The organism is Myroides odoratus, from assembly GCF_001549985.1.
Classification (GTDB): domain Bacteria; phylum Bacteroidota; class Bacteroidia; order Flavobacteriales; family Flavobacteriaceae; genus Flavobacterium; species Flavobacterium odoratum_A.
The window spans coordinates 1-57,671 of the sequence record NZ_LROZ01000018.1; the positions used below are offsets into that span (position 1 = coordinate 1).

At 35.3% G+C, this 57,671-nt stretch carries 54 protein-coding genes, 5 tRNA genes and 1 pseudogene (1 of these 60 running past the window's edge); 12 read left to right on the forward strand and 48 right to left on the reverse strand.

Annotated features, from left to right (window positions below):
- Window positions 1-446: pseudogene (locus AWV75_RS14970) on the reverse strand (type IV secretion protein Rhs); the annotation flags it as partial.
- A gap of 566 nt (window positions 447-1,012) precedes the next feature.
- Here AWV75_RS14970 and AWV75_RS14975 point away from each other — a divergent pair.
- On the forward strand, window positions 1,013-2,488 hold the full coding sequence (locus AWV75_RS14975) for a DASS family sodium-coupled anion symporter (protein ID WP_060875136.1): 1,476 nt from the start codon (window positions 1,013-1,015) through the stop codon (window positions 2,486-2,488).
- Window positions 2,489-2,757: 269 nt separating this feature from the next.
- Window positions 2,758-4,149, forward strand: coding sequence for a dihydrolipoyl dehydrogenase (lpdA, locus tag AWV75_RS14980; RefSeq protein WP_060875137.1), 1,392 nt, complete (start codon window positions 2,758-2,760; stop codon window positions 4,147-4,149).
- A 655-nt stretch (window positions 4,150-4,804) separates the two neighbouring features.
- On the opposite strand, the gene AWV75_RS14985 is transcribed toward lpdA, so the two are convergent.
- Both AWV75_RS14985 and AWV75_RS14990 read right to left on the reverse strand, forming a co-directional pair.
- A complete protein-coding gene (locus AWV75_RS14985; protein ID WP_060875138.1) occupies window positions 4,805-5,497 on the reverse strand; it encodes a LytR/AlgR family response regulator transcription factor in 693 nt (230 codons plus the stop codon).
- Window positions 5,473-6,528, reverse strand: a complete 1,056-nt coding sequence (locus AWV75_RS14990; protein ID WP_060875139.1) for a sensor histidine kinase — start codon at window positions 6,526-6,528, stop codon at window positions 5,473-5,475. The genes AWV75_RS14985 and AWV75_RS14990 overlap by 25 nt, the downstream gene beginning before the upstream one ends.
- A gap of 97 nt (window positions 6,529-6,625) precedes the next feature.
- Between AWV75_RS14990 and AWV75_RS14995 the strand changes: the two genes are divergently transcribed.
- Complete coding sequence (locus tag AWV75_RS14995) at window positions 6,626-9,007, forward strand: TonB-dependent receptor (protein ID WP_060875205.1); 2,382 nt, start codon at window positions 6,626-6,628, stop codon at window positions 9,005-9,007.
- 5 nt (window positions 9,008-9,012) lie between these two features.
- Complete coding sequence (locus tag AWV75_RS15000) at window positions 9,013-9,855, forward strand: DUF4249 family protein (protein WP_060875140.1); 843 nt, start codon at window positions 9,013-9,015, stop codon at window positions 9,853-9,855.
- Between the two features lie 64 nt (window positions 9,856-9,919).
- Here AWV75_RS15000 and recN read toward each other — a convergent pair whose 3' ends face one another.
- The 10 genes from recN to AWV75_RS15050 form a co-directional block, all read right to left on the reverse strand.
- On the reverse strand, window positions 9,920-11,575 hold the full coding sequence (gene recN / locus AWV75_RS15005; protein ID WP_060875141.1) for a DNA repair protein RecN: 1,656 nt from the start codon (window positions 11,573-11,575) through the stop codon (window positions 9,920-9,922).
- 34 nt (window positions 11,576-11,609) lie between these two features.
- Window positions 11,610-12,500, reverse strand: coding sequence for a DUF4835 family protein (locus AWV75_RS15010; protein ID WP_060875142.1), 891 nt, complete (start codon window positions 12,498-12,500; stop codon window positions 11,610-11,612).
- Window positions 12,493-13,698 carry a bifunctional phosphopantothenoylcysteine decarboxylase/phosphopantothenate--cysteine ligase CoaBC gene (coaBC, locus tag AWV75_RS15015; RefSeq protein WP_060875143.1) on the reverse strand — a complete coding sequence of 402 codons (1,206 nt, stop codon included), beginning with the start codon at window positions 13,696-13,698 and terminating at the stop codon, window positions 12,493-12,495. Before coaBC ends, AWV75_RS15010 begins: the two co-directional genes overlap by 8 nt.
- Before the next feature lie 13 nt (window positions 13,699-13,711).
- Complete coding sequence (locus AWV75_RS15020) at window positions 13,712-14,029, reverse strand: DNA-directed RNA polymerase subunit omega (RefSeq protein WP_002987014.1); 318 nt, start codon at window positions 14,027-14,029, stop codon at window positions 13,712-13,714.
- A gap of 12 nt (window positions 14,030-14,041) precedes the next feature.
- The gene (locus AWV75_RS15025; protein WP_060875206.1) at window positions 14,042-14,848 is read right to left on the reverse strand and encodes an outer membrane protein assembly factor BamD; all 807 of its coding nucleotides are present in this window, start codon (window positions 14,846-14,848) and stop codon (window positions 14,042-14,044) included.
- Window positions 14,849-15,144: 296 nt separating this feature from the next.
- The gene (locus AWV75_RS15030) at window positions 15,145-15,663 is read right to left on the reverse strand and encodes a ferritin (protein WP_060875144.1); all 519 of its coding nucleotides are present in this window, start codon (window positions 15,661-15,663) and stop codon (window positions 15,145-15,147) included.
- A 5-nt stretch (window positions 15,664-15,668) separates the two neighbouring features.
- A complete protein-coding gene (gene dapA, locus AWV75_RS15035; protein WP_060875145.1) occupies window positions 15,669-16,553 on the reverse strand; it encodes a 4-hydroxy-tetrahydrodipicolinate synthase in 885 nt (294 codons plus the stop codon).
- Between the two features lie 6 nt (window positions 16,554-16,559).
- The gene (locus AWV75_RS15040; protein WP_060875146.1) at window positions 16,560-17,072 is read right to left on the reverse strand and encodes a DUF6913 domain-containing protein; all 513 of its coding nucleotides are present in this window, start codon (window positions 17,070-17,072) and stop codon (window positions 16,560-16,562) included.
- A 64-nt stretch (window positions 17,073-17,136) separates the two neighbouring features.
- A complete protein-coding gene (gene ligA, locus AWV75_RS15045) occupies window positions 17,137-19,140 on the reverse strand; it encodes an NAD-dependent DNA ligase LigA (protein ID WP_060875147.1) in 2,004 nt (667 codons plus the stop codon).
- Between the two features lie 10 nt (window positions 19,141-19,150).
- Entirely contained in the window at window positions 19,151-19,624 is a 474-nt protein-coding gene (locus tag AWV75_RS15050; protein ID WP_060875148.1) for a DUF6495 family protein, read from the reverse strand.
- A 159-nt stretch (window positions 19,625-19,783) separates the two neighbouring features.
- Between AWV75_RS15050 and AWV75_RS15055 the strand changes: the two genes are divergently transcribed.
- Window positions 19,784-20,254, forward strand: coding sequence for a DinB family protein (locus tag AWV75_RS15055; RefSeq protein WP_060875149.1), 471 nt, complete (start codon window positions 19,784-19,786; stop codon window positions 20,252-20,254).
- A gap of 34 nt (window positions 20,255-20,288) precedes the next feature.
- Here the strand turns inward: AWV75_RS15055 and AWV75_RS15060 are convergent, their stop codons facing one another.
- From AWV75_RS15060 to AWV75_RS15115, 12 genes are all read right to left on the reverse strand, one after another.
- The gene (locus AWV75_RS15060) at window positions 20,289-21,245 is read right to left on the reverse strand and encodes a helix-turn-helix transcriptional regulator (RefSeq protein WP_060875150.1); all 957 of its coding nucleotides are present in this window, start codon (window positions 21,243-21,245) and stop codon (window positions 20,289-20,291) included.
- A 227-nt stretch (window positions 21,246-21,472) separates the two neighbouring features.
- The gene (gene rplI / locus AWV75_RS15065) at window positions 21,473-21,916 is read right to left on the reverse strand and encodes a 50S ribosomal protein L9 (protein WP_060875151.1); all 444 of its coding nucleotides are present in this window, start codon (window positions 21,914-21,916) and stop codon (window positions 21,473-21,475) included.
- Window positions 21,917-21,983: 67 nt separating this feature from the next.
- Entirely contained in the window at window positions 21,984-22,280 is a 297-nt protein-coding gene (gene rpsR / locus AWV75_RS15070; RefSeq protein WP_002987043.1) for a 30S ribosomal protein S18, read from the reverse strand.
- A gap of 5 nt (window positions 22,281-22,285) precedes the next feature.
- Entirely contained in the window at window positions 22,286-22,627 is a 342-nt protein-coding gene (gene rpsF, locus AWV75_RS15075) for a 30S ribosomal protein S6 (RefSeq protein WP_002987044.1), read from the reverse strand.
- Between the two features lie 123 nt (window positions 22,628-22,750).
- Complete coding sequence (locus AWV75_RS15080; RefSeq protein WP_060875152.1) at window positions 22,751-23,287, reverse strand: helix-turn-helix domain-containing protein; 537 nt, start codon at window positions 23,285-23,287, stop codon at window positions 22,751-22,753.
- A 163-nt stretch (window positions 23,288-23,450) separates the two neighbouring features.
- On the reverse strand, window positions 23,451-24,014 hold the full coding sequence (locus AWV75_RS15085) for a DMP19 family protein (protein WP_060875153.1): 564 nt from the start codon (window positions 24,012-24,014) through the stop codon (window positions 23,451-23,453).
- Window positions 24,015-24,292: 278 nt separating this feature from the next.
- Window positions 24,293-26,743, reverse strand: coding sequence for a replication restart helicase PriA (priA, locus tag AWV75_RS15090; RefSeq protein ID WP_060875154.1), 2,451 nt, complete (start codon window positions 26,741-26,743; stop codon window positions 24,293-24,295).
- Window positions 26,744-26,802: 59 nt separating this feature from the next.
- Complete coding sequence (locus AWV75_RS15095) at window positions 26,803-27,156, reverse strand: WG repeat-containing protein (RefSeq protein WP_060875155.1); 354 nt, start codon at window positions 27,154-27,156, stop codon at window positions 26,803-26,805.
- A 405-nt stretch (window positions 27,157-27,561) separates the two neighbouring features.
- Entirely contained in the window at window positions 27,562-27,987 is a 426-nt protein-coding gene (locus AWV75_RS15100) for a DUF2147 domain-containing protein (RefSeq protein WP_060875156.1), read from the reverse strand.
- Window positions 27,988-28,029: 42 nt separating this feature from the next.
- Window positions 28,030-28,929, reverse strand: a complete 900-nt coding sequence (locus tag AWV75_RS15105; protein ID WP_060875157.1) for a YihY/virulence factor BrkB family protein — start codon at window positions 28,927-28,929, stop codon at window positions 28,030-28,032.
- A 16-nt stretch (window positions 28,930-28,945) separates the two neighbouring features.
- Window positions 28,946-29,806: a carboxylating nicotinate-nucleotide diphosphorylase gene (gene nadC / locus AWV75_RS15110; RefSeq protein WP_060875158.1), complete on the reverse strand. Its 861-nt coding sequence runs from the start codon at window positions 29,804-29,806 to the stop codon at window positions 28,946-28,948.
- Window positions 29,807-29,894: 88 nt separating this feature from the next.
- Entirely contained in the window at window positions 29,895-30,470 is a 576-nt protein-coding gene (locus tag AWV75_RS15115; RefSeq protein ID WP_060875159.1) for a DJ-1/PfpI family protein, read from the reverse strand.
- Between the two features lie 191 nt (window positions 30,471-30,661).
- Here AWV75_RS15115 and AWV75_RS15120 point away from each other — a divergent pair, with 191 nt between their 5' ends.
- Both AWV75_RS15120 and AWV75_RS15125 read left to right on the forward strand, forming a co-directional pair.
- Window positions 30,662-31,159 carry a hypothetical protein gene (locus tag AWV75_RS15120; RefSeq protein ID WP_060875160.1) on the forward strand — a complete coding sequence of 166 codons (498 nt, stop codon included), beginning with the start codon at window positions 30,662-30,664 and terminating at the stop codon, window positions 31,157-31,159.
- A 404-nt stretch (window positions 31,160-31,563) separates the two neighbouring features.
- Complete coding sequence (locus tag AWV75_RS15125; RefSeq protein ID WP_060875161.1) at window positions 31,564-32,262, forward strand: YceI family protein; 699 nt, start codon at window positions 31,564-31,566, stop codon at window positions 32,260-32,262.
- 63 nt (window positions 32,263-32,325) lie between these two features.
- Here AWV75_RS15125 and AWV75_RS19160 read toward each other — a convergent pair whose 3' ends face one another.
- Window positions 32,326-32,508 (reverse strand): hypothetical protein, encoded by a 183-nt coding sequence (locus AWV75_RS19160; RefSeq protein ID WP_231738170.1) that lies wholly within the window; start codon window positions 32,506-32,508, stop codon window positions 32,326-32,328.
- Between AWV75_RS19160 and AWV75_RS15130 the strand changes: the two genes are divergently transcribed.
- The gene (locus tag AWV75_RS15130) at window positions 32,500-33,468 is read left to right on the forward strand and encodes a YpdA family putative bacillithiol disulfide reductase (protein WP_197429590.1); all 969 of its coding nucleotides are present in this window, start codon (window positions 32,500-32,502) and stop codon (window positions 33,466-33,468) included. The genes AWV75_RS19160 and AWV75_RS15130 overlap by 9 nt on opposite strands.
- 5 nt (window positions 33,469-33,473) lie before the next feature.
- Here the strand turns inward: AWV75_RS15130 and AWV75_RS15135 are convergent, their stop codons facing one another.
- A complete protein-coding gene (locus tag AWV75_RS15135) occupies window positions 33,474-33,884 on the reverse strand; it encodes a Fur family transcriptional regulator (protein WP_060875163.1) in 411 nt (136 codons plus the stop codon).
- A gap of 417 nt (window positions 33,885-34,301) precedes the next feature.
- On the opposite strand from AWV75_RS15135, the gene AWV75_RS15140 reads away from it, so the two are divergent.
- Window positions 34,302-35,498, forward strand: coding sequence for an aromatic amino acid transport family protein (locus tag AWV75_RS15140; RefSeq protein ID WP_060875164.1), 1,197 nt, complete (start codon window positions 34,302-34,304; stop codon window positions 35,496-35,498).
- A 57-nt stretch (window positions 35,499-35,555) separates the two neighbouring features.
- Here the strand turns inward: AWV75_RS15140 and AWV75_RS15145 are convergent, their stop codons facing one another.
- The 3 genes from AWV75_RS15145 to AWV75_RS15155 all read right to left on the reverse strand — a co-directional run bounded on the left by AWV75_RS15145 (window position 35,556) and on the right by AWV75_RS15155 (window position 39,659).
- Window positions 35,556-36,272 carry a tRNA threonylcarbamoyladenosine dehydratase gene (locus AWV75_RS15145; RefSeq protein WP_060875165.1) on the reverse strand — a complete coding sequence of 239 codons (717 nt, stop codon included), beginning with the start codon at window positions 36,270-36,272 and terminating at the stop codon, window positions 35,556-35,558.
- 36 nt (window positions 36,273-36,308) lie between these two features.
- Entirely contained in the window at window positions 36,309-36,950 is a 642-nt protein-coding gene (locus AWV75_RS15150) for a TatD family hydrolase (protein ID WP_060875166.1), read from the reverse strand.
- A 75-nt stretch (window positions 36,951-37,025) separates the two neighbouring features.
- On the reverse strand, window positions 37,026-39,659 hold the full coding sequence (locus AWV75_RS15155; RefSeq protein ID WP_060875167.1) for a valine--tRNA ligase: 2,634 nt from the start codon (window positions 39,657-39,659) through the stop codon (window positions 37,026-37,028).
- Window positions 39,660-39,880: 221 nt separating this feature from the next.
- On the opposite strand from AWV75_RS15155, the gene AWV75_RS15160 reads away from it, so the two are divergent.
- Entirely contained in the window at window positions 39,881-40,270 is a 390-nt protein-coding gene (locus tag AWV75_RS15160) for a DUF1573 domain-containing protein (RefSeq protein WP_060875168.1), read from the forward strand.
- Window positions 40,271-41,073: 803 nt separating this feature from the next.
- On the opposite strand, the gene AWV75_RS15170 is transcribed toward AWV75_RS15160, so the two are convergent.
- From AWV75_RS15170 to AWV75_RS15180, 3 genes are read right to left on the reverse strand one after another with little or no spacing between them, the layout of a single operon-like run.
- Window positions 41,074-41,811 carry a tyrosine-protein phosphatase gene (locus AWV75_RS15170; RefSeq protein ID WP_060875169.1) on the reverse strand — a complete coding sequence of 246 codons (738 nt, stop codon included), beginning with the start codon at window positions 41,809-41,811 and terminating at the stop codon, window positions 41,074-41,076.
- Between the two features lie 17 nt (window positions 41,812-41,828).
- Complete coding sequence (locus tag AWV75_RS15175) at window positions 41,829-42,944, reverse strand: lipoprotein N-acyltransferase Lnb domain-containing protein (RefSeq protein WP_060875170.1); 1,116 nt, start codon at window positions 42,942-42,944, stop codon at window positions 41,829-41,831.
- 3 nt (window positions 42,945-42,947) lie between these two features.
- Complete coding sequence (locus AWV75_RS15180) at window positions 42,948-44,024, reverse strand: PorV/PorQ family protein (RefSeq protein ID WP_060875171.1); 1,077 nt, start codon at window positions 44,022-44,024, stop codon at window positions 42,948-42,950.
- Window positions 44,025-44,172: 148 nt separating this feature from the next.
- Here AWV75_RS15180 and AWV75_RS15185 point away from each other — a divergent pair, with 148 nt between their 5' ends.
- Window positions 44,173-44,913, forward strand: coding sequence for a CDP-alcohol phosphatidyltransferase family protein (locus AWV75_RS15185; RefSeq protein ID WP_060875172.1), 741 nt, complete (start codon window positions 44,173-44,175; stop codon window positions 44,911-44,913).
- A 34-nt stretch (window positions 44,914-44,947) separates the two neighbouring features.
- Here AWV75_RS15185 and AWV75_RS15190 read toward each other — a convergent pair whose 3' ends face one another.
- The 4 genes from AWV75_RS15190 to AWV75_RS15205 all read right to left on the reverse strand — a co-directional run bounded on the left by AWV75_RS15190 (window position 44,948) and on the right by AWV75_RS15205 (window position 47,524).
- Window positions 44,948-45,676: a DUF3667 domain-containing protein gene (locus AWV75_RS15190; protein ID WP_060875173.1), complete on the reverse strand. Its 729-nt coding sequence runs from the start codon at window positions 45,674-45,676 to the stop codon at window positions 44,948-44,950.
- A 2-nt stretch (window positions 45,677-45,678) separates the two neighbouring features.
- Complete coding sequence (locus AWV75_RS15195; protein ID WP_060875174.1) at window positions 45,679-45,927, reverse strand: hypothetical protein; 249 nt, start codon at window positions 45,925-45,927, stop codon at window positions 45,679-45,681.
- Between the two features lie 181 nt (window positions 45,928-46,108).
- Window positions 46,109-46,861: an NYN domain-containing protein gene (locus AWV75_RS15200; protein WP_060875175.1), complete on the reverse strand. Its 753-nt coding sequence runs from the start codon at window positions 46,859-46,861 to the stop codon at window positions 46,109-46,111.
- Between the two features lie 81 nt (window positions 46,862-46,942).
- The gene (locus AWV75_RS15205; protein WP_060875207.1) at window positions 46,943-47,524 is read right to left on the reverse strand and encodes a TIGR00730 family Rossman fold protein; all 582 of its coding nucleotides are present in this window, start codon (window positions 47,522-47,524) and stop codon (window positions 46,943-46,945) included.
- 157 nt (window positions 47,525-47,681) lie between these two features.
- On the opposite strand from AWV75_RS15205, the gene AWV75_RS15210 reads away from it, so the two are divergent.
- Window positions 47,682-50,075, forward strand: coding sequence for an outer membrane beta-barrel family protein (locus AWV75_RS15210; protein WP_060875176.1), 2,394 nt, complete (start codon window positions 47,682-47,684; stop codon window positions 50,073-50,075).
- 143 nt (window positions 50,076-50,218) lie between these two features.
- Here AWV75_RS15210 and cls read toward each other — a convergent pair whose 3' ends face one another.
- The 11 genes from cls to AWV75_RS15270 form a co-directional block, all read right to left on the reverse strand.
- Window positions 50,219-51,700, reverse strand: a complete 1,482-nt coding sequence (cls, locus tag AWV75_RS15215; RefSeq protein ID WP_060875177.1) for a cardiolipin synthase — start codon at window positions 51,698-51,700, stop codon at window positions 50,219-50,221.
- Window positions 51,701-52,004: 304 nt separating this feature from the next.
- Window positions 52,005-52,856, reverse strand: a complete 852-nt coding sequence (locus AWV75_RS15220; protein ID WP_060875178.1) for a hypothetical protein — start codon at window positions 52,854-52,856, stop codon at window positions 52,005-52,007.
- A 181-nt stretch (window positions 52,857-53,037) separates the two neighbouring features.
- Window positions 53,038-54,132, reverse strand: a complete 1,095-nt coding sequence (locus AWV75_RS15230; protein WP_060875180.1) for a sialate O-acetylesterase — start codon at window positions 54,130-54,132, stop codon at window positions 53,038-53,040.
- 5 nt (window positions 54,133-54,137) lie between these two features.
- Complete coding sequence (locus AWV75_RS15235) at window positions 54,138-55,262, reverse strand: sialate O-acetylesterase (RefSeq protein ID WP_060875181.1); 1,125 nt, start codon at window positions 55,260-55,262, stop codon at window positions 54,138-54,140.
- Between the two features lie 565 nt (window positions 55,263-55,827).
- A tRNA-Thr gene (locus tag AWV75_RS15240) sits at window positions 55,828-55,901 on the reverse strand.
- A 37-nt stretch (window positions 55,902-55,938) separates the two neighbouring features.
- Window positions 55,939-56,012 (reverse strand) — tRNA-Thr (locus tag AWV75_RS15245).
- Window positions 56,013-56,051: 39 nt separating this feature from the next.
- A tRNA-Thr gene (locus AWV75_RS15250) sits at window positions 56,052-56,125 on the reverse strand.
- A 39-nt stretch (window positions 56,126-56,164) separates the two neighbouring features.
- Window positions 56,165-56,238, reverse strand: a tRNA-Thr gene (locus tag AWV75_RS15255).
- Window positions 56,239-56,277: 39 nt separating this feature from the next.
- A tRNA-Thr gene (locus AWV75_RS15260) sits at window positions 56,278-56,351 on the reverse strand.
- Window positions 56,352-56,432: 81 nt separating this feature from the next.
- Window positions 56,433-56,696 carry a hypothetical protein gene (locus AWV75_RS15265; RefSeq protein ID WP_002987118.1) on the reverse strand — a complete coding sequence of 88 codons (264 nt, stop codon included), beginning with the start codon at window positions 56,694-56,696 and terminating at the stop codon, window positions 56,433-56,435.
- Window positions 56,697-56,752: 56 nt separating this feature from the next.
- Window positions 56,753-57,671 carry the 3' portion of a type I phosphomannose isomerase catalytic subunit gene (locus AWV75_RS15270; RefSeq protein ID WP_197429591.1) on the reverse strand. It continues 50 nt past the right edge of the window, so the window shows 919 of its 969 coding nt (coding positions 51-969); its start codon lies beyond the right edge, outside the window; the stop codon is at window positions 56,753-56,755.

Below are 57,671 nucleotides of genomic sequence, written 5' to 3' on the forward strand. Positions count from 1 at the left end.
GTATTTTTAATAGGTTCCAAAGAAGAGGGACTATCTAAAATCTCAACCAACCCTGATTTATAGGTCACTTTGTAATAGCCCACTTCTGTAGCAGAGCCATTGAAGCGCTCAAAGATAAAGTTGTTCAGCTTTTTTTGTTTGACGGTAATTTCACCTTCATAATGATCGCTATCATCCTCCACTAAATACTGCTCCCCTGTAGATAATCGCAGCAGTCGGTTGGGCTTGTCATAGGTGGTAAAAGGAAGTCCAAAACCAGCGCCAAAGCCCTCATCTTCTTGACTTAAAGAGCTACCTGTCAAAGACAAGGAAACCTCTGGACCCATACCGTAATTGGCATGGATATTAGCTAAAGGGAGGTGTAGAGTAAAGACACCCGTTCTTGGATCAATCCCCGTTTGATGGGATCCAATGAAATTCTGACTTTGTGAAAAAAATTCCTTCATAAGTATTTGGTTTTAAGATTACATTACTTCGTTCCGTATACACAAAACAGCAATCATCACATATACTAAACGATACCATGAAACTAAAAAACATCACTTTATTTTCTAATTCGTCACTTCATCCGCCCTTTCTTCTTTCTTGGTATATGCTAACAAACGCTGTTTCAGCATACTAAAACATTTTAAAAGTAGAGCGTTATTTCATTACCCCTCCTGTATATTCTCTTAAACAAGTGATCAAAACCAAAGAAAATTAACAAATCAATATGTTTTAATTAAAATGAACTTTTATCAAAAGAACCTAGTTCGCTCAGCACACCCTATATCCGCCATTTTCTACTAGTAATCAACTGCAACCGACTAACCTTAAAAACACAGTTCATTTCCCATGCCTTTTCGATATCCTTTTTCTATTGCTTCAATAGGGGGTAAAAAGATCCAACAAAAACAAAGTTTGGTCTATTTCTTGATATATAGAGAGTAAGTGATACAATGTTAGGATACAATTCACACACACCATCCTAGCATGGATTCAACTCGCATAGTTATCCTAAAAATGATTGAAGATGGCGTATACCTTAGAACCTATTAAACCGATTCCCACAGCTATTGCTGTATCGCTAACTATACTCATTTGGTTTTTCATTCCAATTCCTGAAGGGGTAGACCCAAATGCTTGGCATTTACTCGCTTTATTTGTTGGTACAATTGCTGCAATTATTGGGAAAGCCTTGCCTATTGGCGCTGTATCCATTGGTGCCATTGCTTTAGTTGCTGTAACAGGCGTTACCAATCCTGGAAATTCTAAAGCTGCCTTAGTAGATGCTTTAAGTGGTTTCTCCAATGACCTCATTTGGTTGATTGGAATTTCAATTATGATTTCAATTAGTTTAGGTAAAACTGGTTTAGGTGCAAGAATCGGATATTTTTTGATTTCCATCTTTGGCAAAAAAACACTGGGGATTGCTTATGCATTAGCCTTTGCAGAAACTATTTTAGCTCCCGTAACTCCTAGTAATACCGCTCGTGGTGGCGGTATTATCTATCCAATTATGCGTTCCATCTCAGAAAGTTTCGGATCTAGCCCTACAGCTACTTTAAGAAAACGCATCGGTCGATATTTATCATTGGTCAACTACAATACCAACCCCATTACTTCAGCTATGTTTATTACAGCAACTGCTCCAAATCCACTCCTTGTGAGTATGATTTATGAAGGAACAGATCCCGCCTTTCATCTATCTTGGGGTATGTGGGCCGTAGCAGCTTTCTTACCTGCTCTTTTCTCCTTGTTCATCATGCCTTTAGTGATCTACAAAATATGCCCTCCAGAAATTAAAGAAACCCCAAATGCACCTGTGTTTGCCCAAGCGAAATTGAAAGAATTGGGGCCATTTTCACTACCTGAAAAAATCACACTTGGTGTTTTTATTCTTTTACTCTTACTTTGGGCTGGTGTTCCCGCGATGCTCTTTGGAGAAGGTTATCTTATACAACCAACAACAGCAGCATTTATTGGTCTATCTATTCTACTTGCTACTGGTGTGCTTACCTGGGACGATATTCTAAAAAACAAAGGTGCATGGGATACAATTGTTTGGTTTGCAGCACTAGTCATGATGGCGAGTTTCTTAGGCAAATTGGGATTGGTTTCTTGGCTAGCTCAAACCGTAGGTACAGGTATCAATCATTTGGGAGTAAATTGGATTGTAGGTACATTAATTCTACTACTAGTCTATGTTTATTCGCATTATTTTTTTGCTAGTACAACTGCGCACATCACAGCCATGTTTGCGGCCTTTTTTGCTGCGGGAATTGCCTTAGGTACTCCTCCTATGTTATTAGCTCTATTACTTGGTTTTTCTTCTTCTTTAATGATGTCTTTAACCCATTATGGAACTGGAACAGCTCCCATTATATTTGGCGCAGGCTATACCACACTCGCCGAATGGTGGAAGGTAGGGTTTATTATCAGTCTTGTAAACTTATTCATTTGGATTACAATCGGCGGCCTATGGTGGAAAATCCTAGGATATTGGTAATCCTATCATTACCACGATAGTTTTATTATTTTTACTTAGGCTTGGGGGTTTCAATACTCTTACGCATTTTGTTTCCAATAAAACAAGAAACGAATAACAAATAGACAATATTTTAAAATATTACTTGACAATTCCATTTCTAAACATCCCTCAAAAGATCTTGAATTTACAATTCTATAATTTACTGTCAATCAACTTTTCAAACCGAAAGTTTCAAGTACCGAAATAATTGATTATTTTCGTAGCGTAAAATATAGAAATACATACATATGAAATTCGATATTATTGTTTTAGGAAGTGGCCCTGGAGGGTACGTTACTGCAATCAGAGCATCTCAATTAGGCTTTAAAGTCGCAGTAGTTGAAAGAGAAAATTTAGGAGGTATTTGCTTAAACTGGGGATGTATTCCTACAAAAGCACTTCTAAAATCTGCACAAGTATTTGAATACTTGAAGCATGCTTCTGACTATGGTTTGACAATTAATGGAGAAGTTGATAAAGATTTCGATGCTGTAGTTGCACGTTCACGTGGAGTTGCTGCTGGAATGAGCAAAGGTGTTCAATTCTTGATGAAAAAGAACAAAATTGAGGTTATCGATGGATTTGGTAAAGTAAAACCAGGCAAAAAGATTGATGTAACAGATAAAGATGGAAAAGTAACAGAATATAGTGCTGACCATATTATCATTGCAACAGGAGCTCGTTCTAGAGAATTGCCAAACTTACCACAAGATGGTACAAAAGTAATCGGATACCGTCAAGCTTTAACTTTACCAAAACAACCAAAGAAAATGATCGTGGTTGGTTCTGGTGCAATTGGAGTTGAGTTTGCTTATTTCTATAATGCAATGGGTACAGATGTAACGGTGGTGGAATTCATGCCAAACATTGTTCCTGTTGAAGACGAAGATATCTCTAAACAATTCGAGCGTTCATTGAAAAAAGCTGGAATTAAAGTAATGACGAATGCTTCTGTAGAAAAGGTAGATACAACTGGAGAAGGAGTAAAAGCAACAGTTAAAACAGCTAAAGGAGAAGAAATCATCGAGGCTGATATTGTTTTATCTGCAGTAGGTATTAAAACAAATATCGAAAACATCGGTTTAGAAGAAGTTGGAATTGCTACAGATAGAGATAAAATCTTAGTAAACGATTTCTACCAAACCAATATCCCAGGATACTATGCAATTGGAGATGTTGTTCCTGGACAAGCATTAGCACACGTTGCTTCTGCAGAAGGAATCTTATGTGTTGAAAAAATCGCAGGTCACCACGTTGAGCCATTAGATTATGGAAATATCCCTGGATGTACATACGCTACTCCTGAAATTGCTTCTGTTGGATTAACAGAGAAAAAAGCAATCGAAGCGGGATACGAAATCAAAGTTGGTAAATTCCCATTCTCTGCTTCTGGAAAAGCACAAGCAGGAGGAACACCTGACGGATTTGTAAAAGTTATCTTTGATGCAAAATACGGAGAATGGTTAGGATGTCATATGATTGGTGCTGGTGTTACAGATATGATTGCAGAAGCAGTTGTAGCTCGTAAACTAGAAACAACAGGATATGAAATCCTTAAAGCGGTTCACCCTCACCCTACAATGAGTGAAGCAGTAATGGAAGCTGTTGCTGACGCTTACGGTGAAGTAATCCACTTATAATCATAAACGATACATCGTTTTAAACATAAAAAAGTCTGTCGGTTTTCGACAGACTTTTTATTTTTATTCCGCTTTCAGTACTTTCTTTTCCCTCTATTTCTTTGAAAACAGAACATAATTAGCTATATTTAAACCTATTAACCTTAAATAATTTGATTATGAATCGATTTTCACTCTCCTTTTTACGGAGTATTGCTTTTTTATTCCTGGTCGTCGGAATGATACTAATGGTCCAAAACATCGATCAATTCCTCTATAAACAAACATTAGAAATTGGATCTCTTGCATTTGCACTTATCTGCATTGCCATTAGTATTCTAGGACAGCGAAAGCTAAAAAAATCAACACGCATTTCTCACTTATAAGGCTAGTCTAAAAAAATAGATCTACCTTTAAGAAATAGCTTCAAGGTAGATCTAACTTGTACGATTCTATTTTTATTTAGTGAACATTCACAACTTCCATTCTTTCTTTATCTTCAAGATATAATCCGCTTTTTTTCAAGGAAAATTCTGCAAAAAACAACCTACAAAAGGCTTTTCGTACGTCGTGATGTTACTTAAATCATCTAAAACAGATTGTTTACCCTCTATTATAAAGATTTACTATGCTTCTCAAGAAAATTAATACAAAAAAGCATCCCTCACTCCTAACACTATTCAATTAAAATCTGATATTTTCTACCTACAGGTATTTCGATGTTAACATGTAAAGTTACTTTGCCAAGCTCCTTTTTTACAATCTGTTTTCGATTGACAATAAAAGAACGATGCACTTGAATAAAATAATCCGGTAATTCCGTTTTAATGCTAATCAATGACCCATAAACAAAATAGCTCTTACTGCGATTTTCTACAAATATTTTAATGTAGTTTCCCGCGCTTTCAACAAAGAGAATCTCATCTATATCAAGTAGTATATCCAACCCATCTTCTCTAATTTTCAACACATTATCCTTTACTTCATCTGTGGAGCCTTTTCTATTTTTGCAAAAGATTTTCGCCTTTTCAATCGCTTTTAAAAATTTGCCAAATGAGATAGGTTTTAATAAATAATCCACCGCATCCTTTTCATAGGATTCTAAAGCAAAATCCGAATAAGCAGTTGTAATAATCGTGATTGGTTTTACTGCTATCATATCCAAAAATTCCAATCCAGAAATAAGTGGCATATTAATATCCAACAATAGAATATCCACTTCATTTTTTTGTAAAAAAAGTAGAGCTTCTTTGCCAGAAAAGGCAGTACCTACACATTCTAAATCTTCACATTGATTGATATGACTCATCAACACCTGATGTGCTGGTTTCTCGTCATCAACTATTAAACATTTGTATTTAGTCCCCATAATGTAAGTTTTGCTTTATATTTATTCTTTAAATCCTCAACTTCAAATTTAGCATGTATTCCCGATACTTCTAAGCGTCTTTTTAAGTTGTTTAACCCCAAACCGGTTCCCTTTTTCTGTTTTTCAATGGGTAAACAACTATTGATTATTTCGAAGTATATCTTTCCTTCTTCTTCTTTCCATCGGATGGAAATAGAGGGTTGTTCTGTTTGCAAACTAAACTTTACGGCATTTTCTACCAAACTAAAAAACAATAGTGGTGGTACTTGATACGCTTCTAAGTCACCATAATACTCACTATACACCACCAAAGAATCGCTTGTAAACCGATAATAGTCTAAATATTCATTGACAAAATCAATTTCCAATTCTAAGCGCACTTCTTCTTTCTTACTTGCTTCAATTTGATAACGAAACAGATGAGAAAGCTGTAAAATTCGATTAGGGGTATCATCAGGATTTGTCAAGGCTTCTCCATATAAATTATTCATTGCATTCAACAGAAAGTGTGGGTTCAATTGCATCTTTAGAAAATCTAATTCCGCTTCTGTATTAGCTAATTTTCGTTCGCGTAATGTAATATTCTGAAAGGCCCATTGATGAATAAAATAGGTTCCTGTTCCTAAGATAGTAAAAAACAACGTATTGGTAATTTCGAGAATTAACGATTTAAATTCACCAGCATAAAGGGCATATTGACTCAAACAAAAGACACTAAAAACCAAATAAACGAGAAACCACAGAAGAAAAGAATCATACTTTTTGGTTAATAGAAAGCGCTTAATGATAAATACATTGTTGATGTAAATTAAAAAATAAATCAAAGAGATAGCTGGAACCATCTCTACCAAAATTTCTCGGATGCCTTTATCGCCTAAACTAGTATATTGAATAAAACCAAAAATCAAGCACAAGGCCAATAACCCAAAAATATTGCGATACCATATATTAGAATACCATCTCCACATTTCAACTTGTTTATGGACTAAAGATACTTCATCCAACACATTGACTGCAAAAAACTTATACAAAAACCATTAAAATAAAAAAACTACCTTTTACATATTCTTTTCTTAAAAACCCCTAAAACTTAGTTATTTTCGTACTCGAATTAATTATCAAACTATGATGATACCTGGTCAACTCAGAACAGCCTTTTTACTTTGTGCCTTGTTCTTTATTACAATGGGCGTAAAAGCTCAATCGACGTATCTTTTACAAGGAACCATAAAAGACAACCGCGAACCTTTAATTGGTGCTACGATTTACATTAATGAAATCAATAATGGCGCCATCACAAATGAAAAAGGACATTATTCCATACAGCTACAAGAAGGAACCTATTCCTTAAAAATATCCTACATTGGATATGCAGATAAGTTTACGAAAGTCAATCTAAGTAAAAACCAAACGTTAGATTTTGTACTAACCACAGATAACGCTGAACTATCAGAAGTGGTGATTGTACAAAATAAAAACAAAGTTGATATTCGAAAACCAGAAATGAGTGTCAACAAATTGACTACAGAAGAAATCAAGAAAATGCCAGTTGTATTAGGGGAAACGGATATTCTAAAGTCCATCCTACAACTACCTGGTGTAACGAATGCTGGAGAAGGTGCTGCAGGATTTAATGTTCGCGGTGGAAGTGCAGGGCAAAACTTAGTATTATTAGACAATGCTAGTGTATATAGTTCTTCTCACCTATTTGGTTTCTTTTCGGTATTTAACTCAGATGCTATTCGAGATTTAAAACTATATAAAGGAGGTATTCCTGCGCGTTTTGGAGGTAGAGCTTCATCTGTACTCGATGTAGTTCAAAAAGAAGGAAATAAGAACGATTACACTTTTGAAGGTGGAATTGGTGTAATTTCTAGTCGTTTATTGGCTCAAGGACCGATTCAAAAAGGAAAATCTTCCTTTTTGATTGCAGGACGTGGTTCTTATGCGCATTTGTTCTTGAAATTATCAGACAACAAAAACTCTGCTTATTTCTATGACATCAATACTAAATTGAGTTTTGATATTAATAAAAAGAACAAAATCAACTTTTCTGCGTATTATGGAAAAGACGTATTTAGCTTCAAGGATTTAATGAAAAACAGCTTTGGAAACTTAGCAGCTACTTTAGAATGGCAAACGCTGTACAACGATGATTTAGCGGGAACCTTATCTTTATCAACCAGTCAATATACCTATGATCTAGATTTAGATTTAGTAGGATTTAACTGGAAGAATGGAATTAAAAGTACACAAATCAAATATGATTTCTTGCATGATATCAATTCAGCATTACAATTGCGCTATGGTATCGGACATACAGAATATATTTTCTACCCTGGAACAATCAAACCAACAAAAAGTGATTCTTCTATCAACTACAAAAAAATAGATAATAAGTATGCATCCGAAAGTAGTGTTTATGTAGAAGCTGAACAGAATTTTGGCCAGCATATTAGTGTAAATTACGGCTTGCGATTCTCTCACTTCAATGCGAAAGGGAAAGGAATTGAGCATACTTATGCCAACAATCAACCAGTTTGGTATGATCAGCAATTGGGGGTTTACAAAATGGCAGATATGTTAGAGACTACCTATTATAAGAAAAACAAATCGATTGAGCAATTCAACAACTTAGAACCTCGTATCGGTGTTGCTTATATTTTGAATGACAATCAATCCATTAAAGCGAGCTATAACCGAATGACACAATATATTCACTTGATGTCTAATACAGCAGCGCCAACACCTTTAGATATTTGGACACCTAGTGGAAAATATACCGATCCAGAATTAGTGGATCAAGTTGCTTTGGGATATTTCCAAAACTTTGCAGAAGGAAGGTATAGTTTAGAAACTGAAGTATTTTACAAAAAAGTAAAAAACAGCATTGATTACATTGATGGGGCGCAATTAGTAGGAAATGAAGCTATTGAACGCGTTATTCTCAATGGAGAAGGAAGAGCTTATGGATTGGAAGTGCTTTTTAGAAAGAACTTAGGGAAACTAACAGGATGGGTGGCTTATACCTTATCAAGAGCAGAACAACGTACACCAGGGAGAACAGCATTTGAACCGGGAATCAACAACGGCGATTGGTATAGAGCATCCTATGATAAACTACATGATTTGTCTATTACAGCTCTATATGAATTAAATCCGAAATGGACCTTTGGCGCAAGTTTTACACTACAATCCGGTCGTCCAATCACTTATCCTGAAGGTCAATATGAATACTTAGGACTACGTGTGCCTAAATTTGGAGATCGTTACGCTAATAACATGCCTGCCTATCACCATTTAGATGTATCTGCTACGTATACGCCAAAACCAAACTCAACGAAACGATGGAAAGGAGAATGGGTTTTTGGAATTTATAACCTATACAGTCGATACAATGCGGCATCTATTTCTTTCAGAGAAAACGAAGATATTCGCGGAAAAAATGAAGCTGAAAAAATGTCTATTTTTGGTTTCGTACCAAGTGTTACGTACAATTTTAAATTCTAAGTAAAATGAAAGCATTATCCTATATAGCACTTCTATTAACCTTATCTCTTACCTCTTGTACCAAAGTAATTGATATTGATTTACCTACTGCTGAACCTCGTTTAGTTGTAGAAGGAAACTTAGACTTCAACAAAATTGGAGCTACCGATACCGTATTTATCAAACTAAGTTTGACAACTGATTACTTCAACTTGGAAATTCCACCAGTAAACAATGCTATTGTTCGTATCAGTGACAAACAAGGTAATCAATTCCTATTGAGCGAATTAGGTCAGACTGGACGTTACTATTCAACTGAAATTACCAAACCTACTGAGGGAGATACCTTTAAATTGGAAATTGAATATGATAACGATTTATATCAAGCTACTGAAACTTATACCTCAAGTCCAGAAATCCTTGAAATAGCGCAAAAACGCGAAAAATACTTTGATACCGATTACTATGTGATTCGCGTTTATTATCAGGATATACCTAGACCTAATCAGAATTTGAATTACTACTATTTGTACTATCAATACGAAAAGAAAGCTCCACAACCACGCGTATTATCAAATGAATACTCAAAAGGAAACCGAATGGAATCACTTTATATCATTGATGGAGATGCGGTACCTGGAGAAAAAATAGAAATTGAATTGGCACAAATCTCCAGAAATTATCACGATTTTGCCATGAGTTTTTTCGATGCTATTGGCAATGGTGGAGGACCTTTCCAAGTACCTAGTGGACGCATAATTGGAAACGTAAAAAATCAAACAACTCCTAAAAAAGAAGCGTTAGGCTACTTTAGAGTGATTGAAAAACAACAGGCTACTCATACTATTTTTGAACAACCAAAGTCTTAATAAAAAAGCGACAAGAAGATGAATCTTCTTGTCGCTTTTTTATTTAACCGTTAACTGTAAACTGTCAACCGTTCAACAACTCCTTTGCATGTTGCAAAGCAGAAGCAGTAATATCTTTTCCAGACAACATCTGCGCAATTTCTTCCACGCGATGCTCCTGATCCAATTGAATTAATTTAGATGTCGTAGACTCTCCTTCCGACGCTTTGAATACTTTATAATGCTGGTGTCCTTTGGCAGCAATTTGTGGTAAATGGGTAATAGCAAAAACCTGCATTAAGGTACTCATATCTTTCATGATTACCCCCATTTTATCTGCAACCTCTCCAGATACCCCTGTATCAATTTCATCAAAAATAATCGTCGGTAAATTAGAATATCGCGCCAAAATCGCTTTAATTGCCAACATAATACGCGACAATTCTCCGCCAGAAGCTACCTTTTTCAGTAAACCATAATCCATGCCTTTATTAGCTGAGAATTGCAGCTGCATCTGATCCTTTCCGTTAATTAAATACTGATCTACCGTTTTAAAATCAAACTGAAACGTTGCATGTGGCATTCCTACTAAAGTCAATATTTCTACCAATTGATCGCTCAAAGCAGGAATTGCTTGTTTCCTTGCTTGAGATAACTGATCGGCCAATTGATCTAACTTACCCAACAACATTTCAATCTGCTTTTCTACAGCGACAATTTTATGCTGAACCTCCTCTACTTTGAATACCTTATCATTCAAGCCCGTTTCAATAGCTAATAGCTCTTCTACTGAATTTACTTGATGTTTCTTTTGCATTGCATACAACACTTGTAAACGTTCGTGTAAGACCGTTAGTCGCTCTGGGTCAGAAACAACATGGTCTATTTCACGTTCAATTTCACTAGCTAAATCTGCTAGTTCGATTTCAGCACTTACTACGCGATTGTAAAGTTCTTCGTAATCCTTAGACACTGTTGCAGTTTTCTGTAGGGTTTGACGCAATTCTTTTAATCCTTGAATCACGCCCATCTGATCCGTTGTTAGAATCTGAGTAGCCAACGCAAAACTTTCACGTACATGTTCAACGTTGTTCAATTTTTCAAATTCACTTTCCAATTCTACTTGATCAATCGTTGTCAATTGCAGTGCCTCTAATTCTTCTAAAAGAAAAGCGTTGTAATCTTGTTCTTTTAGCAGTTCTATTTCCTCTTCTTTTAGTTGTTTGAGTTCACTAACAGAAGCTTTATATAATTTTAATTGCTTTTGATATTCCTCTAAAGTCTCTTCGTTCTTGGCAATAGCATCAATGACTTTTATTTGATACGTTTCTTCGCTCAATTCACTCGTTTGATGTTGGGAGTGAATATCCAATAACACCGCACTTAATTCCTGCAAATCCGTTAGATTTACGGGAGAATCATTCACAAAAGCTCTAGATTTTCCAGAAGGTAAAATTTCTCTTCGGATGATGGTAATAGGCTCATAGTCCATATCCAAGAAAGAGTAGAGCTCTTCTAATTTATACGGATCTACTTTGAATTGACCTTCAATTACGCATTTTTCATCCTTATTTTTAAGGGAACCTAAATCTGCTCGTTTCCCTTGTAATAGACCTAATGCGCCTAAAACAATTGATTTTCCAGCACCAGTTTCACCAGTTATAATAGAAAAACCTTTAAAAAACTCAATTTCTAAATGATCGATTAAAGCGAAATTTTTTATACTCAATGAAGTAAGCATAGCCGAAACAATTAAATTTTACAGGGAAAGATACTTATAAATTATTCCATTTAGAAGCATTTAGGGGAGATATTGCATGTAATATTTCAGTCACACGTTTCTTATTGCGATCTGCAATTCCACTATATACATTAACTAATTCTTCTGTTTTAGCATCAAAAAACACGCGAATTAAAAGCGAGTTAGATCGAACAGCATTATATTGTCTTAAGTCTTCCAACCCTTTAAATATCCCATCGCGACCTCCTTCTAAGCTCTCACTCATCGTATCTAATCCTGTACGGTGATAGGTGTATAAAGCATCTCGAAAAGGTCTGCTTGCTCCTGACGTTAAATCGTTAATTAGTGTATAACGCGTATTAGTTCCATCTCCTTGTTTCCATCCTTTTGCTCCAGACTGTTGGGCCATCGAAGCGATTAAAGAAGCCTCTTGATAGTAGCTATTTCCTCCATCTTTAGCGAAGGTATCCCCATCCATCCCTAAAACAACATGAACATAAAAAGAAATCAAAGAGATTAAATTAGATTCATACGTACCTGCGCTATAACGCAAAGGTTCAAACTCCGTATAATTAAATGCAATATCTTTGTCATTGAAATTTAATACCGGACTTGTATAGGTCGTATTGAAAATAGGACGACCATATTGTACTTGTAAAGTACCTGAGATATTCGTATTATTATCAAAAGAACTTACAGTTAACAAAAAGGTACAATCGATTTTCTCATTAGAATTAATTCGTTGAGACGTCCAGGTGGTTTGATTCAACAATTCTTTTAAAGACTTTTCTAAGGTTCGGAAATAATTTTGATGTGCATTTCCTACCTGTGCAAAATTTACACTTACATTAGCGTTCAATTCTTGTGCTTGGCATGTGCCCATCCAAAGAAAAAAACAAGCGAAAAGTCCAAAAAGTTTATTCATAATGTTGAATGATTTTATTGACAATATCTTTAGCAACCTCTTCTTTTGATTTTAGTTCCATGGGTTGAACGGTAAAATCACGATCAATAAAGGTAACCTTATTGGTTGGTTTTCCAAAACCTGCACCTGTATCATTTAATGAGTTTAACACAATCAAATCGAGATTTTTCTTGACGATCTTCTGCTTGGCATGTTCCACTTCATTTTCCGTTTCCAGCGCAAAACCAATCAAATACTGTTGCTTTTTAATTGCGCCTAATGAAGCGAGTATATCTGGATTTTTATCCAAAGTTATACTAAACTCATCTGCATTCTTTTTTATTTTTTGCGTTGCCACATCCTTTGGTCGATAATCTGCCACTGCAGCTGCAGCTACTACTACATCAACTTCGTCAAAATGCTGATGACATGCTTCGTACATTTCCGATGCAGACATCACAGCAATAACTTGAACCTGAGGATGCGTTATCTTTTGATTCGTCGGACCACTCACTAAGATAACCGTTCCACCTTGCTTTGCAACTTCTTTGGCAATATCATACCCCATTTTACCAGAAGAGTGATTACCAATAAAACGCACAGGGTCGATCGGTTCGTATGTTGGACCAGCTGTAATTAGTATTTTTTTACCTTGAAGCGGTAAATCCTGATTTAAAGATTCTTCAAGCACAGCAACAATCGTTTCTGGCTCTGCCATTCTACCTTGTCCGATTAATCCGCTCGCTAATTCCCCTTTTTCTGCGGGAATTATCACGTGATTATACGAAGTTAGCGTCGTAAGATTTCTTTCTGTTGAAGGGTGCACGTACATGTCTAAGTCCATAGCAGGCGCTATATAAACAGGACATTTTGCTGACATATAAACAGCTAAAAGGAGGTTATCACATAACCCATTGGCCATCTTAGCTAAAACATTAGCTGTAGCTGGAGCGATTAACAAGATATCCGCCCAAAGTGCTAATTCTACATGGTTATTCCATGTACCGTTTTCTTTGGAGTTAAAAAACTCAGTATACACTGGTTTTTTAGACAAAGTCGATAAAGTAAACGGGGTAACAAATTGATGAGAAGCAGGTGTCATGATCACTTGGACCTCGGCACCTGCTTTAATAAGTAAACGTACTAAACTTGCCGTTTTATAAGCGGCAATTCCACCAGTTACACCTAGTAATATTTTTTTTCCGCTTAACACTGACATGTTCTAGTATATGCTATTTGTTAACTTCTTTGAATGAAACTTTTCCTTCCAACCATTCTTCTACTGCTAATGCTTGTGCTTTTGGAAGTTTCTCATAGAACTTTGATACTTCAATTTGTTCTTTATTTTCAAAAACCTCATCTAAGCTATCATTGTTAGTAGCGAACTCCTCTAACTTATCGATCAATTCGTTCTTAATTTCAACGTTGATTTGACTTGCTCGTTTTGCGATAATAGTAATAGCTTCATAGATATTACCAGTTGGTTCTTCAATTTTACTTTTGTTGTAAGTAATTGTGTTTACTGGAGCAGTTGTTTTCTTTAAATCCATTTTACGCTTAGGTTATTTTGAAATTTTTTGTAATTCTGTGTTTATTTCTGCAAGCATTTTATCTGCTTTCTCTTTGTATTTTGTTTCGCTATTAAAACGAATCAACGCATCGTACATTCCTTTTGCATTGTTCAATCGTTCTTCCAATCGGCTGTAGACACTATTCATAGCTAATTTATAGGCTGAATCCAATTTGTAATATAAAGCATCTTCTTTATATTCTGTTCCTGGAAAGTCATAGATAAAGTTGTCTAAAGCGACAATCGCAGCTCCATAATTTCTAGTATAAGCACCAATCGTATTCAATTGTTTAGCATTTTCAAACGATTTTTGCTCTAGCTTTTTGTTCATCTCACTCATAATTGAATTCGCCTCAAAAATGAAATCTGAACCTGGATATTGATCGATAAATTTTTGCAATTTACCAATCGTCGTATTTGTAATCGTCTGATCCAAAGAATAAACAGGAGATAATTCTACCCCACATTTAATTTCTTTTAGTAAAGCTTCTTCTCTGCGTTCCGCTCTAGGATATGTTGCTGCAAATAATTTGAATCGCTCAGCCGCTAACATATAATCTTTCGTTACATAGGTAGCTTCTGCAAAGTTGAAGTACATGTCCTCATACCCTGGTCTACCTCTAAACGAAGTCTCTACTTGTTCATATAATCGGATAGCTTTTCTATACTTTTGTTGTTCATAGTATTGATTAGCAACATCCTTTTTGAATTCTAAATCTTCTGATTTCATTGCTTTCTGTAAGGGTGAACACCCTACAAAAGTCAAAGCCAAAAGAGATAATCCGACGTATTTTTTCATTTCGTTCATTCGGTATTAAACAATCACCTGTTTGAGTTATAGCACTTCAAAAGCAACTGCAAATTTAGTTATATAATTGCATTATACAAAAACCTTTCTTTACTAAAAAGAAAAAAAGGTCTTTTTTATTTTATTTTAACAGGATAATTTAGTAAGTATTTCGATTCTTTTCGTGTAAATCACCTGCATTGTCCTCTTCAACTGCTAGAATTTTCGAATATTTTAAACGTTCTCCTTGCCTTTGATACACAAAAAAGATGCCTTATGGGCATCTTTTTTCGTTTTATGCTGTGATTTTATACAGTAGTAGCAGTTGCACCTGCATCTCCTCTAAAGCTCTTCATATCGTTGTCAAATAAATAAAGTCCTCCTTTATCATCTCCAATCAGATTGATTTTATCTAAAATCGTACGCGCTGTCGCCTCTTCTTCGATTTGCTCAGACACATACCATTGTAGGAAATTGTGTGTTGCATAATCGCGCTCTTCTAAAGCAATATGCACTAAATCATTGATGCTTTTTGATACGAATACTTCATGTGCGAACAATTGTGTAAAAAGCGTCTTAAATGAAGCATAATCCAACTCAGGTTTTGATACTGCTGGAATTGTTGCTTCTCCTCCTCTTTGATTGATATACTTCACTAATTTAAGCATATGCGTGCGCTCTTCATTCGATTGATCATACATAAAAGAAGCAATTCCTTCGAAACCTTGAACTTCTGCCCAAGTTGCCATCGCTAAATAAATTTGAGATGAATCCCCTTCTATTTTAATCTGTCCGTTTAAAGCATCTTGCAATTTTTTCGATAACATAGTTTTTAATTTTTGAGTTTTATAAATTCTTTTTCTATTCGTTGTTTTAATTCTTGATCCACTGGAACTAATGGTAATCTCAGTTCATTTTCAATGACATCTGCTTGTTCTAAAACCGCTTTAATTCCCGCTGGATTTCCTTGTTCAAATATCATATCAATAATAGGCATCATCTGATATTGCAACTGAAAAGACTCTTTTATTTTTCCTTCTAATCCCAAGCGAATCATCGATGAAAAAGGCTCCGGAACCCCTTGTCCAATTACAGAGATAACTCCAGCTCCTCCTGCTAATACTAAAGGCAAGGCAATTGCATCATCTCCAGAAATAACAAGAAAATCTTGACGTGTCGATTGTCTAATCAATTCCATTCCTTGAACAAGATCGCCTGCTGCTTCTTTAATTCCCACAATATTTGGAAATTCATTTGCTAAGCGGATAACCGTTTTAGGACTCATATTACTTCCTGTACGTCCTGGCACATTATACAATAGAATCGGTAAGCTACTTTGTTGTGCAATCGCTTTAAAATGTTGGTAAATCCCTTCTTGTGTAGGTTTATTGTAGTAAGGAGATACCGATAAGATAGCATCAAATCCTGCTAAGTTGGTTGGATTTAATTCCTCGACAACCTGTGCTGTATTATTTCCTCCGACACCTAAAACCAGTGGTAATTTACCTGCATTCGCCTTTATTACAGTCTGTTTCACTACTTCTTTCTCTTCCTGTGTTAACGTAGCAGCTTCTCCTGTTGTTCCTAAAACTACAAGATATTCCACTCCTCCCTCAGTCACATAGTGTACTAAGCGCTCTAGCGCTTCAACATCAACAGATTTGTCTTTTTTAAATGGAGTAATCAAAGCCACTCCCGTACCTTTTAGCGATTGCATATTTGTTTATTTCGTTTTAAAAATAGTTATATAATTCATTAAATGTTTAGCATATTGCGTTGCGTGTAGCTCCTGAATATCTAAACTAAAGTGGTTGATTTTCGGTGTCACTGTTGCAACTCCAATCTTAAATTTCGCCTTCGATTTTGCACTCACCCATAGTAAAGGTACAATATCTTTTGCATAAAAATTAATCAACCAATCAAAAGGTTGATCAATAAATTTCTTTACTTCTTGGTTGTGAATATCCCCCGTTAGTGTAAAATCACTTAAACTAAAAGAGGGATCTATCAATTGCTTAGTCTTGGTTAATCCTGTATAAACCAAAACATTAATCTGATCCGTCGATACACCGCTTTGACGCAGTGCTTGAATTAATTCATCCACTTTCGACACTTCACTCTTTTCAATTAAAATACCTATCGTTTGGGGTTTAAAGTCAAAATCTGACGCTAAACCTTTTAACGTAGCTTGATGAATTGCTTTTTTTAATGTTTTCTTTTTGAAAGTACTAAACATAATTCTTTGATAAGAAGTAAAGTTAGAAAAAGCCTAATAATTTTCTAACTACTTTAACAACAAATTATTTAATCATCATTAAGAAGGCTTCCTCTGTCAAAATCGTTATTCCCAATTGATTGGCCTTTTCCAATTTAGAAGGCCCCATTTTATCTCCTGCTACTACATAATCTGTCTTAGAACTAATCGAACTTCCATTTTTCCCTCCGTGATCTTCAATCATTTGTTTCAATTCCTCTCGGCTCACTTGTGTAAATACACCTGATACCACAATTGTTTTCCCTTTTAAAAGATCAGAAACAACCGTAGATTCTTTTTCCTCCAAGACCATTTGTACGCCATAGGCCTTTAATCGCTCAATGGTTTGCTTGTTGATGTCATTGCTAAAGAAGTCAATCACACTTTGAGCAATGCGCTCGCCAATTTCGTCAACCATCATCATTTCCAACATAGGTGCTACCGCTAAAGCATCAATAGATTTATAGTGATTAGCTAATTTTTTCGCTACCGTTTCCCCTACAAATCGAATCCCCAGTCCATACAACACTCGTTCGAATGGAATAGCTTTAGAAGCTTCAATTCCCTTGATTAGGTTGTCTGCTGATTTTTCAGCCATGCGCTCCAGAGGCAATACATCCTCTTTCTTCAATTCATATAAATCGGCATAATCTTTAATTAAACCGTTGTTGTACAACAACACTACTGTTTCCTCTCCTAACCCTTCAATATCCATTGCTTTACGCGAGATAAAATGTTGAATTCTACCTGCTATTTGAGGCGGACATCCATATACATTCGGGCAATAATGTTGAGCTTCTCCTTTGTTGCGCTTTAAAGGTGTATTACATTCAGGACAAGTAGTAATATAGACTGTTGGTTGAGAATCACTTGGACGAACTGCCGTATTAACACCGACAATTTTAGGGATTATCTCTCCTCCTTTTTCTACATACACATAATCACCTACGCGAACATCTAATTTCGCAATTTGATCTGCATTGTGTAAAGACGCACGTCGAACCGTTGTACCTGCCAATTGAACAGGCGCTAGATTTGCTACAGGAGTAATCGCTCCTGTTCGTCCTACTTGATAAACAATAGATTCTAATAAGGTTTCTCCTTGTTCTGCCTTAAATTTATAAGCAATAGCCCAACGAGGTGATTTTGCTGTAAACCCAAGTTCTTCTTGATCGTGTAATGAATTTACTTTTACTACTACACCATCCGTTTCATAAGGTAATTCATGACGATGTACATCCCAATAAGCAATAAATTCCAAGACTTCGTCCATGCTTTTTGCCAATTTCGAAACCGTTGGTACTTTAAATCCCCATTGGCGTGCTTTTTCTAATCCTTCATATTGCGTTTCAAATCCTAGATCTGCTCCAATTAAATTATACAACAAGCATTCTAAAGGACGCTTGGCTACCTCTGCGCTATCTTGTAATTTTAAACTTCCTGCAGCTGTATTTCTTGGATTTGCATAAGGTGTCTCTCCAATTTCAATTAGCTCTTGATTCATGCGCTCAAATCCTGCAAAAGGCAAGATAATCTCCCCGCGAATATCAAAACTCTTCGGATAATCATTCCCCTTCAAACGAATAGGCACCGATTTAATTGTTTTGATATTATTCGTTACATCATCCCCTTGCACACCATCTCCACGGGTAACCGCACGAACAAGTACCCCATCTTCATAGGTAATGCTAATTGAAGCTCCATCGTATTTTAGTTCGCATGTATATTCCATAGGAACATCACCTAATGCTTTTTGAATGCGCTTTTCCCAATCCAATAAATCTTCTTGAGAGTACGAATTATCTAAAGAATACATTCTATTTCGATGTACAATCGTCTCAAAATTCTTCGTAATTGCTCCTCCTACGCGTTGCGTTGGTGAATCTGCATCAAAAAACTCAGGATATTTTTGCTCTAATACTTCTAATTCTTTTAATTTTTGATCAAACTCAAAATCAGAAATAGTTGCATTATCTAGTACATAATAATTGTAATTATGCTCGTTTAATTCCTTTCTAAGTGCTTCAATTTTGCTTTTTACTTCTGTCATCGTCTAGGGCTTACAAGTTTAACATGTCTTTAAATTGCGTATACAGCACCCCATCACTTAAAATGGCTCCCTGACGAATAATATCAAAAAGCTCTGCATTGCGATCTGCACCAAAATTCTTCCCTCCGTGCTTCACTTCTACATCTGCTGTAAAAACAGCCTCTGACAACCATTGTAACCCTTCTTGCGTCAAAAAATCAATATCTTGTTGCAGGGTTTTAATCACAATTGTATTGATGTATTTTTCATCAAACCCAAATAAGAAAATGTGATTCTTAGAATAATGCTCGATATATTGTGCATTAGTCAACACACCTTCCCAGATTAAATCGGAGAAAACATCTAATTCTTGTTCGGCAACTTCTGGCTTTTCTTCTTTTAACTTATCCCATTCATTTTTATCGATTTGCTGTGCAGCTAAAAACTTCACAAATTCCGGATGTAACTCCTCAAATTGTTCTTTTGTCAGACGAGAATACTTCATAATAATTTCTTTGAAAGACAAAAATACTAATTATAAAATGGAATTTTTGCGTTTGTAGCAGTAAGCCGATAAAAAATAATTTTAGTTTAAACCTACTGACAAACCGTTGTCAACCCTCCCTTCTACATTTGTGGTATAACAAAGAAAAATACACTTCAAATGAACACCGTTATTATTTCCAAAGAACAGCTTTTACAGCACTGGCAAGGACAAAGAAGCTTAACAAGACGAGTAATCGAAGCTTTTCCTGAACATGATTTATTCAACTTCTCAATTGGAGGAATGCGTCCTTTTTCTATGATGTGCGCCGAACTAATTGCTATTGCAGTTCCATCGCTAGCTTCTATTACATCCAATCAAATTACAAAATTTGACGAGAAACCGACCTTTACATCCAAAGCAGAACTTTTAAAACAATGGGATGAAGATACGATTCAAATTAATACTTTATTCCCTTTACTTACTGAAGCGCAATTTCAAAACAATTTTGTTTTATTCGGAGAATATGATTTGAAGATTCAACAACATATCTTTTATTTCATTGACAATGAAATTCACCACCGTGGGCAAGCCTATGTATACCTACGTGCTTTAGGAATTGAACCTCCTTATTTCTGGGAAACATTCTAAAAAAATAAAGTCCTTTCATTATATTGAAAGGACTTTATTTTTTGTGCTTCAGCAAACTCTGCTCTAATAACTGTATTACTTTTTCTTGCAATTCTACTGGTTCAATAATCGTTGCATGATCAGCAAACATCAGGAACCAACGTGGAAATCCATTGTTAAAATCTTTCATTTTGAACTGCATTTCAACGTATTCTCCTCGTTCCATTTCTTCCACAAATCCATAATATTTACGTTCCCAAACCAAATAAGTAGCCATTTGTTTTGATACTAGAATACGAACTTCCAAATTGCGTTCTACATTGCGACTAGGCAAATACATTTCCAAGTCTCCGTGTTCTAAGGTAAATAGATCTTCAAGTAATTCGATAGATTGAATGCGATCCGATCGAAATTGACGATAAGATTGACGCAAATGACAATACGCCATAAAATACCAAAAGCTATTTTCATGAAAGACACCAATTGGTTCGACAACGCGAATGGTAACCTCCGTTTCTACTCCCGCTAGATAAGCAATGCGCACTTGTTGTTTAAGAGATATACTCTTAAACAACGTTGCCAATGCAGAAGGTACTTTTTTATTGAAAACCGTTTTATCGGAACGCATCACCACCGCAGGGGCAATCCCAGATACTTCCGCTTTTTGAGCGGAACGCAATACGGCTTTCATCTTAAACAAAGCCGAGGTAAAATGTTCACTAAGCTCTTGATCCACATAAACCTGCATGATTTTTTCCGCTGCAACAAAACTCAATGCCTCTTCTCTTGTAAATAAAGTTGGAGGAATCTTATACCCATCAACAACAGCATACCCTACTCCTGGTTCACTATAAAGCGGAACTCCTGCTTGCTCCAATGATCGAATATCACGATAAATCGTACGCAAACTCACCTCAAATCGATCTGCTAATTCTTGAGCCGTCACAATTGGCTTGGATTGTAGATGGATAAATATACTGATGATGCGGTCAAATCTTTTTTTGATGTCCATTTTTTGGGTTATGAGTTATAGGTTATTAGTTATGGGTTATGATGGTGAGGTGGTGAGGTGGTGAGGTGGTGAGGTGGTGAGGTGGTGAGAGCATGATAAAAATACGGCTATAATTGAAGAATTACTTCAAAAAAGCAAAGGAACAAAAATACAAAAAAAGCCTCCCTGAAAAGGAAGGCTTTTTATATAAGTTATATTTACATTGAACTGAATACAGTTCAAGTGAATTACTCTTGTTCAGCGATTACTTCGTAATCAACTTCAACAATTACGTCACGGTGTAAACGTACTGTTGCAGCGTATTTACCTAAACGTTTGATAACACCTGAAGCGATGAATTTTCTATCAATTTCTTGACCGTTTTTAGCAAATACTTCAGCTAAATCTTGGTTCGTTACTGAACCAAACAATTTCTCTCCACCAGCTTTAACAGCGATTTTGATTTCAATTGCTTTTAATGCTTCAGCGATAACTTTAGCATCAGCGATTAATTTAGCTTCTTTGTGTGCTCTTTGCTTTAAGTTTTCAGCTAATACTTTCTTTGCAGAAGGAGTAGCTAAAACTGCAAGTCCTTGAGGAATTAAGTAGTTACGTCCGTATCCTGGTTTTACAGTTACTACGTCATCTTTAAATCCTAATTTTTGAACGTCTTGTTTTAAGATAATTTCCATGTTGATGTCCTTTTAATAAGAAGTTAGGTTTCTAAGTTGAAAACCAACAACTTGTTTTTGTATTATATTATTTTAATAAATCCGCTACGTATGGCATTAAAGCTAAGTGACGAGCTCTTTTTACCGCTACAGAAACTTTTCTTTGGTATTTCAAAGAAGTTCCAGTTAAACGACGAGGTAAAATTTTACCTTGCTCATTAACGAATTTTAATAAGAAATCAGCATCTTTATAATCGATGTATTTGATTCCTGATTTTTTGAAACGACAATACTTTTTAGTTTTGTTTGTTTCTATGTTTAAAGGCGTTAGATATCTGATATCTCCGTCTTTTTTTCCTTTTGCAGATTGCTCAATAGTTGACATAATAATTAAGCTTTTTTAGATTTTAATTTTTCTCTTCTTCTCTCAGCCCAAGATATAGCGTGTTTATCTAAAGCAACAGTTAAGAAACGCATAACTCTTTCGTCACGTCTGAATTCTGTTTCAAGGTTGATGATTACATCTCCAGCAACTTTGTACTCAAACAAGTGATAAAAACCACTTTTCTTGTGTTGGATTTCGTAAGCTAATTTTTTTAAGCCCCAATCCTCTTTAGCTACCATTTCAGCTCCTCTTGATGTAAGAAATTCTTCGAATTTCTGTACTGTTTCCTTTACCTGAGTTTCAGATAAAACGGGATTCAAGATGAAAACAGTTTCGTATTGATTCATAAAATAAAAATTTATTTTGTTATAAAATTGAGTGCAAAAATAGTACTTTATATATCATCTACCAAAGTTTTTTTGCTTTTTCTTTTTTGTGAAGTTCGTGAGGTATGTGAAATCAAGCAAACATCATAACTTTCTCCCTTTCACCCCTATATACAGCGTGATTCCATAATTAACAAATCCCAAAATAAAGACAAACACCATGATAGCTTCAAAGGCATAGCCCTCACCCCCAAGCTTACTAAAAATAGCATATAAGCTCAAACCTCCTGCCAATACCGTATAAGCAATCTGACTGAGAATGACATTTTTTCCAATCGTATTAATCACATCATCATTTTTTTTATACATACTCCATCCGATTAATGGCCCAATGATATTCCCAAGAGGAATGACAATTCCTGTTAATACCAGAAAATAAATAATTCTAACAGAAGCTATGGTTGAATCCTCAGCTTTTCGTTCGCTAGACTGGAATAACTCCTCTACTTTCAATCCAAATACTTCACACAACAACTGTAGTGAATTTCCTCGAGGAATTGTTTCTCCCTTTTCAATACGCTGAATCGTACGAATAGACAATCCCGATTGCATAGCCAATTCTTCTTGTGAATACCCTCTAGCTATTCGAAGTTCCTTTATTTTTTCTCCCGTGTTTTTCATGATACACTATCTTAACCGATTTTGATGTAAACCTACTCAACGATTATTTACTTTCACCTGACATCTCTATGACATATTCCCGTCATCTCCCATTCTTAAAGGACAAACGAACGTATTCTATCAGTCAGTAAAACTAAATCCACTGGAACACAAACTTTACAACTTATTCTCGCTCTACTTTTTTTCCCAACATCTTCTCTGCATAATCATACATTTCATCGATAGATAAAACTAAAAGCGCTGGATGTTGTTTCAACCAAGTAGCATTTAAATCGATTAAATCCTCTTCAATATTGAAAAAAGTATCGTCATTTAGAAGGTCACGAGTTGGATTTGTTCCAAAATAATCGCTTTCAATAAACGCTTCTAAAACCGTTTCATCCATATTTTCAAGCACTTCTAATCTCTTTTTCAATAAAGCCAAATGCTCTTTAGAACCCATTTTTTCTAATCCCTCAATAATCCAATCAATCAATTCTAAATCTGCTCCTGTATTATAAACAAATTGAGAAAAATTTCCATTTTCGTATTGAGACAAATAATAATCTACATAATAACTCAAGAATGCATCATGTGGAATTAGTTCATCTACGCGGTCTTCTTCTGGATCTGCTTCCTCTGCTTCTTCGCGAATTAGATTAATAAAGGTAATATTGGAATAGATGATATCGTAATTATCCTGGCTTTGTGCCGCATCTTGTGACACTACAATTTTTGGCTGATTCATTTTCTTTAAAATTTAGTTCATTTTTACGCAAACAAAAGTACGATTTAATGATGGCCTAAAAACAAGATTTCATTTAATTTTAAGTCTATTTGAAAACGCTTCTCCATTTATTACAATGAATACAACTTTCTCCTTTCTTCTAAAATTTGCTTTCCCTTCTTTCGCACACAGCTTAAGAGTTTCTTAGTAAAACAATTTTTATCAGAAGCGGAAAGTCAAAACAAACTTGAACAATACGTAAAAAAAGAGAAGCAATGCCTCTCTTCTATCTGATATCTTTAATAAAAATCCACATTAGCCACCACGTGAACCGAACGATAGGCTCCAATAGACTCGAAACTCTTCAAGATGCGTCTCACCTGTCCTTTGGTCTGATTGAGCATTACTTGCTGTGGAATCTTGATTAAAATCACGCGAATATATTGATTGCGGATGCGGTTAATTGCTGGTTCTTCTGGTCCTAAAACAGGAATACCCAATTGTCCTTTCAGGTTATTGTACAACCAAAAAGACGACTCTTTGAGTTTTTCGAAATCGCGATGTTTTAACGTTAAGCGGATTAAACGGTAAAAAGGAGGATATTGAAAATTATGACGTTCATACATCTGCTCCTTATACATGGATTTATAATCGTAATTGGTTACCTGTTGAATAATGTTGTGATAAGGGTTAAAGGTTTGAATAATCACCCTTCCCTTTTTATCAAATCGACCTGAACGTCCTGCAATTTGAGTCATCATTTGAAAAGCGCGTTCATGTGCCCTAAAATCAGGGTGATACAAACTATTATCTGCGTTCATTATCCCAACTAAGTTCACATTATCAAAATCAAAGCCTTTGGCTAACATTTGGGTACCCACTAAAATATCAATTTGACGATTCTCAAAAGATTCGATCAATTTCTCATAGGCGTATTTCCCTCTTGTGGTATCTTGATCCATGCGCGCAATACGCTTGTTTGGGAACAACTCTCTCAACTCCTCTTCTACTTGTTCCGTTCCAAATCCTTTTGTATTCAAATCCACGCTGTGGCAACGTCCACATTGTTTCGGCATCGGTAAGGTATAACCACAATAGTGGCAACGCAATTCATTTCTGTACTTGTGATAGGTCAAACTCACATCACAATGCGGACATTCAGGAACTGCTCCACAGGTCATACACTCCACCACAGGTGAAAACCCCCTGCGGTTTTGGAAGAGAATCACTTGTTCCTCTAACGACAAAGCCTGATTAATCTCCTCTATCAATTGATCAGAGAAATGCCCTGTCATCTGTTTGCGCTTGTATTTGTCCTTTACATCCACTAAGACAATATCCGGAAGCAATACATTCGTATAACGCTTGGTCAATTCAACCAATCCGTATTTCTTTTGAGCAGCATTATAATAACTTTCTAAACTCGGCGTAGCGGATCCCATCAACACTTTTGCTTGGTGTTGCATCGCCAACACCACAGCCGCATCACGTCCATGATAGCGCGGAGCAGGATCGTGTTGTTTGTAATTAGCATCGTGTTCTTCATCAATCACCACCAAACGCAAATCTTGAAATGGTAAGAAAACAGATAAACGCGTTCCAATCACCACTTTTGCTTTTTCTGATTGCTGCAACACTTGATTCCACACTTCTAATCGCTCATTATGAGAGTAACGCGAATGATACACCGCTACTTGATTACCAAAATAAGCCGTTAAACGCTGAACCAATTGCGCACTAATTCCCACTTCAGGTAAAAGGAATAATACTTGTCCTTCTTGGGTTAAAAATTTCTCTATGAGTTTAATATACACTTCTGTCTTCCCTGAGGCTGTAACCCCATGCAGTAAGACCACTTCTTTTGCTGTAAATTGTTGTTCAATTTCCCAAAGCGCTTTACTCTGGTCATCCGTCAGCTGAATCACCTCTGAAGTTGCATCATTAAAAACAACACGATCGTGATTCAGGTAATAGGATTCAAACACTCCTTTTTCAATCAAGGCATTGATAATCGCTTGACTACTTTCTCCTTCTTCAATCAGTTGTTTTACACTAATTGGATTTTTTTGTACTGCTTGTAATTGAAAATATTTTAAGATTAATTCGCGTTGTTTAGCAGCTCTATTAACCAATTCCATCAGTTTAGTCAATCCATCTTCTTGCAGGTATTCTTCTGCCAAACGAACATAGCGAATTTGCTTTGGCTTATACTTCTCCACCATTTCTTCTTGTAATAGAATGGCTCCTTTGGTCAATAAGCTATTAATTACGGGGAAAACTTTTTTGCGATTGAGAATAGCAATCACCTCATCAAGCTTCAAAATAGATTGGATTTGCATCGCCTCGTACAACAAGTATTCCGCATCATCCAAATCCTCTACGGATAGCGTTACTTTATCATTCCATTGAATTATTGTTTCGCTTTCCAACAGCAAACGAGAAGGCATTGCTCCTTTGTATACATCACCTAGCGTACACATATAGTATTCAGCTAACCACGTCCAAAATTTAATTTGGGCTGGAGTAACAACAGGTTCAATATCGATAATTTCGTGAATATCTTTTGCTTCGTATACAGCCGGTTGTCGATGGTGTTTTTCCACCACTAACGCGGTATACACTTTATTACGCCCAAAAGGTACAGCAACCCGCATTCCAACTTGAATAAAATCGAATTCGACTTCATTGATTCGGTACGTGAACGTGGGATCTAAAGCTAAAGGCACAATGACCTCAACAAAATAATGCATGTTAGGGTTGGTTAATCACTTCAAAGAAAGCCTTTGAATATAATAAATAGTAGAATTTTTTAATTATGGGTCTTCTCAGAAACTATGTTTCCATTTTTATCGATATAAAACCACGATGAACTATCCCAATAATGATATTCTCCTCGAGAACCTTCCACTTCTCTACTTCTACCTTCAAAGGTAGCTTTTGCTACGCCATTTTTGAAAGGAAATACAAAAGCAAATTGAGGCTTAATCACTACTTGTCCTTTGACATTCGCAAACCCCATTTTACCCTCTTCATCAATAATGCGATACATTCCTTCCACTACAAAATCAGGTCCATTGTTATACAAATAAGGTTGATGAGTTGATTTTGACGTCATGCAACTCACTCCTACAAGTAGTAAAAAACACACCAATACTCTATTCATTTATGATTTTAATTATAATTAGTTTTCAATTAAATTTGATTTTTTGAATTTCAAAAATACGCGATTTATATTATATTTCCGCATGGATTTCACAACATCAGCAGTATATCCTCTTTTTTCATCATCCATTTTACTTAGCCTCCCGCAGTTCTTGGCTAAAAAAATATAAATCTTCTACCATAGAGCGCTCTAGCTTGTTGTACTATTACTTTTCACCACAACAAAAATAACTCACTCATATTCTAACACATAGCTATTCAAAGGTACAAGAGGTTTCTATAATTCTATCTAAATTGAAGAGTAAAGTTCTGTTAAATGACGTTGACAAACTACAATTGAAAAATTATACTCTAAAATAAACACAAAAAAAAAGACCATCTTAAAAGACAGTCTTTGCTATTTTATTTACATTTTAGTCCACGTTTGTGTTCGTCCAATCAATGAAATTCCAACATATCCACGAACTTCTAATTTCGTTTTTCCATTTGTTTTAATTGAACATTTATATTCTTTTCCAGACTGTGGATCAATAATGGTTCCACCTGTATATTCTTCTCCTTTTTTCGATAGGTTTTTGATAATTTCTAAGCCTTCAATAGGCTTTCCTTTATCATTTCCTGGGCACTTCTCACATTTGGAATCCTTTTTGGCAGGATTTAATATCTCGATGACTTTCCCATGATATTTACCTCCTTTTTCTGATATCTCCACGATAGATTTCGCGTCTCCTGTTTGATCGTCAAACGTTTTCCATTTACCAACGATTGATTGAGCATTCATCGTCATCAATCCACCCAATAAAAACAAGAGCATAAGCATTGAATTTCTCATAATATTTTTTCGTTTTAAATTAAGTTATACTCTCAAATATACTTATTTTTTTAACTTAATCTTACGAATAGCTAAATTTAATTCAAAACCTAATAATAGAATCATACAGTTGATCCACAAATAGAACATAACCACCAATAGAGTCCCAATTGAGCCATATAATTCATTGTATCGCGCAAATCGAAGTACGTATACCCCAAATCCATAAGAGGTTAACACGTATAAAATGGTCGTAAAAACAGAGCCAATAGAAATGAAAGACACTCCTTTCGTTTCTTTGGCACCGAATTTATATAAAATAGAAGTAGTTAATAGCACTACTAGTAATAAATATAGATTACGTACCCAAACTAACCAATTGGCCCCAATGGCTAACCGATAAATTAACACTTCTAAGATTACATAAAAGGCAACGGAGAAAATCAAAACAAACGACAGAATAAGCGAGAGTGCCAAGGCAACTAAGTACTGTCGAATGATATTGCGAGAAATGGTAATATGGTAAGAGGATTCAAATCCCCCAATAATAGCAAATACTCCATTAGTCATCAAGAAAATAGAAAGTAAAAATCCAGACGATAGTAAGGATTTATAACTATTATTCATGATATCGAGAATAATGGATTGAATTGCTTCATATGTATTTGGTGGAACTGAATTCTCAATAAACTGTAAAAAGTCGGATTGAAAATTATCAATCGGAATATAGGGGATTAAATTCAGGATAAACAGAGCAAAGGGAAACAAGGCCATAAAGAAGCTAAAAGCAATAGAACCTGCTCGATAAGAAAAGGCTCCTTTGATGATTCCGACCAAATACAACTCAATTAAATCATATAGCGAATACCCATCAAGAAAAGAAAACTTTACTCGCTGTAATGCGCTAACAATTTTATTCAGCACAGGTATCTGGGCTAATTTATCTTCTATTTCTCTAGACATGCATGTTTCTTATAGGCTATAAAACTGCTTTTAAACTTAAATCCATATTGTAAACGGAATGTGTCAATGCGCCTGATGAAACAAAATCAACTCCGCAAAGTGCATATTCTCGTACTGTTTCTTCATTTATATTTCCAGAGGATTCCGTTTGACATTGATTTCCAATCAATTCCACTGCTTTCTTTGTGGTTTCAAAATCAAAGTTATCCAACAAAATACGATACACATTCTCACAGGCTAAAATCTGTTCTACTTCATTTAGATCACGTGCTTCAACAATAATTTTAAGCGCTTTGTTGTTGGCTTTCAAATACGCATTTGTTTTTTCAATTGCCTCTTTTATTCCTCCAGCAAAGTCAATGTGATTATCTTTCAGCATAATCATATCATACAAAGCAAAACGGTGATTTTCACCCCCAGCAATTTTTACTGCCCATTTTTCAATCGCACGAATACCAGGTGTGGTTTTTCTTGTATCTAATATTTTGGTTCCAGTTCCTTCTAACAAATCGACAAAAACACGGGTTTTCGTTGCAATAGCACTCATGCGTTGCATAGCATTCAACATAAAACGCTCTGCTTTTAAGATCGATTGAGAAGATCCTGCAACCGTAAGTACAATATCGCCTACTTTTACTGCTGTTCCATCTGGAATAAAAACTTCTACTGCTAACGTAGGATCTACATACTGTAAAATTAGCTGTGCAAATTCCACGCCGGCAATAATACCTGCTTCTTTGACTAATACTTGTGCTTTTCCTTTTGCATCAGCAGGAATACACGCCAATGAACTATGATCGCCATCTCCTACATCTTCGCGTATGGCATTAATGATAATCTGATTTAATTCAGCTTGAAATTGTTGTTCTGAAATCATAAATAAAAAATTTGCGATGCTAAAATAAGAAATGTTTTACAAGTGTTCTTATTTTAGCCTCGCAAACTAGGCTGTAGTATTCCTCTACTTACCCTATTTTCACCCCTAAGAGTTTATAAAATTCACTCAAAATAGCAGGGTGTCCAGGCCATGCAGGTGAGGTTGTTAAATTTCCATCTGTAATTGCTTTATCCACATCAATTTCCTTATAAGTACCACCTGCTACAACAATATCAGGTCCAATTGCTGGATAAGCTGTCAATGTTCTTCCTTTCAAAACCCCTGCTGGAGTTAGCACTTGAATACCGTGACAAATGGCTGCAATAGGTAAATTTTTCTCAAAAAAATACTGAACGATTTCAATCACTCGTTTATTTAATCGAATATATTCCGGGGCACGACCACCACATACGTATAATCCTGCATATTCCTCTAGTTTTACCTCATCAAAACTCTTGTTGATTACAAAGTTATGTCCTCTACTTTCTGCATACGTTTGGAATCCAACAAAATCATGAATAGCTGTTGCAATGATATCATTCTTTTTCTTGCCTGGGCAAACCACATCTACTGCTACTCCAACGGATAATAGCGCTTGATAAGGAACCATTACTTCGTAATCTTCTACGAAATCACCTGCTAACATTAATACTTTTTTTGCCATAACTATTTTAAATTTGATTTAATACCTTCTAATGTACAAAATTCTATTCAATTCTAACAAAATCAAGACTTAAATTGTAATTTATAGTTGGAACTATCGGTGGAATAAAAATTTTTTACGTGCAAATGACGAGGCGTATCACTATTTTGCCTTAACTTTAAATATTCTTTATTTATAAAAATTGTTTTCCGATGAAAAAATTACTCTTTATTCTATGTGTAACAGTAGGCCTAGTAAGTTGTAATCAAAAAGTAGCTCCTCCTCAGACAGTAAATGTGAAGGATCAATTTACTATGGATATGCCTGCAACATTAGCAGTTATGACAGACCTTTATCCCGGTGCGGATATTCAGTATGGAAATACGTACAAACAAGTGTACCTTATAGCAAAAGAGTCACCTAAAACAGCAGATGAAGATTTCAAAACCTTTACGCAAAAAGCATTAGCGACTTACTCCAACAGACCTGATTATGAAATCGTCAAAGAAGACGAAGTTCGCATTAATGGTTTACCTGGAAAAATCTACCATCTATCCATGTCACAAGAAGGAAACTTCATGTATATGATACAGGCTATGGTTGAGGGAAAAAAAGGAAATTACGAAATTATCGGTTGGACGATTGGTCAAAACAAAGACTATCAAGGAGAAGAATTAATGAATATCATTTCGACTTTCAAAGAATTGTAACATCCAAACAAAAAACGAGGCTACCCCAAAAAGGCAGCCTCGTTTTTTGTTTGTACACCCGCTGCAACACCTATTAGCTAGCTGGAACATGAAACTAGGTTACGTCTAGGATGTGTCTATAAAAAGGGCCTGTCTTTATGGACATACTATGGACACATTATGGACGCACTATGGACGTACCCCCTTTCACGCATGATAAATCCTCCTTCCATTAACAGAAGTTTTCAACAAAAAAAGCCTTTTTTATTCCAAAAGACATCTATTTAAAAACATATTCAAAGGAATAAGCGTCATTATTTCACAAAAAACGCTTATTTATAACTTTTTAACATTCAGTATTTTAATAAACTATTGTATATCCATTTTAGTATTGTACATTTGAACAAACAAAATAGCGAATTAACATGAAAAAAATTTTATTATCATTGGCAGTAGTTGCTACTCTTTCATTAGCATCATGTGGAAATAAAAATGCTGATAAAGCTACAACTACAGCAGAACAAGAAGTTGCAGTAGAACAAGGAGACAAATATGCTGTAAACTTAACAGACAGTAAAGTAACTTGGAAAGTAGGACACAAAGGTGGATTAAACCCACGTTTTGGAACTTTAGCTTTATCTGCTGGAGACATTGCAATTGACGCTAATGGATTAAACGCAGGTTCATACACAATAGACATGCACGCACTACAAGTTGATCGTGCTTCTGTTGATGCTGATGAGGATACTCAAAAATTAGGTGGACACTTAAAAAGTCCTGATTTCTTCGACGTAGAGAAAAACCCTACAGTTGATTTCAAAATCACTAAAGTTGAAGATTTTGACGCTGCAAAACACACAAGTACAATTGAAGGTGCAAACAAAATCGTAAGCGGAAACTTAACAATTTTAGGTAAAACAGTAAACATCACTTTCCCTGCTAAAATTACAGTAGAAAATGGTAAAGCGGTTATGGATGCTTCATTTATTGCTGACCGTACAGAATGGGGATTAGTTTTCGGTACTACAGATAAAGATTCTGGTGCTGCTCTTAACCCAGCTGATTGGGCAATTAGTAAAGATATGGAAATTGGAATTCACTTAGTTGCTGACAAAGTAAACTAATAATCCATTTTAAATTATACCAAAAGAGGATGTCTATGTGGACATCCTCTTTTTTTATTCAAACTACTCCCTCTTTGATTTATTTGAGTTGTATTCAAGCGAATTGCCATTCGCTTCTACATTTTTGTATGTTCTAAAAATGATCGAAGTCCAATTCCCTTCTTCTTTCCAAAATAAATCAATACTTTTGTTTGAAAGACTACCTAAATCGCCTGATTCGGGTTTATTTACATGAAGATGAAACATATAGACGTACTAATTATTGGAGGTGGCCCCATAGGAATTGCTTGTGGTATTGAGGCTAAAAAAGCAGGATTATCCTATCTTATTATTGAAAAAGGTTGTTTGGTCAATTCACTGTATCATTATCCAATCAACATGCAATTTTTCTCTACTTCAGAGCTATTAGAACTCGATCATATTCCCTTTATTAGTGCAGAAAATAAACCGAGACGCAAAGAAGCTTTGGAATACTATAGACGGGTAGCACATCTTCATGAGTTATCTATTCACTTATTTGAAACCGTATTAGGAGTTAACAAGCAACTGGAAGGTCATTTTATAGTAGAGACATCTAAAAGTAAATATAGCGCTTCACACGTTGTTGTCGCTACCGGTTTTTATGATTTCCCAAATCTCTTGCATATTCCAGGAGAAGATCTACCTAAGGTTTCGCATTATTACAATGATCCGCATTATTATGCCAATATGGAAGTTGTGGTAGTTGGAGCAAGTAATTCTTCTGTAGATGCAGCATTAGAATGCTATCGAAAAGGAGCTAAAGTAACCATGATAGTTCGAGATACCGCTATTAGTTCACACGTAAAATATTGGGTAAAACCCGACATTGAAAACCGAATTGCCGAAGGTTCTATTCAGGTCTATTACAACAGTCAATTGACAGCTATTACCCCCTCTACCGTTACTCTAAAACGAGCAGGCGAATCAATAACACTATCGAATGATTTTGTTTTAGCCTTGACGGGGTATCGTCCAGATTTCGATTTCTTGCGCAAACTGGGGATTACCACTCAAAATGAGGATGATTTATTACCTAACTTCCATGCAGAAACGATGGAAACCAATATTGCTAACTTATACTTAGCAGGGGTAGTCTGTGGAGGATTGAATACCCATACCTGGTTCATTGAAAACTCAAGAATTCACGCCAATATGATTGTAAAGCACATCCTCGAAAAAAAATAAAATAGTTACGCTTTGCATACCTGACATATTCCATGTGCAATAACTTCGATGTCACTCAATTCAAATCCCGCTGGAATTTCAATCGTAGGAATAGCAACCTGAGTTAAACAAATTGTCTTTTTGCATTGTTTGCAAATGAAGTGCAAATGGGTATCGCGGTGGTTATCTTCAGAACAATGAGAAGAGCATAACGCATATTGTGTAACATTATTCGCCGTAATACTGTGCAGTAGTCCTTTACTTTCAAAGGTCTTTACTGTGCGGTAAATCGTCACCCGATCCGATTGATCAAAGCTATTTTCAATATCCGCTAACGATACAGCTCCTTGCTGTTGCTTTAAAAATTTAAGCACTAGGATTCGCATAGCTGTGGGTTTAATGTTTTTGGCAAGTAACGCTTCTTCAATATTCTTCATCTCGCTGACCTTTTGATTCACTCAAAGATAAGCATTGTTCCTTAATTCAGTCCATTGAAAAAACGGTAATTAATGGTACTTTTTACTTAAATGCCCCATACTTAGGTCTTCTTTCTCTTGATAATCAATCCTTTCTGTTTCCTTCTTTTTGTCCAAACAAACAAGAACCGCATTGAAATTCAGCAAAAAATACAATAAAAAAACAGGTCCCTTCCTTTACTATCAGTTTTTCCTGATTTTTATCGCAAAAACTATAAATAAAACATATATTTATTTTTTTTAGATTCTTTTCCAATAAAAAGGAAAAGACCTAAAGTAAAGGTATAATTTTTGTATGATTCATTATCTTATCCTTTACCATAGTTCAACTGTTTGATAAAATAAAGTAAAAAAACAAAACAATAAATTTTAAACAAAATGCAAAAATTAATCGGAAGTATTCTTATTGTAGCAGGAACTACAATAGGCGCAGGAATGTTAGCAATGCCCATCATATCGGCCAATGTAGGTTTTTTATTTATGGCGTTCATCTTATTCTGTATCTGGTTTGCTATGTTTTATACTTCCGTTTTGCTAGTAAATGTCTATCGATACAATGATATGTCAGCGGGTTTTAATACACTAACATTAAAGTATTTAGGAAAATCTGGCGCTTATATTACTGGTTTGAGTATGCTCACCTTGATGTATGCCTTAGTCAGTGCGTATATTGCAGGGGGTGGAGATATTGTAAGAACCAACCTAAAACAGGGGTTGGGTATTGAGGTTTCCCCTCAACTCAGTGCAATTCTATTTACTCTAATTTTCGGGGGAATTATTGCTTTTGGTACAAGAGCTGTAGATTATAGCACCAAAGTCATATTCTCTATTAAGATCCTTTGCTTATGCTTGGTCTTAGGGCTTTTACTACCTCATATTGAAATGGCTTATTTGAGTTATATTCCTCAAAGTCCACTCCCTGTCTTGGCTACAATTCCCATTATTTTCACTTCGTTTGGATTTAGTGTGGTTATCCCGAGTTTAGTCAAATACTTGGATGGAAATTTACGCCAGCTCAAATGGGTCTTTTTTATTGGTAGTATCATCCCCTTACTTCTATATTTAATTTGGGAATTGACGATTTTAGGTAATATAGAAAGTAGCGTTTTCAGCGAAATATTGAAAAATAATGCAGGATTAGAAGGATTACTCGTATCAATTAAAGAAATTAATAGCTCCCCTTTCATCAAGATTGCATTTACCATTTTTGCTGCTGCTGCAATTCTAACTTCATTTTGGGGAGTTGCCTTAGCTCTAAATGATTACATCAAAGATTTAGCAAAAGATCGCCCCAAAATCAAACACAACGTAAGTGCGTTTATTTTGACTTTCTTACCTCCAATCCTATTTGCTTTATTTTATCCTGATGGATTTGTTATTGCCTTGGGGTATGCCTCGATTTCATTGGTGATTTTAGCTTTAATTATCCCGATGCTGATGCTGCAAAAAGCAAAGAAAATAGCAGGCGAAAAGACATCGATGCTCCAGTATATTATCTATGGTTTTCTGTGGGTTTTATCTTTATTAATTGTGGTTTTACAGTTTTTATTAGCTTTTGAAGTACTACCGTCTTAAGAACAAAATAAAAAAAAAGGAGTAGGTTAATCCCTACTCCTTTTTTGCTTCTTATTTTTATTTCGACAATAAATAGCGAATTACATTTTCTGCAGCATGTAAACCAAATAAGGCTGGCATCCAGCTATTCGTTCCAAAGAACGACTTTTTATAGTTTGAACCATCTGTCATTTTCAAACTGCTTTCATCAGGTTTTTCTGTTGAAAAAATGGCCTTTACACCAGAAGAAATCCCTTCTTTCTTTAAGCGTTTGCGGATTTGTTTCGCCAACGGACATACATCTGTTTTACTAATATCTTTGACAACGATTTTAGAAGCTAACATCTTTCCTCCAGCTCCCATAGCACTAATTACTTTCACGCGTTTGCGCTTCGCAGCTAAAATCAAATTAATTTTAGGAGTGATACTGTCAATACAATCTAGTACATAATCATATTCTTCCGTGACCACCTCATGGGTGCGTTCTGGTGATAAAAACTCTTCTATACGCGTTAAGTTTAGCTCAGGATTAATATCCATCAAGCGATCTCCTACTATGTGTACTTTAGGTTTCCCTACTGTAGAATGCAACGCAGGTAATTGTCTGTTGATGTTTGTGATATCCACCGTATCTCCATCGACAATGGTCATCTTCCCCACTCCTGCACGCGCTAAAAACTCAGCGGCAAATGATCCAACTCCTCCTAAGCCAACAACTAATACGTTGGCGTTTTTTAATTTTTCTAATCCTTCTTCTTTAAAAAGTAAGGCTGCTCTTTCTTGCCAAATAGCCATCTATCTCTTGTTATTAATCCCCCCTAAAGGTTACAATTAGTATTCTTTACTCCATACCTGTTTAAAATTCGCTTCTATAACCTGTACAATATCAGGTTGTAGTTGCTCTGCCTGAGTGTATAACTCTGCGATAGAAACCGTTGCATCATCGTCTGTTTCTAAAAATAAAAAATCTTTAGGCACAGCCGCAAAAGTTTGCTGCAGTCGATTATTTCTCAGTAAAGCACTGCCAAATGATAGATAAAATCCGTTTTTCCACAAACTCTCAGCTACTTGTTGATGTTTATTAAACCCGTGAACAATAAGCGGAACCGTAATTTTCCATTTCTTTTTTAGTGCGATTATTTCTTGATAAGCAGAAACGACGTGCAAAATTACAGCTTTTTTATTTTTTTCTGCAAGAAGTAATTGTTTTACAACTACTTCTTCTTGAACATCCCAAGGGATATCGATTTTCTTATCCAAACCACACTCTCCTAAAGCCAAACAATTGGGATGATTTAGATTCGCTTCCAACCAATTTAATTGTTCTTCAATCTTAGCTTCTACAATATACCAAGGGTGAATACCCAACGAAAAATGCGGAATACTAAAATCGACCTTAGACAAGTCTTGATTAACTAGTTCTAAGGTATCCATGGAATATTGAGGATGATGCGTATGGATATTGTACTTCATACCAGCGAAGATAAAAAAAGGTCTTTGATTAGCCTATACTAACCAAAGACCTTTAGATTCAATTTGTCTGTTTTCTTATTTAAGACCAGCCAAGCTATGCTCAATAGTCGAAATTTTAGCTAATGCATCTGCTTCTTTTTGCTTTTCATTTGCTACAACTTGTTCCGGTGCTCCGCTAACAAATTTTTCATTTGATAGTTTTCCTTGTACTGATTTCAAGAATCCTTTCAAATATTTCAACTCCTCTTCTAATTTGGCAATTTCTTCCTCTACATTTACATTGCCTTCCATTGGAATAAAATACTCATTCGATTTTACTCGGTAAGACAACGCTCCACCTACTTGATCATTCACGTATTCTACACTTACTACATTACCAAGTTTTGAAATAACACAATCAAAATAAGTAGATATCTTTTCGTTATTGATTATTTTCAAATCAATAGTATCCTTGAATGAAATGTTTTTATCTTTTCTAATGGTACGAATACCAGCGATTACTTCCATTGCAAACTCAAACTCTTTGATTACATTTTCATCAAATGCTTTTGTTGCTGGCCATGAAGAGATTACCAAAGCTTGCTCTGCTGTACGCTCATTAATATGTTGCCAAATTTCCTCTGTCAAGAATGGCATAAATGGGTGCAACAATTTCAAGTTTTCCTCCAATAGTTCGATTACTTTAGTATAGGTTGCGCGATCTATAGGTTGTTGATATCCTGGTTTAATCATTTCTAAGAACCAAGAACAGAAATCATCCCATACCAATTTATAGATTGCCATTAAGGCATCTGAAATTCTGTATTTAGAGAAATGATCTTCAATTTCCACTAGTGTTTTTTGCAACTTCGCTTCGTACCAAGCTAAAGATACCTTCGCTGTTTCTGGTTGTTCTAATGCATCAGAAACTTCCCAACCTTTAATCAAACGAAATGCGTTCCAAACCTTATTGGTAAATGCTTTTCCTTGTGCACATAATTCTTCATCAAATAAGATATCGTTTCCTGCAGAAGCAGACAACAATAAACCTACGCGAACGCCATCCGCACCAAATTTATCAATTAATCCTAACGCATCCGGAGAGTTTCCTAATGATTTAGACATCTTACGGCGTTGTTTATCTCGTACGATTCCGGTGAAATACACATTCGTAAACGGTTGTTTTCCAGTATATTCATATCCTGCCATGATCATACGCGCTACCCAGAAGAAAATAATATCTGGACCTGTAACAAGATCATTTGTAGGATAATAGTATTTAAACTCTTCGTTTTCTGGATCAATCAATCCGTTGAATACAGACATAGGCCATAACCAAGAAGAGAACCACGTATCTAACGCATCTTCATCCTGTTTTAAATCTGCCACAGTTAAATCTGCTTTTCCTGTTTTAGCTTTTGCTAATTCAAGAGCTGCTTCTTTGGTTTCTGCAACGACAAAATCTTCTTTTCCATCTCCGTAAAAGAAAGCTGGAATTTGGTGTCCCCACCACAATTGACGAGAAATATTCCAATCGCGAATATTTTCCAACCAACTTCTATACGTACTGTTATAACGACTTGGATATAATTTCACATCTTCCGTTGTCATTACTGCATCTAGCGCTGGTTTAGCCAATTCTTCCATTTTCAAGAACCACTGATCTGATAAACGCGGTTCAATAACTGCTTTCGTACGCTCAGAAGTTCCCACATTATTCATGTAGTTTTCTACTTTGTCTAACGCACCAATGGCAGCTAATTCTGTTTCAATTTCCTTGCGAACCACAAAGCGATCTTTCCCCTTGTAGTGTAAACCTAAATCGTTTAGCGTTGCATCTGCATTGAAAATATCAATAATTTCCAAGTTGTGACGTTCCCCTAACTCTTTATCATTTACATCGTGTGCTGGTGTTACTTTCAAACATCCTGTTCCGAATTCCATATCTACATAGTCATCGAAGATAATAGGCACTACGCGATTACAAATCGGCACGATTGCATTTTTACCTTTTAAATGTTGGTAACGCTCATCATTTGGATTAATACAGATAGCAGAATCACCCAAAATTGTTTCTGGACGAGTTGTTGCAATCGTTAAATAATCTGAAGTTCCTTCGATTTGATAGTTTACGTGATATAGTTTTCCTTGGCGTTCTTCATAAATAACCTCTTCATCCGATAAGGTTGTTTTCGCTTCAGGATCCCAGTTCACCATACGATATCCGCGGTAAATCAATCCTTTATTATACAAATCAACAAACAACTTGATTACTTGTTGTGACATTTCTGGGTCCATCGTAAACTTTGTACGTTCCCAATCACAAGAAGCTCCTAGTTTTTTCAACTGATCTAAAATCACACCGCCATATTCCTCTTTCCATTCCCATGCGTGTTTCAAAAACTCTTCTCTAGTTAAGTCGTTTTTATTGATTCCCTGCTCTCTCAATTTAGCGACGACTTTGGCTTCAGTTGCAATAGATGCGTGATCCGTTCCAGGGACCCAACATGCGTTTAGCCCTTTTAAACGTGCGCGACGTATTAATACATCTTGAATTGTAACATTCAACATATGCCCCATATGCAATACTCCCGTTACGTTTGGTGGAGGTATTACAATGGTGTACGGCTGTCTTTCATCTGGTACAGATCGGAAAAAATTATTTTCCATCCAATACTGATACCATTTTTGCTCTACTTGCTTTGCGTCAAATTGTGCAGGAATTACCATTATTCTATAATTTAATTATTAAAAAAAAGAAAAAACATCAGGTCATAGAATAGAAAAACTATTTTTTCTGTTTTTATAACCTCAGTTTTATTTATCTTTGTGTTGTACAAAAGTAATTATTACTCGTCAATTATAAAAGTATATCTAAAATCGAATATGCGAAAAAAATTTGCGAGTTTTCGAAAAGTTTCTAATTTTACAGAACAACAAAAATTATAGTAATGAAAAAATTAATAGCAGTATTCGCATTAGTTCTATCTAGTGCCTTATCATTCGCTCAAAGTGGTCCAAAAATTCAGTTCGCAGCTGAGAACAACACTATCGATTACGGAACGGTAATCAGAGGGAATGACGATGGATTACGTTCATTCGAATTCACAAACACAGGTGATCAACCGTTGATCATTACAAACGTACGTTCTACATGTGGATGTACAGTTCCTTCAAAACCAACTGAGCCAATCATGCCAGGTAAAAAAGGAAACATCGATGTGAAATACAACATGAGCATCGGAAGAATCAGCCGTACCATTACAGTTGAATCTAATGCAGTAAACTACGAAAACGGTACAGTGCCTTTGAGAATTAAAGGTGAAGTTGTAGAGAAATAATCTTTATCAGAACATAAAAAAAGCCACTCAATTGAGTGGCTTTTTTTATGTTGAAATTTTATATTCTAAAACTAGTTACTTTTCCGTTCCCAACTTTATCAACCCAACCTTTCATCACTGAATTTCTTTTATTTCCTGCATAAGTAACTTCTCCTTTTACCTCAACTTGAGCCGTTTCACCTTGATATTGGAATGTTCCCCCTTCTTTATGTACATAAGTCGCTGTTACAATTGGGACACTAATTTCTGCACTTGAAGAAGATACTACAACAGCACTAAAGTCAAAATCAAAATCTATTCTACTTGTAGAGCTACCAAATTAGAAGCTATGATTACCTGTAATATATGCGCTTGTAGAATTTATTGTATAATCCGTATCTCCTTTATTACCTTCCTTTATGGAATCAATATTTTCATATTCAACCCCTTCATGGAACATCTTGAGCATCTTATCCAACTGTTCTATATCCATCTGCTCATATTCTGCTCTAAATGCTTTACTAGTTCGATCAACATTAGAATCAGGTGTCCATCCATACTTATCAAATACCTTAGTAGCCTCTTTTATTTTTAAATCTAATAAAACTTCTTTTGTTAGTTGCTCTTGTACTATCCTTACTACATCCTGTAATAAAGACAGCTCCTAAAACAAATAGGATTAATGTTTTTTTCATTGTCTGAAAATTTAAATTGTTACTTCTACTAAAGTAAATTTCATCTATAATTCAGACAATAACACACTCAAGTATTTCTAACAAAAACAACTACAAATCACATAGTTACAATATAAAAACAAAATCAAACTACTTTCTAAACTCTTGATTATTAGTAATCGCTTGAGTAAAAAATTCAATGGCCTTGACCTCAACTTTTGCATCAAAACCTTTGATGTGTTTTTCATGGTGGATATCAGATCCTACAAAGTCGATTAAACCGTGTTGCAGCAAGTAGTTTGCCGCTTCTAATACATGTTTACCATAATAACCTGTTACCGATAATAGATTCAGTTGAAAAAGGCAACCTGCTTTTTTCAATTTCTTATACATGGCTGTATTTTGATGGTAAAAGTTATAGCGTTCTGGGTGAGCCAAAACAATATCATATCCATTGGACTTCAATTGAAATAAGATATCCATCAATTGAATAGGCGGATTCATATAGGACATTTCAACCAAAACGTAATTGTTCTTTAAGGTCAAAAGTTCTTTGTTTTCGATGCGTGGCAATAAACTTTCATCCATCAAATACTCTGATGCGACTCTTAATTCGATTGCTTTTGCTTCCTGGGGCAATTGTTCTTGTACCTGCTGGTATTGATTTAAAATACCTTCACGGGTATTTTCCCAAACCAAAGGTGTCGTATGTGGCGTAGCGATGGCTTGTTCAAAACCAAGGCTCTGCATAGAAGAAATAATATATTTTGTATCTTCAATTGTCTTCGCTCCATCATCAATACCATAAATCAAATGGGAATGAATATCCACATAACCTTGAGGGATTAAACTTTTTAAAATCGGTTTAGATTTAAAAAATGAAAACATAGCTTGTTATTTTTACTCTATACTTTTTGTCTATTTGTTTTAAACTCTAAAAACAACGTTGCAAGAGTTAAACCATACAAAGGTAAGGTTATAATTAGCTTTTCTGAGAATAAATTTAAAACAACATATAAAATTAACAACAACACAACAATTATACCTAAAATTCTTTTAATTTTCCCCTTATTTTTAACAAATGGAATAAAAAGTAAGATAGGATTACACAAAAAAACCACATTATTTAATAATACTTCACTGTGTAGAGAATAAAATCCAACTAAAAGAAAAAATACGCCAAAAAGCCCCATAGCAATAAAATAAATGGAGCGAATGATGCGATTGATAGACAACCCTAACACTACAGCACAAGCCAAAGAGGCAAACCAATAAGTATTCCACCATACATAATTCTCTACAGGTTTCGATTGAAAAACGACAAGCTCTTCTTTAACCAAAGGTTGATCTCCATTCATGGATTGAGCAAGCCCTGCTTGAAACTTATCTGGTAAGAATAACAAGGCAGAAGGATGATCGACTTTATTTCCAAAAATCAGGTTAATCCCTAATTTCTCAAAATAACGATCCTTTAAATAGGTATTTAAGATGGTGCGATAGTTTGCTTTATTTTCTTCTACATCAACTTTTACAGGTGTTGGTAGTACTTTATTCAGTACATCAACAACTTTAGTCGTACAGTTGTTGTCTATAAATTTATAAGTATAATAGCGATTTTCTTCTTTTAAGGATTCATTTAACAGACTCCAAACCTTTTGTTTTTGTACTTGAGACAAGTTTAATTCTTGCTCAACAACAGAGCGATTATCATAGGCATAATTCACTACAAAGCTTTCATACCCTTCATAATCGACAAAATAAAGCAAATCTCCCTTTACAAATTTTGCGTAGAAATTAGGTATTCTAAAATCGAATAATCCATAGTTATACACTCGGTCAATCCCCTCAGCTGGATCGTATACTCGAATGGCCGTATGTCCAAAAAGGGAATACAATTGCCCTCCTGTTCCACAAGTTAAAACGCTAATTTTGGCTCTATCTGACAATTGTCTATTTGCTGTATTTCCATAGCCCCATTGTATCATAAACAGAGCGAAGAACAGCATCATTATTCTTTTCATTTTTTATTTTCTAAAAATTCCTAAATCTAATTTCAATGAGAATACATTGGAGTAAATAGCAGCACTTTGATCTCCAATATCGGTCAAGGCATAATCTACTTGGATGCCTTTATAATGGAACCCTACTCCTATATTAGGCTGAAACTCCATTTTTTCAGTATTATCCATTTGCTTATTATGCTGAAAGTTACCTACCCCACCGCGAACGAATACTAAATTAGCATACCCAAATTCGACCCCTAAGGAAGGCGTCATACTCATGGAACCGCTTGAAATCACGGCATTGGTTTCGGCAAATTCAACATGGAGTGCAAAAGCAGCTAACATATTTAAATCGCGGGTCAGTTTCACATTTTTAGCTACTCCTAGTTGTAATTTAGGCAATGTAATCTCTGTTGTTTCAGGCAATTCCTGATTCATTCCTTCAACGGCATTCTGTACTTTACTGTATTCTTTTTTATTGATATTCCACATATTATAGGTGGTTGTAATGTCTCGTGCCATCACCCCAAACATCCAATCAGAATTGGTTTTGTACTGCACTCCAGCATCAAATCCAAATCCCCATGAATTGGCGAATTTTCCAATCACGCGGCGTACAACTTTAGCATTAACTCCATAGGTTAATCCTGGAATTGCCGTATTACGGGCATAAGAGAGTACAAAAGCATAATCTGCAGCAGAGAATAAACTGATGCGGTTGTAATCAATATTTCCATGTTGATCGATTAACTCTGTGGTATTCATAATATCATCCACCCCAAATCGAATGATGGAGATTCCCAAAGCGCTTCTTTCATCCAAAGGCATAGCGAATGCTGCATAGTCATATTGGGCAATATTGGCAAAATAACTAGCATGCATCAAAGCTACTTGTTGCTCTTCCAATTGCATGAGTCCTGCAGGATTCCAATAGACCGAATTCACATCTCCGCTTGAAGAAACCACACTATTTGCCATTCCCATCGCAACGGCATCAACACCAATATTCAAAAATTCATTGGAATATTTTCTTGCCTTTTGTGCATGAGCAGCAATTCCTATGCAAAGTAATAACGTACATACTGTTAGCTTTTTCACAAACCTTTATTTATTATTCATACTAAGTTGTAAAAATAGTAAAAAACTAAAAGGCTATGAAGATATTATTATTACTAAGTTTATGATACCTTTGTATAGGAAATCAAGTCCATTTATTTTAATATACAAAGACTAAAATAAAACATACATGAAAAAACACCTTCCAAATTTCATCACTTTATTAAACTTAGCATCAGGATTAATTGCTTGTATCTATGCTTTTGACGACAATATTCACATGGCCTTTTTATGGGTCTGTATTGGTATTTTCTTCGATTATTGGGATGGATTTGTAGCGCGCATCCTCAATGTTAAGAGCGAATTAGGACTTCAATTGGATTCTTTAGCGGATATGGTAACAAGTGGTGTAGTACCCGGATTAATCATTTACAAACAGTTAGCTAATATTCAAGAGACGCAAGGGCCGTATAACCTCACCCCTGAAACCTATTATATGGCTATTGTTCCGTATTTAGGTTTTCTAATCACATTGGGAGCTGCTTATCGTTTGGCAAAATTCAATATTGACACAAGACAAACAGATTCGTTTATTGGGCTACCAACTCCAGGAAATGCACTTTTTATCTTGAGTTTACCTTTAATCGTCAGTACAACTAGTTCTGAAGCTGTGATTTCTTTCTTGAGCAATCCGTATGTATTAGTGATCATCAGTATATTGAGTGCTTATATCATGAATGCGGAGTTACCTCTATTTTCGCTAAAAATCAATCCTAAAAATTTAGGAGCTTATAAATTGCAATTGGGATTTGTAATCGTTTCAATTATTCTATTGATTGCTTTACATTACTTGGCAATTCCAATTATCATTTTGCTTTACATTTTACTTTCGGTGGTTAAAAATACCACAACGAAAAAAGAAATAGCTTAAAAAAAGGGTCTGCAAATGCAGACCCTTTTTTTTATTATTTTAGTAAAAGACTCAAAATGACTCCAACGACGACGATAACCACTTGAAACGTAACCATACCCAAAACATAACTGAGCAGGGCTTTGAAATAACTAAGGCGTGTTCCTTCATAAAACTGCCCAATACTCCACGTTAAATACACCAACATAATAAAGCCCATAATAAACTCGTTCAACAATGCTACTGTAGGGAAAGTAAAATTCAAGACAACATGAAAGGTATACAACAACATCCCTTGTGCCATCACTAAACTCATTACGACAAAGGTTTCATATAGATTATACTTGTAATCGCTAAAAAGAAATTTCGTCCATAAAGTAATCGGCACTAACAACAATAAATTGGCGTATCCATAATTATTTTGTACCCAATAAAACAATTGATAGATCAAGGAATCACCATAGATACTCTTGATCATTTCATTCTGTATTACATCTGTTTTAAAGTAATGCGAGATGAACGTATAAATCAAAGAGGTAAGAATAAGATACGTAATGGGTTTCGTTATCTTTTGTCGATCCTCTTGTATATACTCTCGAATTACTTTTCCCGGTCGGAGAAATAATTCTCTGGCTGTATAAAGGAAGCCTCTTTCATATCCAATTAACTTCAATAGTTCTTGCGTAAGATAAGACTTATCAATACGGTGAATAACTAAGGGATTTCCACAACAACTGCAGAAATCACCTGAACTTTCGGTTTTACAATTAGAACAACTAGCCATGTTTATTTTAAATTGCGAAGTTTCAATTCTTTTTCAATGGATTTATAATCTTGTCCACTCTTCAGTAAAATAAAAACAAAAAACAAAGGGAAGAACGTAAAAAAGTCTACGCCTTTTTTATAGGTATTATAAAGGGAAACTCCTATAAATGCACCAATAATAGCAGCATTAATTAAATAATATGTTCTCGCCTTTTTTCCTTTTTCGATTAAGGCTTCATCCGTTAATGCTTTTATTTCTTCTTCTTTCATCTATATGGTTTTTATAACACCTAATGCTACGCTCTACTGCATTAGATCAACGGTTCAAGACAAATACCTAAACAATCGTTTTTATTTCATCCAAATGTATAAAAAACCACAACACAAAATAAAATCACGGCATCAAACCTATTGAAAAAAAATGGGTTCAAAAAAAAAAGTAACCTTGCGGTTACTTCTTTTTGACTAAAGGATGATTTAATCCTTTTACATTGTTATTGATGACTTCGTATGTTTTTAGGTGCTTAAACATTTCAGTTAAGTTCCTAAATCCATAATCTCGAGAGTCAAAACTAGGATCTAATTTTCGCAGGTTATTTCCAACAGTAGAAATATACGCTTCAACTTCCTCATCTACTGACATATCAAATGCTTTATCAATGAGGCGCATTTCTTTCTTCGTAATGGTCAGTGTATCGTTATCTTCTTCCTCACCCACCACTGGTTTTTTCTCTTGATTGGTATTTTTTTCTGTTTTAGCCGCTTTAGGCATCAACGTTTCACAATAGGTGAAAATTTCACAAGACTGAACAAAGGCATTGGGTGTTTTCTTTTCTCCAATCCCCATCACAAAAATTCCTTCCTCTCGAATTCGCTTCGCTAAACCTGTATAATCACTATCACTAGAAACAATACAGAATCCATCAACCATTTTTGCATGTAAAATATCCATGGCATCAATAATTAAGGAACTATCTGTCGAATTCTTGCCTGAAGTATAATTAAATTTCTGAATGGGCGAAAAGGATAAATCATTGAGTAAATCCTTCCAACTGTTCATTTGAGGGGTAGTCCAATCGCCATAAATACGACGAATAGTAACCTTACCATATTTAGATACCTCCGTTAAAATATTTTGTAATAATTTGGCTTGTGCGTTATCTCCATCAACGAGTATCGCTATATTATTATTGTTTTTTTCCATTTTTTATTGTATTCAAACTCAAGTAAGTAAAATACGAAAAAAAGAGGGGATAAACTTCAACTTTAATCTTTTTTTAGCATGTTACATATTTTCTTTATTAACGACCCATTTCCCCACTTTAGGCGCTTCATATACCTGCATTTGGCGCAATAAATCTTCAATATCATCTGACACGATAATCATATTTTGATTTTCTTCTTTTAAGAAACCTTGTTTTACCATGGTAGCGATCATTTCTAACAGAGGATTATAAAATCCATCTACATTAAATAAGGCAATTGGCTTTTTATGTAATCCCAATTGTCCCCAAGTTAATACTTCAAAAAATTCTTCCAGTGTACCATATCCTCCAGGTAAAGCAATAATTCCATCGGATAATTCATCCATTTTTGCTTTGCGTTCGTGCATCGTTTCTACAAAAATAAGTTCACTCAAGCGAGTATGCCCTAATTCAACATCAGCTAAAAAATGAGGTAGAACTCCGATAACTTCTCCACCATGTGCTAATGCACCATCAGCAATGACTCCCATTAAACCAACCTTAGCCCCTCCATAAACAACACCTATTTGGTGTTGAGCTAATGCAGTTCCTAAAGCAAGGGCTTGTTGCACGTACATTTCTTTATTCCCTGCGCTTGAACCGCAAAATACTGTGTATCTCATAAATTTATAATTCATCTAAATAACATCTAAATAACTAAAAAACAAATAGTTACCACACAAATGTTTGATTATTTAATTTTTTACCTTTTTTATCGTGTAACAAAAGTAACGTTTCTCAGTCTATTAGAGTAGACGAAAACTTAATTCAACTAATCCAATGAATTCAAAACTATCTTTATTGTTCTTTTTACTCTCCCTTTGTGGTGTTTATGCCCAAGGTTCAGTAAAAATAACGGGGCGTGTACTTGATAAAAAACTCAATGAAGCGATTCCCTATGCAACGATTACCTTAAAAAAAGGAGATACTGTTATCACAGGTGGAATGACCACCGATACTGGTACGTTCTCCATTACTGCTGCTGCAGATACGTATAACTTAGATATTCAGTTTATTGGTTATACGCCTTATCACAAAGAAATTGCATTGAAAAATGCGACTGATCTAGGAACGATTTATCTTGAAGCTGAATCTACTACTTTAGCGGATGTAAACATTGTCGCTGAACGCTCTACGATTGAACAAAAAATCGATAGAAAAGTAATTACTGTTGGAAAAGACTTAACAACAGTAGGGGCAACTGCATCGGATATCATGAACAATATTCCTTCTGTTAACGTAGACAAAGATGGTAAAATCTCTTTAAGAGGAAATGAAAATGTGCGAATCTTATTGGACGGTAGACCAACAAATATGTCAGCTGAACAATTGTTGAAACAAATTCCATCGACTTCAATTAAAAGCATCGAATTGATTACCAATCCAAGTGCAAAATACAATCCAGAAGGTATGTCGGGAATCATCAACATTGTGTTACACAAAAACACAGCGGATGGATTCAATGGTTCAGTAGATAGTGGAGTTACTATTGCTAAAAACATCCAATCGACAACTTCATTAAACCTAAACTACAGACAAGGAAAATTAAACTTCTTTGGAAATGCTAGTTATTCAGATGGTAAATCAAAGAATGATGGATCTATGTTTCGTGAAGATATTTTATCTCCTACAACCATTGACATGTTGAGCCACAACAAAAACATCTTGTATAAAGTAGGGGTTGATTACTATATTAATGACAATAATACCTTGTCTTTTTATACTAATCAAAGTACAAACAAAAGTAATTTAGATTTAAAAACCACAACGCTTTATCCGGATCACTCGTTTGAAGATATTTTTCAAAAAACAAAATACGACAACAAAAATACATTTAGTACCTATAACCTAGCTTACAAACATTTGTTTGAGAAAAAAGGACATACGTTAGATATTGAGGTAAACCACAACATCAACAAAGCGGATATGGACGGGGACTACCTAACAAAATTAGGTATCGCTAGTGATTTGTTGTACCAAGATGGAAATAACGATAAGAATACCTTATCTACGGTAAACATTGATTATGTTAATCCATTAAATGACCATACGAAATTAGAATTAGGAGCAGAAGGTAGAATTTCAAGAGCTGATAATAATTTTAGTTCAAACAATCCGTTAATTCCTTCGAATCAAACCGCTATTGCCAATAAGTATGATCAAGATATTTTTTCTGCATATGCTACATTTGGTCAGACTTTAGGGAAATTCAACTACCAAGTAGGAACGAGAGTAGAGACTTACAAAGTGGATTCTAAACTAGATGGTACTTCTACTTTTAAAGATGATTATGTGACGCTTTATCCTTCTGTTTATGTTGGATATAACTTAACAGAAAGCGATATGTTTAACGTAAGTTATAGCCGTCGTGTAGATCGTCCAAGTGTAAGACAAACTAGCCCTGTTCGTCAGTTTTCAACACCGTTGATGACGATGGTTGGTAATCCAGAATTAAAACCACAGTTTACAAACTCTGTAGAATTAAACTATACTCGATTATTTGCAAAGAGAAGTAGCATTACAGCTGGTGTTTACTACAGACGCATTAACCATGAGATCAATCACGTGATTTACGATGATCCAGAAAATGACAATCCAAATGCTTTATTGATGACTTTTGACAACTATAAATCAAATGATGCATACGGATTTGAAGTTTCAGCTAATATTATTGTTACTCCTTGGTGGGACATGCAACCTGCCATTGATTTCTCTAGTATTAAACAAACAGGATTTGTTTCTCAATTGGATGCAACAGGAAGCATGCAAACGGTACTACGCGATATTACAGCCAATGCCTTCAATGCGCGTTTAAACAGTAATTTCAAAGCGACAAAGAACTTGCGTTTTAACTTATTTGGATTCTATAGAGGTGCTGTAGATGGGATTACCTCTGATGCTCAAGAAATGTACAAAATTGACGCTGGAGCTCGTTATGCTTTACTCAACAACAAATTGGGAATTAGCGTAAGATTCAATGATATTTTCAATACGATGTCGTACAAATTCAAAACAAAATACCCTTATCCTTCAACAGGTGAATTCACTTGGGAAAGTCAATCAGTGTATATTGGTGTAAACTATACCTTTGGCGGTGGAAAGGGTCGTTCATTACAAAGAAAATATAGAGATAGTAACACAAAACAAAGTGGTGGATCAGGAGGACTGTTCTAAATTTCTATAAGAAACTTCAATTATTACGCGAAAGAGGGTTCCTTGAAAAAGGGATCCTTTTTTTTGTTCTTCGCTTTTTTTGCTTTTTTGTATTTTGTTTTTTGTGCTTACGCATTGTCATGTGCCGCTACAATCCTCACCATTTACAACAACGGAGATAATAATCGCAAAAAGCTATTTTTCAATCGGTGCCATTTGGAGCGTTTATTCCAGCGTTCCAATTTCAATTGAATTGAATTTTTACAATCCTCTTCAAACATGGCGCGCATTTGATTGGCGAAATCCATATCGTAAAGAACTACATTGACTTCAAAGTTTAAATCAAAACTACGGTGATCTAAATTACACGTACCTACGGAACTGATACCAGAATCCGTAACCCATGTTTTAGCGTGAATAAACCCTTTTTTATATAAATAAATTTCAACTCCCGATTCTAATAGTTCTTGGAAATAGGATTCAGAAGCTAACTTAACCGTTAAGGAATCTGTAATTCCCGGCAATAAAAGCTTTACTTTTTTCCCACTAAGCACTGCCATTTTAATCGCTAACTGAAGGGATTCATCTGGGATATAGTAGGGCGTTGTAATGCATATTTCATGATTAGTAGCCTGTATAGCTTGTAAAACGCTAAACAAAATAGAAGGCACATCCGAATCTGGTCCAGAAGCAATGATTTGCAAGGGCAATATGTTTTGTTTTCCCATGTGAATCTTCGGAAAATAATCGGCAGAGAAATAAATATTCTCTTTACTACAGAAATTCCAATCCGTCAAAAATACGTGTTGTAAACCATAGGCTCCACTTCCTTCAATTCGAATATGGGTATCTCGCCAGAAGAAATCATTTTCCGCTTTTCTGCTGTTATCATAGCGATCCGATATATTAATTCCTCCAGTATAAGCAATTTGTCCGTCTATGACCACTATTTTACGGTGATTGCGGTAGTTTAATCGATTGGCTAGTGCCAGTAGGATAATTTTATTAAAGGCAAAAGCTTGTACTCCATTTGCGCGAAGTTCTTTCACAATATTCTTGCGTATACTTCGACTACCAAAATCATCATAAATAAAACGTACCTCTACACCTTCTTGTGCTTTTATTTTTAGTAAATCAGCAATTTCTTTTCCTATTTCATTATTTTCATAGATATAGTATTCAATATGAATATGGTGTTTCGCTTCTTTAATATCTTGTAGTAAACGGGGGAAAAAAGTTTCTCCATTCTGTAAGAGCTCCACATCATTATCAACCAAAAGTGGACCTTCCCCTACCATGGCATTAGAGAGCAATTGAACCAACGAACGATGTTGGTCAACAATTGGATGTCCTTGTTGCTTTAAATCGAGGTGTATTTCGCTAATACGCTTGTAGAATCGCTCCGCATAGTTGTCATTGGCAATTAATTTTTTAGAATACATCTTTCGTCGTCGGTAATTGATACCAAAAGAAAAATAGAAAATAATTCCAAATATCGGAACAAAGAACACCAGCAACAGATAGGCTAATGTTTTGGAAATCGAATCGGTATCATAAATAATTCGAATAGACACAAGAATTGCAATGATAAAGTACACGACTTCCCAATAAATAATCCACTCTGATTCGAAAAATAATGACATCATAATTTGAATGCTTTACGATGAAGTAAAAGTAGTTGCCCAAAAAGTAAACCTAAATTTAAACATTCTTTTTCTAAATTCCACTATATCTCAGTTCAAAACACCTTGCTCCCAAGAACAGCAGTTCTTTTGCTTGTTACATTTACTTGTTCCAGTTCATATGAAAGGCTAAATTGCCGGAATAAAACCCTTCGAAATAAACGAAAGCTTTCTTCTTACAGTCATTTCATTTTATTCAATCATTCCTTTATTTAGTTATTTCACAAGAACTAAAACAAATCTATCGGGTTCATTATTCTACTAATTCTTACAGCAATCGTTCAACTAATATCCCCATATATTTAGTAAATCCTACATTGAATCCAGAACAAGTAACTCGGTACATTTCACCTGTATCTCCTATTGTTATAATACTTACTTGGCTTAAAAGATTATAATAAGACATAACGGGGTTCGATTTAGCACCAGGATCTTGATGCGAAAATGTCCACCTATGTGCCTGAACATATCTAGTATCAATAACATTAGTATAACCTCTCTTATTGCTAGAAGTCGTATACGTCAAACTTGTACTACAAGCTATATTCACCCCCCTAGCTGACTTGATTTGCAAATAGACATCCCCAACCGCTCCTACTTTAAGAAGTCGAAAACTAAAATCTCCAATCCTGACCGTCGTTTTCCCTTCTAAATTATCATCTACCTTCGTATACTTTCTTACATAAGAAGGATAATCATATACGACCCAATCATTGTTTTGATCAGCAACAACAGACAAGTGTTGTCCTGGGTAAAGAAAATAGGAAGAAGTATCAGAGACTTTCAATCCACCAAATTTTAAAGCTTTTCCTCCTTGCGTTCTTACCTGTAATACGAGATTCTCCGTTAAATTTTTAATGTTATACATTCTTCCAAATGCATCATCCATTTGATATCGGTACAGAGGCAGATAGAACACGCCATCTTGATTCGAACGACTAGTAAAACCAACATTACAATCATCCTGCTTAAGATAGTAAGTTGTATTTGTTATTTCGCGATAATTAGCAGAAACAGATCCTTGTATCGTTAATGTACTAGTAATATCAGTAGTATTTATACCAATTTGTGCATAGCCTAAACTACAAGCACTCATAAAAATAATCCATAATTTTTTCATGTGTCATTCATTTAAAGCACAAATAAATTGACAAAAGAAAAAAAAGGGGATTCAAAAAATCAAAAAATGACAATCAATCTTAATTGTATCTTTTTACAATGGGTAAAACAGCTCCCCCTAAACGCTAGTAAACAAAAAAAGAGTAGTTATCTACTAACTACTCTTTTGTACACTTTTGTTTTTAGCGATAAAAACGATAAATATGCGTAAAATTAGTAGCATCCGTTATTTTTAACTGATAAGCTTGATCGCTCAAAGGCAAAGTATCTACCTCTAAGGAGAAGCTATTGTTCACAATTGTATCCACTGTTAATACAGGAATATTATTGCCATTATAAACAACAGCAGATTGTATATTTTTATTTGCAATAACCTCAATTTTATCTACGGGTATAGCTTTTGAATCATCTTGTTTATATACAAATTCATGATACCTTGTAATGGATACTTTAAATTTTACCTGCTTCAATTCAATAAATGCATTAAAGTATCTTTTTCCCATCTCTCTTTGTCCAGCTGCATCAAAATGAATTTCATCATAGGCATTATTTGGTTTATCGATAACTGTAGGAAATTCTGGGTCGGCATAACTAGTATTATTCACTCGATTAGGTGTATCTTTAATAATTGCTTGTTGTACGCCTCTACGAGCATCTCTACTTACCCAATACGGAACCATTCCGCCTAAAACAAAAGGAATCTCTTGCATATTTTGTTGATGAATATCACTTCTCATATCAGCAATCATGGTATCCAATGTCTCTTGATAGGGAGCCCATCCAACATTTGCTTCTCCATGATGCCATAGAATCGCTACGACTCTACTTCCCTGGATATTATCTAATACATAGTTTACGCGTTCTATTGCATCTGTATAAAGATTTCCTCCTTTTTTCCAATTTAAAATACTGCTACCTGAATATCCTGCAGGAATAATTAACACTTTTCTACTGGAATTTGTCAGAATTTGTGTAGCATATAAGTTAGAAAACGTAATTGCAAAACTATTTCGATCGGTACTTTTCGTCCAAAAATCTAATGCTGGTTTTGCTTTATCTATGCGATAATCTAATCCACTTTGTCTGTGTATAGCGTATACTTTAGCATGAACGGTATCCAACTGTACATCTAAAGGGTATCCATAATGTGTATTGGATTGCCCTGCTACTAAGATCACGTCATATCCTTCACTTGTCTCTAAACAAGGATCTACATTTTGTTGAGCAACAGAAACGTTGACAAAAAATAAAGCTACAAAAAGGTATAAATATCTCATCTCAATTATTTTTTAATTATTTTTATCTGTTCTACTGTACGATCTTCCAATGTAACACGCGCTACATACAGCCCAACAGGCAGATTTGCTATTGCAATAGTTACCTCAGCTTGATTGTATGAATGCTTAAACACAAGAGATTGACTGTGATTATAAATTTCCACCTGTTTAATCTTTTGAATCGATACAAGATTCACAAAATCTGTAGCTGGATTAGGATACAACCGAGTTGCATTCGATTCAATATCAATCGGTTGCTCTATTGAAGCTAAAGTCTGAATAGCATGGGGTTCGCTGTTCAAATTAGCTAACGTTTGATACGCTGTAAAATAACGGAATCCCATTTCTCTTTGTCCAGCTGAATCAAAGTGGATATCATCAAAACCATTATTTGGTTTATCTATTAAAGTTGGGAATTCTGGATCGGCATAACTAGTATTACGCACTCGATTAGGTGTATCTTTAATAATTGCTTGTTGTACACCTCTATTAGCATCTCGACTTACCCAATACGGAACCATTCCACCTACAATAAAGGGAATATCTTGTCCGTCTACTTGATGAACCTCATTTCTCATATCCGTAATCATACTATCAAGCGTTGTTTGGTAGGGGTTCCATCCAACATTCGCTTCTCCTTGATGCCATAGTATTGCCACTAACTTACTTCCTGGAACATTATCCAAAACATAATTTACGCGTTCCATCGCATCCTTGTAAAATAGCTTACCTTGAGTCCAATCTGTAATACTACTCCCCGCATATCCACATGGAATAATAAGTACTTTCCGGTTATTATCTTTCAAATATGTATTGATATACAGATTTGAAAACGTAGTGGCAAAGCTATTTCGATTGGTTTGTCGAGTCCAAAAATCAAGAACTGGTCCCGCTGGATGAATTCTAAAATTTTTGCTATCATGTCGTTTTAACTCATATACACGAGGATTCACCGTATCCAATTGTGCATTAAGTGGGTATCCATAATGTGTATTAGATTGACCAGCAACTAATATGACATCATACGATAGTTCATTAGCATCAAACGCACAGGTTGTGTCTTGAGCTTGGAGTGCATGGCTTCCTAACAAGAGTAGAAAGGCACATAAAAACGTTAGTTTTCTTCTCATTATTTTATATTTTAAATTATTTTAAATATAAAAATAGTGCATTTTTATAAAATTTAACAATTTTAAAAATAAAATAATTACATTTTATTTTAAATTAAAACACTATTCTCAAAAAGAGATCTCGAAAGTAACAAAAAGTGGCAAAAATTGTTTCTATTTTCAAAATTGAAAACACAGAGAATTCTTTTATACGAAAGAAATAAAGTCCTTCTACAACATGATACACACGGCTAGCTTAAACGACTTAAATGAAAAAGTGCTCTACTACTAGTACATCATATCACCCAAAAATTAAATAGTTTAGGTGGATGCTAAGAGAAATTACAAATTAGTCGTTCTTTTTTTGTCAATGGACAAAACTTTTTACGCTGCAAGTAAAAGAGGACTTATAGGATACAATCGTTCTACTTCCTTCGTCAGGATGACAAAAATGGAAGAGATTTTTTTATTTTTCAGGGTGACAAACGAATCGAACACTTAAGGATAAAAAAAAACGTTTTTTTTATCCTTAAAAATAGAAAGGGGATAAAACAAAAAAGCCTCCTAATAAATTAGGAGGCTTTTGAGCCGATAGAGGGACTCGAACCCACGACCTGCTGATTACAAATCAGCTGCTCTAGCCAGCTGAGCTACACCGGCAACTTATTGCCTTGCAATACTTAATTTTCAAAATTTGAGCCGATGGAGGGACTCGAACCCACGACCTGCTGATTACAAATCAGCTGCTCTAGCCAGCTGAGCTACACCGGCGACTCAAATTGCCTTGCAATACTTAATCTTCAAAATTTGAGCCGATGGAGGGACTCGAACCCACGACCTGCTGATTACAAATCAGCTGCTCTAGCCAGCTGAGCTACACCGGCGACTCAAATTGCCTTGCAATACTTAATCTTCAAAATTTGAGCCGATGGAGGGACTCGAACCCACGACCTGCTGATTACAAATCAGCTGCTCTAGCCAGCTGAGCTACACCGGCGACTCAAATTGCCTTGCAATACTTAATCTTCAAAATTTGAGCCGATGGAGGGACTCGAACCCACGACCTGCTGATTACAAATCAGCTGCTCTAGCCAGCTGAGCTACACCGGCGACTCATTTTTCGAGTGCAAATATAACACGCTTTTTCAATCTTCCAACTGATTCTGCGTGTTTTTTTTCGCTTTATTTTAATTACAAGTTGTTTATTTTTTCAACTAATTGACCTGCAATATTTTCCAACTTTACAAAAACACCTTTAAAATGTGCTTTTTTGTTTTCTACTCCTTTTGCATTGATGTCAACGATCAATTCGTCAAAACTTGTCAATGCTTCTTCAATCAATGCAGATGTTTGCTCTGTAGCACCACCTGTTGTCAATTCGTGGATATAAATTGCTTCAATGATATCTCCCAATACTTGGTGAACGTCTTTCTTAAGTCCTCTTACACTTGCCATAATAATTTATTTAAATTTTAAACAAAAGTACATATTATCTTTTCGATATCGGTGGTCTAATCGATATATATTTCTAACAGCGTTGCATGACCAGTTGCAACTAAATTTTTCACTGATGCAGGAATCAATACAGTTTGACCTTGCTTAATTCCACACGTCAAGGTATTAATCTGAAGCTCACACGCCCCTTCTGTACAAACATAAAGGTAAAAGCGATCTAAGGGCTTCTCTATTTCATATCGTTCTTCTAAAGGGATAAAATTAACTGTAAAAAACGGACAAGACACCAAAGGATTTGCTTGATTGGTTTCTTTATCATACGAAAGTACCACCTGTTTTTTCTCGTAATTAATCGCCTCTAACGCTAAATCTACGTGTAATTCTCGGGTTTGTCCCTCGCTGTCTACCCTATCCCAATCATACACGCGATAGGTAATATCGGATGTTTGTTGAATTTCAGCTAATAAAACCCCTCCTCCTATAGCATGAACAGTTCCTGTTTGTATAAAAAAAGCATCGCCTTTTTTTACGGGAATCTCATTTAAAATAGCAGGTAAAGTCTTGGTGTTTAAATGTTGTAAATAATCTTCTTGAGTCACCCCTTCTTTAAAATCTACAACTACTCTAGCACCAGGATCCGCTTGCATTACATACCACATTTCGGTTTTCCCCAAAGAGTCATGTCGTTCTCGTGCTAATTCATCATTGGGATGTAACTGAATAGATAAATCTTCCTTTGCATCTAAAAATTTAAACAACAAAGGAAATTGATATCCAAAAGTAGATACAATATATGGACCTAAGATATCATCTGGATATGTTTTAATTAATTCTTCTAAGCTTTGTCCTTTATAACCGCCATTGGAAACAAGGCTGACATTTTCTGGAACATTTGAAATCTCCCAGCTTTCTCCAACTGAATCAGAAATCTGCTGTTTACCTAAAACAGTATGTAATTTCTCTCCCCCCCAAATT

Coding starts and splice junctions, on each gene's coding strand:
- AWV75_RS15155 (WP_060875167.1), bottom strand. CDS start 39,659: ATGGTAATTCCTGCACAATTTGACGCAAAGCAAGTAGAGCAAAAATGG.
- AWV75_RS19160 (WP_231738170.1), bottom strand. CDS start 32,508: ATGTTTCATCTTCATGTAAATAAACCCGAATCAGGCGATTTAGGTAGT.
- AWV75_RS15190 (WP_060875173.1), bottom strand. CDS start 45,676: ATGGCTAGTTGTTCTAATTGTAAAACCGAAAGTTCAGGTGATTTCTGC.
- rpsR (WP_002987043.1), bottom strand. CDS start 22,280: ATGTCAACTATTGAGCAATCTGCAAAAGGAAAAAAAGACGGAGATATC.
- AWV75_RS15080 (WP_060875152.1), bottom strand. CDS start 23,287: ATGAAAAACACGGGAGAAAAAATAAAGGAACTTCGAATAGCTAGAGGG.
- AWV75_RS15200 (WP_060875175.1), bottom strand. CDS start 46,861: ATGGAAAAAAACAATAATAATATAGCGATACTCGTTGATGGAGATAAC.
- AWV75_RS14995 (WP_060875205.1), top strand. CDS start 6,626: ATGATACCTGGTCAACTCAGAACAGCCTTTTTACTTTGTGCCTTGTTC.
- AWV75_RS15100 (WP_060875156.1), bottom strand. CDS start 27,987: ATGAGAAATTCAATGCTTATGCTCTTGTTTTTATTGGGTGGATTGATG.
- lpdA (WP_060875137.1), top strand. CDS start 2,758: ATGAAATTCGATATTATTGTTTTAGGAAGTGGCCCTGGAGGGTACGTT.
- AWV75_RS15120 (WP_060875160.1), top strand. CDS start 30,662: ATGAAAAAATTACTCTTTATTCTATGTGTAACAGTAGGCCTAGTAAGT.
- AWV75_RS15105 (WP_060875157.1), bottom strand. CDS start 28,929: ATGTCTAGAGAAATAGAAGATAAATTAGCCCAGATACCTGTGCTGAAT.
- AWV75_RS15150 (WP_060875166.1), bottom strand. CDS start 36,950: ATGAAGTACAATATCCATACGCATCATCCTCAATATTCCATGGATACC.
- AWV75_RS15115 (WP_060875159.1), bottom strand. CDS start 30,470: ATGGCAAAAAAAGTATTAATGTTAGCAGGTGATTTCGTAGAAGATTAC.
- AWV75_RS15040 (WP_060875146.1), bottom strand. CDS start 17,072: ATGTTTAGTACTTTCAAAAAGAAAACATTAAAAAAAGCAATTCATCAA.
- AWV75_RS15230 (WP_060875180.1), bottom strand. CDS start 54,132: ATGAGATATTTATACCTTTTTGTAGCTTTATTTTTTGTCAACGTTTCT.
- recN (WP_060875141.1), bottom strand. CDS start 11,575: ATGCTTACTTCATTGAGTATAAAAAATTTCGCTTTAATCGATCATTTA.
- AWV75_RS15170 (WP_060875169.1), bottom strand. CDS start 41,811: ATGTTTTCATTTTTTAAATCTAAACCGATTTTAAAAAGTTTAATCCCT.
- AWV75_RS15195 (WP_060875174.1), bottom strand. CDS start 45,927: ATGAAAGAAGAAGAAATAAAAGCATTAACGGATGAAGCCTTAATCGAA.
- ligA (WP_060875147.1), bottom strand. CDS start 19,140: ATGACAGAAGTAAAAAGCAAAATTGAAGCACTTAGAAAGGAATTAAAC.
- cls (WP_060875177.1), bottom strand. CDS start 51,700: ATGATGTCATTATTTTTCGAATCAGAGTGGATTATTTATTGGGAAGTC.
- AWV75_RS15030 (WP_060875144.1), bottom strand. CDS start 15,663: ATGTTATCGAAAAAATTGCAAGATGCTTTAAACGGACAGATTAAAATA.
- AWV75_RS15050 (WP_060875148.1), bottom strand. CDS start 19,624: ATGAAGTATTCTCGTCTGACAAAAGAACAATTTGAGGAGTTACATCCG.
- AWV75_RS15140 (WP_060875164.1), top strand. CDS start 34,302: ATGCAAAAATTAATCGGAAGTATTCTTATTGTAGCAGGAACTACAATA.
- AWV75_RS15185 (WP_060875172.1), top strand. CDS start 44,173: ATGAAAAAACACCTTCCAAATTTCATCACTTTATTAAACTTAGCATCA.
- rplI (WP_060875151.1), bottom strand. CDS start 21,916: ATGGAAATTATCTTAAAACAAGACGTTCAAAAATTAGGATTTAAAGAT.
- AWV75_RS14975 (WP_060875136.1), top strand. CDS start 1,013: ATGGCGTATACCTTAGAACCTATTAAACCGATTCCCACAGCTATTGCT.
- AWV75_RS15060 (WP_060875150.1), bottom strand. CDS start 21,245: ATGGACATCAAAAAAAGATTTGACCGCATCATCAGTATATTTATCCAT.
- AWV75_RS15095 (WP_060875155.1), bottom strand. CDS start 27,156: ATGAATAGAGTATTGGTGTGTTTTTTACTACTTGTAGGAGTGAGTTGC.
- AWV75_RS15125 (WP_060875161.1), top strand. CDS start 31,564: ATGAAAAAAATTTTATTATCATTGGCAGTAGTTGCTACTCTTTCATTA.
- rpsF (WP_002987044.1), bottom strand. CDS start 22,627: ATGAATCAATACGAAACTGTTTTCATCTTGAATCCCGTTTTATCTGAA.
- AWV75_RS15135 (WP_060875163.1), bottom strand. CDS start 33,884: ATGAAGAATATTGAAGAAGCGTTACTTGCCAAAAACATTAAACCCACA.
- priA (WP_060875154.1), bottom strand. CDS start 26,743: ATGCATTATTTTGTTGAGGTCATTGTGCCTTTAGCTTTAGATCCCACG.
- AWV75_RS15175 (WP_060875170.1), bottom strand. CDS start 42,944: ATGAAAAGAATAATGATGCTGTTCTTCGCTCTGTTTATGATACAATGG.
- AWV75_RS15265 (WP_002987118.1), bottom strand. CDS start 56,696: ATGGCAAGTGTAAGAGGACTTAAGAAAGACGTTCACCAAGTATTGGGA.
- AWV75_RS15055 (WP_060875149.1), top strand. CDS start 19,784: ATGAACACCGTTATTATTTCCAAAGAACAGCTTTTACAGCACTGGCAA.
- AWV75_RS14985 (WP_060875138.1), bottom strand. CDS start 5,497: ATGGGGACTAAATACAAATGTTTAATAGTTGATGACGAGAAACCAGCA.
- dapA (WP_060875145.1), bottom strand. CDS start 16,553: ATGCAATCGCTAAAAGGTACGGGAGTGGCTTTGATTACTCCATTTAAA.
- AWV75_RS15025 (WP_060875206.1), bottom strand. CDS start 14,848: ATGAAAAAATACGTCGGATTATCTCTTTTGGCTTTGACTTTTGTAGGG.
- AWV75_RS15145 (WP_060875165.1), bottom strand. CDS start 36,272: ATGGCTATTTGGCAAGAAAGAGCAGCCTTACTTTTTAAAGAAGAAGGA.
- AWV75_RS15210 (WP_060875176.1), top strand. CDS start 47,682: ATGAATTCAAAACTATCTTTATTGTTCTTTTTACTCTCCCTTTGTGGT.
- AWV75_RS15205 (WP_060875207.1), bottom strand. CDS start 47,524: ATGAGATACACAGTATTTTGCGGTTCAAGCGCAGGGAATAAAGAAATG.
- AWV75_RS15160 (WP_060875168.1), top strand. CDS start 39,881: ATGAAAAAATTAATAGCAGTATTCGCATTAGTTCTATCTAGTGCCTTA.
- AWV75_RS15130 (WP_197429590.1), top strand. CDS start 32,500: ATGAAACATATAGACGTACTAATTATTGGAGGTGGCCCCATAGGAATT.
- AWV75_RS15220 (WP_060875178.1), bottom strand. CDS start 52,856: ATGAAAAAATTATGGATTATTTTTATGAGTGCTTGTAGTTTAGGCTAT.
- nadC (WP_060875158.1), bottom strand. CDS start 29,806: ATGATTTCAGAACAACAATTTCAAGCTGAATTAAATCAGATTATCATT.
- AWV75_RS15235 (WP_060875181.1), bottom strand. CDS start 55,262: ATGAGAAGAAAACTAACGTTTTTATGTGCCTTTCTACTCTTGTTAGGA.
- AWV75_RS15010 (WP_060875142.1), bottom strand. CDS start 12,500: ATGAATAAACTTTTTGGACTTTTCGCTTGTTTTTTTCTTTGGATGGGC.
- AWV75_RS15020 (WP_002987014.1), bottom strand. CDS start 14,029: ATGGATTTAAAGAAAACAACTGCTCCAGTAAACACAATTACTTACAAC.
- AWV75_RS15000 (WP_060875140.1), top strand. CDS start 9,013: ATGAAAGCATTATCCTATATAGCACTTCTATTAACCTTATCTCTTACC.
- AWV75_RS15085 (WP_060875153.1), bottom strand. CDS start 24,014: ATGAATCAGCCAAAAATTGTAGTGTCACAAGATGCGGCACAAAGCCAG.
- coaBC (WP_060875143.1), bottom strand. CDS start 13,698: ATGTCAGTGTTAAGCGGAAAAAAAATATTACTAGGTGTAACTGGTGGA.